The sequence below is a fragment of the Pseudomonas sp. B7 genome, from assembly GCF_016735645.1.
Lineage (GTDB): Bacteria > Pseudomonadota > Gammaproteobacteria > Pseudomonadales > Pseudomonadaceae > Aquipseudomonas > Aquipseudomonas glycinae.
Window position 1 is genome coordinate 57,057 of sequence record NZ_JAERRE010000015.1, and the last position, 51,338, is coordinate 108,394.

65 protein-coding genes (2 of these 65 cut by a window edge) are annotated in these 51,338 nt (G+C 61.0%); 31 read left to right on the forward strand and 34 right to left on the reverse strand.

Annotated features, from left to right (window positions below):
- The 3 genes from dmeF to JKA62_RS26785 form a co-directional block, all read right to left on the reverse strand.
- Positions 1-5, reverse strand: partial view of a CDF family Co(II)/Ni(II) efflux transporter DmeF gene (gene dmeF, locus JKA62_RS26775; RefSeq protein ID WP_041475578.1) — the 5' end (the start) only. 928 nt of this gene lie to the left of the window's left edge; 5 of the gene's 933 nt are visible here — the first part of the coding sequence; it begins with the start codon at positions 3-5; the stop codon falls past the left edge of the window.
- An 11-nt stretch (positions 6-16) separates the two neighbouring features.
- A complete protein-coding gene (locus tag JKA62_RS26780; RefSeq protein ID WP_011334838.1) occupies positions 17-292 on the reverse strand; it encodes a metal/formaldehyde-sensitive transcriptional repressor in 276 nt (91 codons plus the stop codon).
- 182 nt (positions 293-474) lie between these two features.
- Positions 475-786 (reverse strand): helix-turn-helix domain-containing protein, encoded by a 312-nt coding sequence (locus JKA62_RS26785; RefSeq protein ID WP_011334839.1) that lies wholly within the window; start codon positions 784-786, stop codon positions 475-477.
- Positions 787-1,297: 511 nt separating this feature from the next.
- On the opposite strand from JKA62_RS26785, the gene JKA62_RS26790 reads away from it, so the two are divergent.
- The 4 genes from JKA62_RS26790 (at position 1,298) to JKA62_RS26805 (ending at position 2,655) form a co-directional block, all read left to right on the forward strand.
- The gene (locus tag JKA62_RS26790) at positions 1,298-1,669 is read left to right on the forward strand and encodes a DUF6124 family protein (protein WP_011334840.1); all 372 of its coding nucleotides are present in this window, start codon (positions 1,298-1,300) and stop codon (positions 1,667-1,669) included.
- 9 nt (positions 1,670-1,678) lie between these two features.
- A complete protein-coding gene (locus tag JKA62_RS26795) occupies positions 1,679-1,960 on the forward strand; it encodes a hypothetical protein (protein WP_011334841.1) in 282 nt (93 codons plus the stop codon).
- Positions 1,961-2,079: 119 nt separating this feature from the next.
- Positions 2,080-2,319, forward strand: coding sequence for a pyocin S6 family toxin immunity protein (locus JKA62_RS26800; RefSeq protein WP_011334842.1), 240 nt, complete (start codon positions 2,080-2,082; stop codon positions 2,317-2,319).
- Positions 2,320-2,346: 27 nt separating this feature from the next.
- A complete protein-coding gene (locus JKA62_RS26805) occupies positions 2,347-2,655 on the forward strand; it encodes a hypothetical protein (protein WP_238383018.1) in 309 nt (102 codons plus the stop codon).
- 73 nt (positions 2,656-2,728) lie between these two features.
- Here the strand turns inward: JKA62_RS26805 and JKA62_RS26810 are convergent, their stop codons facing one another.
- Positions 2,729-3,067, reverse strand: coding sequence for an FKBP-type peptidyl-prolyl cis-trans isomerase (locus JKA62_RS26810; RefSeq protein WP_201820291.1), 339 nt, complete (start codon positions 3,065-3,067; stop codon positions 2,729-2,731).
- A gap of 141 nt (positions 3,068-3,208) precedes the next feature.
- Between JKA62_RS26810 and JKA62_RS26815 the strand changes: the two genes are divergently transcribed.
- Positions 3,209-4,285, forward strand: a complete 1,077-nt coding sequence (locus tag JKA62_RS26815; RefSeq protein WP_201820295.1) for a sensor domain-containing diguanylate cyclase — start codon at positions 3,209-3,211, stop codon at positions 4,283-4,285.
- Positions 4,286-4,293: 8 nt separating this feature from the next.
- On the opposite strand, the gene JKA62_RS26820 is transcribed toward JKA62_RS26815, so the two are convergent.
- Positions 4,294-4,602 (reverse strand): RcnB family protein, encoded by a 309-nt coding sequence (locus JKA62_RS26820; protein WP_011334872.1) that lies wholly within the window; start codon positions 4,600-4,602, stop codon positions 4,294-4,296.
- A 416-nt stretch (positions 4,603-5,018) separates the two neighbouring features.
- Here JKA62_RS26820 and JKA62_RS26825 point away from each other — a divergent pair, with 416 nt between their 5' ends.
- Together JKA62_RS26825 and JKA62_RS26830 are read left to right on the forward strand one after the other, a co-directional pair.
- The gene (locus JKA62_RS26825; protein ID WP_064380585.1) at positions 5,019-6,311 is read left to right on the forward strand and encodes an MFS transporter; all 1,293 of its coding nucleotides are present in this window, start codon (positions 5,019-5,021) and stop codon (positions 6,309-6,311) included.
- Between the two features lie 10 nt (positions 6,312-6,321).
- Entirely contained in the window at positions 6,322-7,092 is a 771-nt protein-coding gene (locus JKA62_RS26830) for a substrate-binding domain-containing protein (RefSeq protein ID WP_011334874.1), read from the forward strand.
- On the opposite strand, the gene JKA62_RS26835 is transcribed toward JKA62_RS26830, so the two are convergent.
- Positions 7,082-7,996, reverse strand: coding sequence for a LysR family transcriptional regulator (locus JKA62_RS26835; RefSeq protein ID WP_201820299.1), 915 nt, complete (start codon positions 7,994-7,996; stop codon positions 7,082-7,084). The two genes, JKA62_RS26830 and JKA62_RS26835, sit on opposite strands and share 11 nt — an antisense overlap.
- A gap of 163 nt (positions 7,997-8,159) precedes the next feature.
- Between JKA62_RS26835 and JKA62_RS26840 the strand changes: the two genes are divergently transcribed.
- Positions 8,160-9,968, forward strand: coding sequence for a monovalent cation:proton antiporter-2 (CPA2) family protein (locus tag JKA62_RS26840; RefSeq protein ID WP_011334876.1), 1,809 nt, complete (start codon positions 8,160-8,162; stop codon positions 9,966-9,968).
- A 45-nt stretch (positions 9,969-10,013) separates the two neighbouring features.
- Here JKA62_RS26840 and hcnC read toward each other — a convergent pair whose 3' ends face one another.
- The 3 genes from hcnC to hcnA are packed head-to-tail and all read right to left on the reverse strand — an operon-like array spanning position 10,014 to position 12,986.
- Complete coding sequence (hcnC, locus tag JKA62_RS26845; RefSeq protein ID WP_201820301.1) at positions 10,014-11,273, reverse strand: cyanide-forming glycine dehydrogenase subunit HcnC; 1,260 nt, start codon at positions 11,271-11,273, stop codon at positions 10,014-10,016.
- Positions 11,266-12,675, reverse strand: coding sequence for a cyanide-forming glycine dehydrogenase subunit HcnB (hcnB, locus tag JKA62_RS26850; RefSeq protein ID WP_201820302.1), 1,410 nt, complete (start codon positions 12,673-12,675; stop codon positions 11,266-11,268). Before hcnB ends, hcnC begins: the two co-directional genes overlap by 8 nt.
- Positions 12,672-12,986, reverse strand: coding sequence for a cyanide-forming glycine dehydrogenase subunit HcnA (gene hcnA / locus JKA62_RS26855; RefSeq protein WP_041475585.1), 315 nt, complete (start codon positions 12,984-12,986; stop codon positions 12,672-12,674). The genes hcnB and hcnA overlap by 4 nt, the downstream gene beginning before the upstream one ends.
- A 216-nt stretch (positions 12,987-13,202) precedes the next feature.
- Between hcnA and JKA62_RS26860 the strand changes: the two genes are divergently transcribed.
- Complete coding sequence (locus JKA62_RS26860; protein WP_041475343.1) at positions 13,203-13,397, forward strand: hypothetical protein; 195 nt, start codon at positions 13,203-13,205, stop codon at positions 13,395-13,397.
- Here JKA62_RS26860 and JKA62_RS26865 read toward each other — a convergent pair.
- Positions 13,394-14,332, reverse strand: coding sequence for a hypothetical protein (locus JKA62_RS26865; protein WP_201820303.1), 939 nt, complete (start codon positions 14,330-14,332; stop codon positions 13,394-13,396). The two genes, JKA62_RS26860 and JKA62_RS26865, sit on opposite strands and share 4 nt — an antisense overlap.
- Positions 14,333-14,526: 194 nt before the next feature.
- Positions 14,527-14,835, reverse strand: coding sequence for a hypothetical protein (locus tag JKA62_RS26870; protein WP_080511039.1), 309 nt, complete (start codon positions 14,833-14,835; stop codon positions 14,527-14,529).
- Between the two features lie 190 nt (positions 14,836-15,025).
- Between JKA62_RS26870 and JKA62_RS26875 the strand changes: the two genes are divergently transcribed.
- Together JKA62_RS26875 and JKA62_RS26880 are read left to right on the forward strand one after the other, a co-directional pair.
- Positions 15,026-15,709, forward strand: a complete 684-nt coding sequence (locus JKA62_RS26875; RefSeq protein WP_007952956.1) for a response regulator transcription factor — start codon at positions 15,026-15,028, stop codon at positions 15,707-15,709.
- Positions 15,687-17,081 carry a sensor histidine kinase gene (locus tag JKA62_RS26880; protein ID WP_011334882.1) on the forward strand — a complete coding sequence of 465 codons (1,395 nt, stop codon included), beginning with the start codon at positions 15,687-15,689 and terminating at the stop codon, positions 17,079-17,081. The genes JKA62_RS26875 and JKA62_RS26880 overlap by 23 nt, the downstream gene beginning before the upstream one ends.
- A gap of 42 nt (positions 17,082-17,123) precedes the next feature.
- Here JKA62_RS26880 and JKA62_RS26885 read toward each other — a convergent pair whose 3' ends face one another.
- Genes JKA62_RS26885 through JKA62_RS26895 form a run of 3 tightly spaced genes read right to left on the reverse strand, consistent with a single transcriptional unit; the run spans position 17,124 to position 19,376 of the window.
- A complete protein-coding gene (locus JKA62_RS26885) occupies positions 17,124-17,534 on the reverse strand; it encodes an SRPBCC family protein (protein ID WP_085648314.1) in 411 nt (136 codons plus the stop codon).
- A gap of 25 nt (positions 17,535-17,559) precedes the next feature.
- Positions 17,560-18,357 (reverse strand): SDR family NAD(P)-dependent oxidoreductase, encoded by a 798-nt coding sequence (locus tag JKA62_RS26890; RefSeq protein WP_011334884.1) that lies wholly within the window; start codon positions 18,355-18,357, stop codon positions 17,560-17,562.
- Complete coding sequence (locus tag JKA62_RS26895; RefSeq protein WP_201820304.1) at positions 18,354-19,376, reverse strand: aldo/keto reductase; 1,023 nt, start codon at positions 19,374-19,376, stop codon at positions 18,354-18,356. The genes JKA62_RS26890 and JKA62_RS26895 overlap by 4 nt, the downstream gene beginning before the upstream one ends.
- Positions 19,377-19,488: 112 nt before the next feature.
- On the opposite strand from JKA62_RS26895, the gene JKA62_RS26900 reads away from it, so the two are divergent.
- Together JKA62_RS26900 and JKA62_RS26905 are read left to right on the forward strand one after the other, a co-directional pair.
- On the forward strand, positions 19,489-20,385 hold the full coding sequence (locus JKA62_RS26900) for a LysR substrate-binding domain-containing protein (RefSeq protein ID WP_201820305.1): 897 nt from the start codon (positions 19,489-19,491) through the stop codon (positions 20,383-20,385).
- Between the two features lie 193 nt (positions 20,386-20,578).
- Positions 20,579-20,950: an endonuclease domain-containing protein gene (locus tag JKA62_RS26905; protein WP_011334887.1), complete on the forward strand. Its 372-nt coding sequence runs from the start codon at positions 20,579-20,581 to the stop codon at positions 20,948-20,950.
- A 330-nt stretch (positions 20,951-21,280) separates the two neighbouring features.
- Here the strand turns inward: JKA62_RS26905 and JKA62_RS26910 are convergent, their stop codons facing one another.
- The gene (locus tag JKA62_RS26910; RefSeq protein ID WP_011334888.1) at positions 21,281-22,198 is read right to left on the reverse strand and encodes a pyridoxal-phosphate dependent enzyme; all 918 of its coding nucleotides are present in this window, start codon (positions 22,196-22,198) and stop codon (positions 21,281-21,283) included.
- Between the two features lie 132 nt (positions 22,199-22,330).
- On the opposite strand from JKA62_RS26910, the gene JKA62_RS26915 reads away from it, so the two are divergent.
- Entirely contained in the window at positions 22,331-22,990 is a 660-nt protein-coding gene (locus tag JKA62_RS26915; protein ID WP_201820307.1) for a methyltransferase family protein, read from the forward strand.
- Here the strand turns inward: JKA62_RS26915 and JKA62_RS26920 are convergent.
- Both JKA62_RS26920 and JKA62_RS26925 read right to left on the reverse strand, forming a co-directional pair.
- On the reverse strand, positions 22,984-23,652 hold the full coding sequence (locus JKA62_RS26920) for an HAD family hydrolase (RefSeq protein WP_201820309.1): 669 nt from the start codon (positions 23,650-23,652) through the stop codon (positions 22,984-22,986). The genes JKA62_RS26915 and JKA62_RS26920 overlap by 7 nt on opposite strands.
- A gap of 63 nt (positions 23,653-23,715) precedes the next feature.
- Positions 23,716-24,129 carry a response regulator gene (locus JKA62_RS26925; protein WP_011334891.1) on the reverse strand — a complete coding sequence of 138 codons (414 nt, stop codon included), beginning with the start codon at positions 24,127-24,129 and terminating at the stop codon, positions 23,716-23,718.
- A 188-nt stretch (positions 24,130-24,317) separates the two neighbouring features.
- Between JKA62_RS26925 and JKA62_RS26930 the strand changes: the two genes are divergently transcribed.
- Positions 24,318-25,259 carry a class I SAM-dependent methyltransferase gene (locus tag JKA62_RS26930; protein WP_011334892.1) on the forward strand — a complete coding sequence of 314 codons (942 nt, stop codon included), beginning with the start codon at positions 24,318-24,320 and terminating at the stop codon, positions 25,257-25,259.
- Between the two features lie 6 nt (positions 25,260-25,265).
- Here the strand turns inward: JKA62_RS26930 and JKA62_RS26935 are convergent, their stop codons facing one another.
- Positions 25,266-26,039: a helix-turn-helix transcriptional regulator gene (locus JKA62_RS26935; RefSeq protein WP_201820312.1), complete on the reverse strand. Its 774-nt coding sequence runs from the start codon at positions 26,037-26,039 to the stop codon at positions 25,266-25,268.
- Between the two features lie 112 nt (positions 26,040-26,151).
- Between JKA62_RS26935 and JKA62_RS26940 the strand changes: the two genes are divergently transcribed.
- Complete coding sequence (locus JKA62_RS26940; protein WP_201820315.1) at positions 26,152-27,255, forward strand: polyamine ABC transporter substrate-binding protein; 1,104 nt, start codon at positions 26,152-26,154, stop codon at positions 27,253-27,255.
- Positions 27,256-27,294: 39 nt separating this feature from the next.
- The gene (locus tag JKA62_RS26945) at positions 27,295-28,413 is read left to right on the forward strand and encodes a DmpA family aminopeptidase (RefSeq protein WP_201820318.1); all 1,119 of its coding nucleotides are present in this window, start codon (positions 27,295-27,297) and stop codon (positions 28,411-28,413) included.
- Between the two features lie 3 nt (positions 28,414-28,416).
- Here JKA62_RS26945 and JKA62_RS26950 read toward each other — a convergent pair whose 3' ends face one another.
- A complete protein-coding gene (locus tag JKA62_RS26950) occupies positions 28,417-29,001 on the reverse strand; it encodes an NAD(P)H-dependent oxidoreductase (protein ID WP_201820321.1) in 585 nt (194 codons plus the stop codon).
- 100 nt (positions 29,002-29,101) lie between these two features.
- On the opposite strand from JKA62_RS26950, the gene JKA62_RS26955 reads away from it, so the two are divergent.
- A complete protein-coding gene (locus JKA62_RS26955; RefSeq protein WP_201820324.1) occupies positions 29,102-29,734 on the forward strand; it encodes a TetR/AcrR family transcriptional regulator in 633 nt (210 codons plus the stop codon).
- A 193-nt stretch (positions 29,735-29,927) separates the two neighbouring features.
- Here the strand turns inward: JKA62_RS26955 and JKA62_RS26960 are convergent, their stop codons facing one another.
- Positions 29,928-30,554 carry a TetR/AcrR family transcriptional regulator gene (locus JKA62_RS26960; RefSeq protein ID WP_201820327.1) on the reverse strand — a complete coding sequence of 209 codons (627 nt, stop codon included), beginning with the start codon at positions 30,552-30,554 and terminating at the stop codon, positions 29,928-29,930.
- 138 nt (positions 30,555-30,692) lie between these two features.
- Here JKA62_RS26960 and JKA62_RS26965 point away from each other — a divergent pair, with 138 nt between their 5' ends.
- A complete protein-coding gene (locus JKA62_RS26965) occupies positions 30,693-31,133 on the forward strand; it encodes a hotdog fold domain-containing protein (RefSeq protein ID WP_011334899.1) in 441 nt (146 codons plus the stop codon).
- 71 nt (positions 31,134-31,204) lie between these two features.
- On the opposite strand, the gene JKA62_RS26970 is transcribed toward JKA62_RS26965, so the two are convergent.
- The gene (locus JKA62_RS26970; protein ID WP_201820330.1) at positions 31,205-31,891 is read right to left on the reverse strand and encodes a GNAT family N-acetyltransferase; all 687 of its coding nucleotides are present in this window, start codon (positions 31,889-31,891) and stop codon (positions 31,205-31,207) included.
- Between the two features lie 183 nt (positions 31,892-32,074).
- Between JKA62_RS26970 and JKA62_RS26975 the strand changes: the two genes are divergently transcribed.
- Positions 32,075-32,302 carry a YXWGXW repeat-containing protein gene (locus tag JKA62_RS26975; RefSeq protein ID WP_011334901.1) on the forward strand — a complete coding sequence of 76 codons (228 nt, stop codon included), beginning with the start codon at positions 32,075-32,077 and terminating at the stop codon, positions 32,300-32,302.
- Between the two features lie 6 nt (positions 32,303-32,308).
- On the opposite strand, the gene JKA62_RS26980 is transcribed toward JKA62_RS26975, so the two are convergent.
- Entirely contained in the window at positions 32,309-32,866 is a 558-nt protein-coding gene (locus tag JKA62_RS26980) for a YceI family protein (RefSeq protein ID WP_011334902.1), read from the reverse strand.
- A gap of 91 nt (positions 32,867-32,957) precedes the next feature.
- Positions 32,958-34,313 carry an MATE family efflux transporter gene (locus JKA62_RS26985; protein ID WP_201820332.1) on the reverse strand — a complete coding sequence of 452 codons (1,356 nt, stop codon included), beginning with the start codon at positions 34,311-34,313 and terminating at the stop codon, positions 32,958-32,960.
- 146 nt (positions 34,314-34,459) lie between these two features.
- Between JKA62_RS26985 and JKA62_RS26990 the strand changes: the two genes are divergently transcribed.
- From JKA62_RS26990 to JKA62_RS29085, 5 genes are all read left to right on the forward strand, one after another.
- Positions 34,460-35,026 (forward strand): chorismate mutase, encoded by a 567-nt coding sequence (locus JKA62_RS26990; protein ID WP_201820334.1) that lies wholly within the window; start codon positions 34,460-34,462, stop codon positions 35,024-35,026.
- A 126-nt stretch (positions 35,027-35,152) separates the two neighbouring features.
- Complete coding sequence (locus JKA62_RS26995; protein ID WP_201820337.1) at positions 35,153-35,515, forward strand: hypothetical protein; 363 nt, start codon at positions 35,153-35,155, stop codon at positions 35,513-35,515.
- A gap of 112 nt (positions 35,516-35,627) precedes the next feature.
- Entirely contained in the window at positions 35,628-36,029 is a 402-nt protein-coding gene (locus tag JKA62_RS27000; protein WP_039767347.1) for a hypothetical protein, read from the forward strand.
- 89 nt (positions 36,030-36,118) lie between these two features.
- On the forward strand, positions 36,119-36,436 hold the full coding sequence (locus JKA62_RS27005) for a DUF6966 domain-containing protein (protein ID WP_011334909.1): 318 nt from the start codon (positions 36,119-36,121) through the stop codon (positions 36,434-36,436).
- Between the two features lie 115 nt (positions 36,437-36,551).
- Entirely contained in the window at positions 36,552-36,914 is a 363-nt protein-coding gene (locus JKA62_RS29085) for a hypothetical protein (RefSeq protein ID WP_330932857.1), read from the forward strand.
- Positions 36,915-36,987: 73 nt separating this feature from the next.
- On the opposite strand, the gene JKA62_RS27015 is transcribed toward JKA62_RS29085, so the two are convergent.
- On the reverse strand, positions 36,988-37,323 hold the full coding sequence (locus JKA62_RS27015; RefSeq protein WP_064380631.1) for a hypothetical protein: 336 nt from the start codon (positions 37,321-37,323) through the stop codon (positions 36,988-36,990).
- A 173-nt stretch (positions 37,324-37,496) separates the two neighbouring features.
- On the opposite strand from JKA62_RS27015, the gene JKA62_RS27020 reads away from it, so the two are divergent.
- Positions 37,497-39,176 (forward strand): sensor domain-containing diguanylate cyclase, encoded by a 1,680-nt coding sequence (locus tag JKA62_RS27020; protein WP_201820341.1) that lies wholly within the window; start codon positions 37,497-37,499, stop codon positions 39,174-39,176.
- A 117-nt stretch (positions 39,177-39,293) separates the two neighbouring features.
- On the opposite strand, the gene JKA62_RS27025 is transcribed toward JKA62_RS27020, so the two are convergent.
- The 3 genes from JKA62_RS27025 to JKA62_RS27035 form a co-directional block, all read right to left on the reverse strand.
- Positions 39,294-39,989, reverse strand: coding sequence for a hypothetical protein (locus JKA62_RS27025; protein ID WP_201820344.1), 696 nt, complete (start codon positions 39,987-39,989; stop codon positions 39,294-39,296).
- 150 nt (positions 39,990-40,139) lie between these two features.
- Positions 40,140-40,526, reverse strand: coding sequence for a c-type cytochrome (locus JKA62_RS27030; protein ID WP_064384071.1), 387 nt, complete (start codon positions 40,524-40,526; stop codon positions 40,140-40,142).
- A 55-nt stretch (positions 40,527-40,581) separates the two neighbouring features.
- Positions 40,582-41,913: an aminotransferase-like domain-containing protein gene (locus JKA62_RS27035; protein ID WP_201820346.1), complete on the reverse strand. Its 1,332-nt coding sequence runs from the start codon at positions 41,911-41,913 to the stop codon at positions 40,582-40,584.
- A gap of 89 nt (positions 41,914-42,002) precedes the next feature.
- Here JKA62_RS27035 and JKA62_RS27040 point away from each other — a divergent pair, with 89 nt between their 5' ends.
- A complete protein-coding gene (locus tag JKA62_RS27040) occupies positions 42,003-42,896 on the forward strand; it encodes a DMT family transporter (protein WP_201820347.1) in 894 nt (297 codons plus the stop codon).
- 3 nt (positions 42,897-42,899) lie between these two features.
- Here the strand turns inward: JKA62_RS27040 and JKA62_RS27045 are convergent, their stop codons facing one another.
- Positions 42,900-43,721: an AraC family transcriptional regulator gene (locus JKA62_RS27045; RefSeq protein ID WP_201820349.1), complete on the reverse strand. Its 822-nt coding sequence runs from the start codon at positions 43,719-43,721 to the stop codon at positions 42,900-42,902.
- Positions 43,722-43,856: 135 nt separating this feature from the next.
- On the opposite strand from JKA62_RS27045, the gene JKA62_RS27050 reads away from it, so the two are divergent.
- Entirely contained in the window at positions 43,857-44,375 is a 519-nt protein-coding gene (locus tag JKA62_RS27050) for a carboxymuconolactone decarboxylase family protein (protein WP_201820351.1), read from the forward strand.
- A gap of 19 nt (positions 44,376-44,394) precedes the next feature.
- On the opposite strand, the gene JKA62_RS27055 is transcribed toward JKA62_RS27050, so the two are convergent.
- Complete coding sequence (locus tag JKA62_RS27055) at positions 44,395-45,840, reverse strand: SulP family inorganic anion transporter (protein ID WP_201820354.1); 1,446 nt, start codon at positions 45,838-45,840, stop codon at positions 44,395-44,397.
- Between the two features lie 160 nt (positions 45,841-46,000).
- On the opposite strand from JKA62_RS27055, the gene JKA62_RS27060 reads away from it, so the two are divergent.
- Together JKA62_RS27060 and JKA62_RS27065 are read left to right on the forward strand one after the other, a co-directional pair.
- Positions 46,001-46,297, forward strand: coding sequence for a DUF7693 family protein (locus tag JKA62_RS27060; RefSeq protein ID WP_201820357.1), 297 nt, complete (start codon positions 46,001-46,003; stop codon positions 46,295-46,297).
- A 77-nt stretch (positions 46,298-46,374) separates the two neighbouring features.
- Positions 46,375-46,920 carry a hypothetical protein gene (locus JKA62_RS27065; RefSeq protein WP_011334921.1) on the forward strand — a complete coding sequence of 182 codons (546 nt, stop codon included), beginning with the start codon at positions 46,375-46,377 and terminating at the stop codon, positions 46,918-46,920.
- A gap of 51 nt (positions 46,921-46,971) precedes the next feature.
- On the opposite strand, the gene JKA62_RS27070 is transcribed toward JKA62_RS27065, so the two are convergent.
- A complete protein-coding gene (locus JKA62_RS27070; RefSeq protein ID WP_201820360.1) occupies positions 46,972-47,586 on the reverse strand; it encodes a hypothetical protein in 615 nt (204 codons plus the stop codon).
- A gap of 122 nt (positions 47,587-47,708) precedes the next feature.
- On the reverse strand, positions 47,709-48,167 hold the full coding sequence (locus JKA62_RS27075; RefSeq protein ID WP_201820362.1) for a GNAT family N-acetyltransferase: 459 nt from the start codon (positions 48,165-48,167) through the stop codon (positions 47,709-47,711).
- A gap of 123 nt (positions 48,168-48,290) precedes the next feature.
- On the opposite strand from JKA62_RS27075, the gene JKA62_RS27080 reads away from it, so the two are divergent.
- Positions 48,291-48,932: a TetR/AcrR family transcriptional regulator gene (locus tag JKA62_RS27080; RefSeq protein ID WP_041475350.1), complete on the forward strand. Its 642-nt coding sequence runs from the start codon at positions 48,291-48,293 to the stop codon at positions 48,930-48,932.
- A gap of 9 nt (positions 48,933-48,941) precedes the next feature.
- On the opposite strand, the gene JKA62_RS27085 is transcribed toward JKA62_RS27080, so the two are convergent.
- The 3 genes from JKA62_RS27085 to ggt form a co-directional block, all read right to left on the reverse strand.
- Positions 48,942-49,961 carry a lysozyme inhibitor LprI family protein gene (locus tag JKA62_RS27085; protein ID WP_201820365.1) on the reverse strand — a complete coding sequence of 340 codons (1,020 nt, stop codon included), beginning with the start codon at positions 49,959-49,961 and terminating at the stop codon, positions 48,942-48,944.
- Positions 49,962-50,070: 109 nt separating this feature from the next.
- Positions 50,071-50,604 carry a cysteine hydrolase family protein gene (locus tag JKA62_RS27090; RefSeq protein ID WP_011334925.1) on the reverse strand — a complete coding sequence of 178 codons (534 nt, stop codon included), beginning with the start codon at positions 50,602-50,604 and terminating at the stop codon, positions 50,071-50,073.
- Positions 50,605-50,669: 65 nt separating this feature from the next.
- Positions 50,670-51,338, reverse strand: the 3' portion of a protein-coding gene (gene ggt / locus JKA62_RS27095; protein ID WP_201820368.1) for a gamma-glutamyltransferase. Its footprint extends 1,059 nt past the window's final position; 669 of the gene's 1,728 nt are visible here — the last part of the coding sequence; its start codon lies beyond the right edge, outside the window; its stop codon occupies positions 50,670-50,672.

A 51,338-nucleotide genomic window follows, 5' to 3' on the forward strand; every position in this document is an offset into this window, starting at 1 on the left:
GTCATGATGTCGGCGCTCACTTGGAATATCGGCGGATGGCCAGCAGCAACTCTTCCACGCCCTGGGCGCGGGCTTCATCGCTGAGGTCGGGACGGGCGACATGCTCGCGGGCGTGGGCCTCGATGAACTGCTCCATCAAGCCATTGACCGCGCCGCGAATCGCCGCCATCAGGTGCAACGTCTTGGCACAATCGGCCTCGGATTCCAGCGCTTTTTCAACAGCCTGAACCTGCCCGGCAATGCGCCGGACCCGGTTGAGCAACTCGCCTTTGTGTTCGTGCGTGTGCGACATACCTATACCCCCTACCCCTATATGGCGAGCATAGTCGCTGTTCCGATCGAGAGGGGCAAGGCCTGTTTTCGACCATCCGTCGCAGCTTGAATTTTTGACGTGAAAGGATTGAGGCGGAGCGTCAGTCGGCAACCGACTCTGGAAGGTGTTTCAGAGGCAGGATCGTTGGGAACCCTCGTCTGTCAGGCCCATTGCAGTGGCGAGGACGACGAGAAGCAGAGGTCTACGTCCAGTTGCGCTGCAGCCGACAGGTTGACCAGCGCATCCAGAGAGAACTTGTCGATTTTGCCGTTGAGTACGTCGTTAAGGCGCGGCTGGGTGATGCCTAGACGCTTGGCCGCCTCCTTCTGCGGAAGCTCCCAGGCACGAATCGTTTCGCACAACGTGCGCATCAGCTTGGCCCGCAGGCGCATGTTGGCCGCTTCCTGCGGCGTGTCTTCCAGTGCATCCCAGATGCTTGAGAAACGTTGGGGTGGGTTTTGATGATCCTTCATGGTTTCACCTGTTCCTGGCATTTGAACGTGCCACGCAGGCTATATCGAAACCGATATAAATCAAGCTCGAAGTGGCTTATTAAATATTCGGTATCACAAAGAGGATGTTCACAAGCAAGCAAGCTTCACAGGCCGGCAGCGACCTCTTGCGTGAGCCATAAAGCCTGACAAATGACGCATCATTTTGCCCCCATCCGGGAGGCTACATCGCCTTGCGCCTTTGCCTACAACTACGCCAGAATCCGCCGGCTTGTGCAGTTTGGAGCCTGCCCGTAACTTGATTCGCATCACTGAATGGTCAGTGAACGGGTTTAGTCGCTCGGTGTTCTCCAACTTCGCATGCAGTCATTCAGTCAGGTGCTTTTGCGCCTGCGCTCAATGGTAGCTGTGCGCAGGGCGCCTTCGGGTGCGCCGGTAAAGCTTGGAGTCCCGGTCGACTAACCTGCGCATAGCTGCCACCCAATCGTTTAGTCGCGAAATGGGAGCCAGCATTACTGGAGACTCTGAGCAAATGATCAAGCCAACACCCAATCCACCAGAAACAGACTTACCGTCCGAATTCGACCCAACCTCTCCCTACTCCACAACCGACTCAAAAAAACTCCACGAAGCCGCCGAGCGCGCTCTCGACCATTACCTGAAACCCGCCGCCCCGAAACAACACTGCCCCGGCCGCATGTTCCTCGTCGCCCCCGACCTGGATCAGCATGCCCTGCTAGCCCACGCCTGCGAATCGATGACTTCGGCCAGCGTGATGCTCAGCGACTTCGCCGCGCTGCTGGACCCGCCCTACCGCAACACTGTGCTGGGCATCGCCCAAGTTGTGATGTGTGGCGAACTGGCTGTGAACCGGGCGCTGGACACTCTCGATGCCACGACCTGAGGAACACCCATGGAAAGCAAATCCGATGCACACATCATCGCCGCCCTGATCTCCATCGGCCTCAACGAGAAAGACAGCCAATGGGCCCAGAAAGCCTGTCTGCTACTGCTCGAGAGCGAACGGAAATCCATTGTCAGCGCCGCCCTCACCGCCCTCGTCCAGATTGCCCGCGACCATGGCGAACTGGACCGCAACCGCCTGCTGCCGGCACTCACCAGCGTAAAGCGCAGATTTCCAAGCCTGACCGGCACGGTTGCCGCGACGCTGGATGAGATGGCGATGGCTGCGTAATACCTGGGGTACAAGGCAAGAAAAAACCCGCTGTCTCAGTGGAGGAAGGCAGCGGGTTCAGTGTTTTCCGAGCTCTCCAATAACAAGGTTGACCCCCAAGTAAATACAGGAGGCTTTTAATGTTTTTATGGATAAGTGGCTTTTTGAAAGGTGATGAAGAGGACGACTCTTTGAAGTTTGAACTGACGGTGAAGCCTGAGGCAGAAGCTGCGGTTTTAGCGTTGCTGGGTTGGGAAAGCCTGGAAGAAAGCGAGGCCGGAGAATGGTTATTGAATGACGGTCAGGTCCGGCAAATCGCGTCAGTCCTTAATGAACACCTACCAACTGAACTAGATCTTTTTATCGGGGTTCGGGAATAGTTGAGTCTTTTCTATCAAGAACCAACAGTGAACCACGATGAAGCAGTGAGGATTCTTGAAAGCGGCGTGGAAAGGAATGTTGTCGCTGGATTGATTTCTATTGGCTTGAACGAATCAGACAGAATCTGGGCTCAGCAAACCTGCCTGAAGTATTTCGCCAGCAGCAATGAGTCGGTTGTCGCATCTGCCATTACCGCTTTGGGCCACATTGCTCGAAGGCACGGCAAACTGGACAAAGACATTGCCTTCGCGGCCCTGGAAGAAGTAAAGACAAGATTCCCCTCCCTGGAAGGCGTGATCGCAGACACGCTTGACGATATTGAGGCATTCACCTGACTCATCGAGTCCTTGCATGCCGGACGTTGTGATCAGGAACGCCCCTCATCACAACGCACTCGTCCCGCGAGCTTCAATCCTCCCGCGTCAAAACCTCCAGCAACTCAATCTCGAACACCAGATTCGAATTCGGCGGAATCTTGCCCATCGTCCGTTCGCCGTAACCCAGATGCGCCGGCACCAGCAGTTTGCGCTTGCCGCCAACTTGCATCCCCATGATCCCCTGATCCCAACCCTTGATCACCCGACCGGTGCCGATCACGCACTGAAACGAATTGCCCCGGCTCCAGGACGAATCGAATTCGGTGCCGTCTTCCAGCCAACCCGTGTATTGGGTGGTGATCAACGCGCCTTTGACGGCGGCTTTTCCGTCGCCGGGCTGAAGATCGATTATCTGCAGTTCATCATTCATAACATTCACTCTATTGTTCCGCTGGCCGCCGTTTTCCCAGAAATACCGGTCATTGGCAACCGTTTGACCCTACGTCGGCCGTGATGGATGATGGCCACCCGCTACCAATCCTGATCGATAGGCCATGACAGCGACGCTTGAATGACTCAACTCTGGATCAGCTTCGCCATTGTCGTTGTGCTGTTGGTCGTGATCGCCGTTCTGATCCGCCGAGTGCGCGCGCTTCGTCAGCAACTCGCCGAGTATCGCGAACTGCTCACCCGCGCCGCCGAGGGCCAGAACATCCGTCAGGATGGCGACGCCGACCGCTTCAAGCGCAGCCAGTATTTTGCGCGGATCGGCACTTGGGATTGGGAAGTCGACACGGATCGACTCTATTGGTCCGACGCAATATTCGGCATGTTCGGCTTCAAGATCGGCGAAGTGACGCCCTCCTATGCGCTGTTCTGTTCCTGCGTACACCCCGATGACCGCGCCAGGGTGCGCGCGGGGGAATTGCGATGCCTGGAGACTGGTGAAAACCATGATGAGGAATACCGCGTGGTCTGGCCCGACGGCACAATCCGCTGGTTGCGGGAAACCGGCAATGTGGTGCGCAACGATCACGACGCGGTGATCAAGATGATGGGTGTAGTACGCGACATCACCGAAGAAAAGGCCTCGGCCAGCTACCTCCAGCACCTCGCTCATTTCGACCCGTTGACCGGCCTGCCCAACCGCCTGGTGCTGGAAGAACGGCTATCGGAAGCACTGGAACATGCGCGCATGACCGAGACGCGGGTGGCGTTGGTGTTTATCGATCTCAACGGCTTCAAAGCGATCAACGACCGCTACGGTCACGCCGCCGGCGACCGTGTTCTGATCACCACCGCCACGCGCCTGAAACGCATCCTTCGGGTCAGCGATACCGTCGCGCGCATCGGCGGCGATGAATTCGTGGTCATCCTGCAAGGCCTCGCCCCCGGTCTGAACCTGCAGGACGAAGCGCGCAGCATCTGCCAGAAAATCTTCATCGAACTGTCCCCGCCAATCCCCATCGGCAATGAACAACGCCACATCGGCACCAGCCTCGGCGTCGCCGTATTTCCCGACCACGCACCGACCATGGACCGGTTGCTGCACATTGCGGATCTGGCGATGTACGAGGCCAAGCGCAGTGGGAACAATCAGTATCGGTTGGGCGGCGGGCAGACGCTGAGTCATGGCCCGGCTGATTGAGCCCGACGCTATTTCTCCACAGGCTGAATCGCCACAATCGTCCCGTTGGTGATCATCACCATCACGTATTTGTCATTGATCTGTACCCACTGCGCCTGCGGTTCCGGCTGCTTGAGGCCTTTCTGTTTCCAGTTTTTGATGGCTTTTTCGCTGCGCTGGTAAATGTCCGGGGCGCGGTCGTTGACGTTCAGTTCGCGGTTGCCGGTCGGTGATTGTTCGACAGTGTCGTTCGAGGTTTGCGCCGCTTGAACGAGTGGGCTGATCCCGGCGATGCCGGCGACGAGGGCCAGGCTGGCGATTAGGGTCTTGTTGTTCATCGGTGAACCTCCTTCAGATGTGTGATACCTGAACTCCGACTGCGGGGTTCGGGAATCATTCCTTGTATTTTTTTGCCCGGACTGTCTGGGAGATTGTAGTCGCCGACCAGTCCGCCATCGCTGGCAAGCCAGCTCCCACAATGGTTGTGGTGTTTACAGAATCGCTGAGCACACCATCAAAACTGTGGGAGCTGGCTTGCCAGCGATAGGGCCGGCACATTCAAAACTTGCACTGTCTGACACACCATCACTTGCCTGCCAGCCCCCACAAAGTCCCCGATTAATCCGGCATACGCATCAATCCATGCCAACAATGCAATTAACAAATCGATCCCTGCGCGCCACTATCCGCCCCAATAAGAACCGTGCGCCGCCTCCCCGTCGCGCACGTCATAAAAGCGGTGGAGTACTTTTCTATGACAGCCTCAATCCCACACGGCGGCTCGCGGGCCGGCGCCATTTTCCGGGTGACCTCGGGTAACTTCCTCGAACAGTTCGACTTCTTTCTGTTCGGCTTCTACGCCACGCAAATCGCGGCGGTGTTCTTTCCGGCGAGCAGTGAGTTCGCGTCCCTGATGATGACTTTCGCAGTGTTCGGCGCAGGCTTTTTGATGCGTCCGCTGGGGGCTATCGTGCTCGGCGCGTACATTGATGACGTCGGTCGGCGCAAAGGGTTGATTGTCACCCTGTCGATCATGGCCAGCGGCACGATCTTGATTGTGCTGGTGCCCGGATACGAAACCATTGGCCTGTTCGCCCCGGCGTTGGTGTTGATCGGGCGCCTGTTGCAAGGCTTCTCCGCCGGTGCCGAACTGGGCGGGGTTTCGGTGTATCTCTCGGAGATCGCCACGCCCGGTCGCAAAGGCTTTTTCACCGCCTGGCAGTCGGCCAGTCAGCAGGTGGCCATCGTCGTCGCCGCCGCGCTCGGTTACGGTTTGAACCAATGGATGGCGCCGGAAGCTGTCGCCGATTGGGGCTGGCGGATTCCGTTTTTCGTCGGCTGCATGATCGTTCCGTTCATCTTCTTTCTGCGGCGCAATCTGGCGGAAACCGAAGAGTTCGCCGCTCGCAAACATCGTCCAAGCATGAAGGAAGTGTTCCGCACCCTCGGTCAGAACTGGGGCGTGGTGCTGGGCGGGATGCTGATGGTTGCCCTGACTACCACTGCGTTCTACCTGATCACCGTGTACGCACCGACCTTCGGCAAAACCGTGCTGCACCTGAGCACATCCGATGCGTTGCTGGTGACGTTGCTGGTGGGCGTTTCCAACTTCTTCTGGCTGCCGATTGGCGGTGCATTGTCCGATCGCGTCGGCCGCCGTCCAGTGCTGATCGCCATGGCGCTGCTGGCGCTGGCCACCACGTATCCAGCGCTGTCGTACCTGGTGCAGGCGCCGAGCTTCAGTCACATGCTGCTGTCGCTGTTGTGGCTGTCGTTTATCTACGGCCTGTACAACGGCGCGATGATTCCCGCGCTGACCGAGATCATGCCGGTGGAAGTGCGAGTGGCCGGTTTCTCCCTGGCTTACAGCCTCGCCACTGCCGTGTTCGGCGGATTCACTCCAGCGATGTCGACCTTCCTGATCCAGTACACCGGCGACAAAGCGGCACCGGGTTACTGGATGAGCATCGGCGCGCTCTGCGCATTGGGCGCGACGCTTTATCTGTATCGCCGGGCCGGCGGTCGTCTGCAACCTGTTACTGCCTGAGAACATCACCATGAAAAAACTGTTTACCGTTACCGCCCTGCTTGCCGGTCTTGCGTTCAACGTTGCGGCCCAGGCCGAAGAACTGCGGGTCATGACCTCCGGCGGTTTCACCGCCGCCTACAAGATCCTCGGGCCGAAATTCGCCGCCGCCACCGGCAACACGCTGGACACCCAACTCGGCCCGTCGATGGGCAAGGCGCCGGAGGCAATCCCCAATCGCCTCGCCCGTGGTGAAAAGGCCGACGTGGTGATCATGGTCGGCTACGCCCTCGATGATCTGATCAAGCAAGGCAAGGTTGATCCGGCTTCGCGGGTGGAACTGGCGGATTCGCGAATCGGCCTGGTGGTGCGCGAAGGCGCGCCGAAACCGGACATCAGCAACGTCGACGCTCTGAAGAAAACCCTGCTCGATGCAAAATCGGTGGCCTACTCCGACAGCGCCAGCGGCGTGTACATCGAGCAGCAATTGTTCAAGAAACTGGGTATCGAAGATCAGCTGAAACCGAAGGCGAAGATGATCCCGAAAATCCCGGTGGGTTCGGTGGTCGCAAACGGCGACTATCAACTGGGCTTCCAGCAGGTCAGCGAATTGCTGCCGGTGCCGGGGGTGAGTTTTGTGGCGAAGATTCCGGAATCGGTGCAGTCGGTAACGCGGTTTGCAGCGGGGATTCCGGTGGGCGCGCAGCACCCGCAGGAAGCCAAGGCGTTGCTCGCTTATCTGGCCGCACCTGCAGCCCAGCCTGACGTGCAGGCCACCGGGCTGGATTCGGTCAAGCGCTGACCGTCGGCGGCTGGACCTTCATTTCCACCACCAGCCGCTCCAGTTCCAGTGCCGCCGGGGTCAGCGTGCGACCCCGGCGTTTGATGATGCCGACGCTGCGCATCACTTGCGGATCGGTCAGCGGCACCCGCGTCAGAATCGGATGATCCGCCGCCGGCATCGCCATCAGCGGCACCGCCGCCACACCCAATCCCGCTTCCACCAGACCGATCATGGTCGTCACATGCCGCGTCTCGCAGATGCTCGGGCGCTGCGGCACCACTTTGGCCAGGGCCTGATCGAGCAAAAAGCGATTGCCGGAAGTCTTGTCCAGCGAGATGTAATCCTGCAGGTAGAACTCGTCCCAGGTGACGCTGCTGCGCCCGGCCAGCGGATGATCGCGGCGACAGGCGACTACGTAGCTCTCCTGCACCAGCGGCTCGAAATCCACGCCCGCCTCTTGGGTGCCCATGAAACTCAGGCCGAAATCCGCCTCGCCGTTGACCACTGCGCTCAGCACGTCGTGGGCGCTGGAGTCGAGGACTTTGACTTTGATTCGCGGAAACTGCCGGTGATAACGGGCGACGACGCTCGGCATGAAGTAGTACGCCGCCGACGGCACGCAAGCGACGGTCACGTGGCCCTGCCGATTCGAGGCGACCTCACTGATGCCGAGCAACGCGACGTCCAGATCGTCGAGCAAGCGTTCGACGCTGGGCATGAAACCGCGTCCGGCCTGGGTCAGGCTGACCTTACGCGTGGTGCGCTCGAACAGCTTCACGCCGAGAGCGTCTTCGAGCTTTTCGATGCGCCGGCTCAGGGCCGGTTGCGACAGGCGCACGGTGTCGGCGGCCTTGCGGAAACTGCCCTGCTCGACCACGGCGCGAAAGGCTTGCAGGTCGTTGAGGTCGAAGTTGATGGCCATGAAAGACTCGAAGGAATTGATTCGTTGAGGTTATAAATGTAACCAATTGATGCAAATTATTACAGAAGCACATCTGCTCAAGCAGGCTGTGCGGTAGATCTGCAATGATTTCAGCCTTTATCCTTGTCGCCCCCCGCCGTACCGCGTTACTGGAGTTCCGCTCATGCCCCATGAAGGCAATCTGTTGCAAGCCGCCGTCGTCTTTCTCCTGGCCGCCGTGCTCACCGTTCCCCTGGCCAAGCGTCTGCAACTGGGCGCGGTGCTCGGTTATCTGTTTGCCGGGGTGATCATCGGCCCGTCGGTACTGGGTCTGATCGGCAATCCGCAAAGTGTCAGCCATATCTCGGAACTGGGCGTGGTGCTGCTGTTGTTCATCATCGGTCTTGAGCTGTCGCCGCGACGTTTGTGGGTGATGCGCAAATCGGTGTTCGGCGTGGGTCTGGCGCAGGTGCTGCTGACCGGTTCGGTGATCGGTGTGCTGGCGTTGTCGGTGTTCGGCCAGCCGCTGAACAGCGCGATTGTTCTGGGCCTGGGCCTGGCGCTGTCGTCCACCGCATTCGGCCTGCAAAGCCTCGCCGAGCGCAAGGAACTGACCAGCCCCCACGGGCGGTTGGCGTTTGCGATTCTGCTGTTCCAGGACATCGCCGCGATCCCGTTGATCGCCCTGGTGCCGATGCTCGCGGGGGTCGATCACCACACCAGCACCGCCGACGATATTCGTCACAGTTTGCAGGTGCTCGGCAGTATCGCCGTGGTGGTGATCGGCGGGCGATATCTGTTGCGTCCGGTGTTTCGCGTGGTGGCGAAAACCGGTCTGCCGGAAGTCTCCACCGCCACCGCGTTGCTGGTGGTGATCGGTACAGCGTGGCTGATGGACATGGTCGGTGTGTCGATGGCGCTGGGCGCGTTTCTCGCCGGGTTGCTGTTGGCGGATTCGGAATACCGCCATGAGCTGGAAGCGCAGATCGAACCGTTCAAGGGTCTGCTTCTCGGGCTGTTTTTCATCAGCGTCGGCATGGGCGCCAACCTCAGTCTGCTGCTCAGCGCGCCAATCACGGTGCTGGGGCTGACGCTGTTGCTGATCGCCCTGAAGTTGCCGTTGTTGTTTGTAGTCGGGCGTCTGGCCGGTGGATTGAACAAGGTCAGCGCGATTCGCCTCGGCATCGTGCTGGCAGCGGGCGGTGAGTTTGCTTTCGTAGTGTTCAAGATTGGCCGCGATCAAGGCCTGTTTGAACCACGTCTGTACGACCTGCTGGTGCTGACCATCACCCTGTCGATGGCCGTCACGCCGCTGTTGCTGCTGGTCTGCGCACGGCTGGTCAGCCCGAAGGTGCAGCCGGTGGAAGTGCCGGAGAAATTCCGCCAGATCGAGACCGAATCCCCACGGGTAGTGATCGCCGGCATGGGCCGCATGGGGCAGATCGTGGCGCGGATCCTGCGGGCGCAGAACATCAAGTTCGTGGCGCTGGACACCTCGGTGGAAACCATCGAACTGTCGCGCAGTTTTGGTGGCGTACCGGTGTTCTACGGTGACCCGATGCGTCCGGAAATCCTCAGTGCGGCCAAGGTCGGTGAAGCGGAGTACTTCGTGATTGCCACGGATGATCCGGAAACCAACATCAAGACCGCTGAGATCGTGCGCAAGCTCTACCCAGACATGAAGATCATCGCCCGGGCGCGTAACCGGCAGCATGTGCATCGGCTGGTGGATGTGGGGGCCGATCCGATCCGGGAGACCTATTACTCAAGCCTGGAAATGAGCCGCCGCACCCTGGTTGGCCTTGGCTTGACCCAGGCCCAGGCCGATGCGCGGATCAAGCGCTTCAAGCACCATGACGAACAGGTGCTGGAAGCTCAACACGCGGTGTACGACGACGCGGCCAAAGTGCTGCAGACCGCCCAGGAAGCGCGGGCGGAACTGGCCCGGTTGTTCGAGTCGGATCAACTGGAAGAACAATCGGGCAAGTCCTGAGCCCCGCCATCAATCCTTCCCGCGCAATGCGCGGGAAGGTTCTGATCAGGCCATCTCCAGCGCCCGCTCCTCCTTCAGGGGCGCCTCTGCAAACCGGTCCGCCAGAAACGGCGTGATGTCCAGCGGCAGCGGTTCATCGTTGACCATTTTGTCCAGCAACACCCCGGTGATCGCCGACGTCAGCACCCCGGTGCGGAAATGCCCACAGGCGTTGAGGTAACCCTCGACCCCGGCCATCGGCCCGAGAATCGGCAATTCGTCCGGCGAGCCCGGCCGCAACCCGGCCCAGGTGCGTTTGAGGTTGATGTCCGCCAGTTCCGGCAAACAACGCACCGCGCCCTGCACCAGCCCGGCGATTTCCGGCCAGGTGGTGGTGACGTCGAAGCCCTTATCCTCGGTGGTGCTGCCGATCAGGATTTCGCCGTTGTCCTTCTGCGCCATGTAGCAATCGCTGGTGGTCAGGCAACCGTTGAGGATTTTCGGCAGACGTTCGGTGAGCAGGATCTGGCCTTTAACCGGTTTCACCGGAATGCGGATGCCCGTGGCCCACTCGCTCAAGTCCGCTGCCCAGGCGCCGGCGGCGTTGATCAGGGTTTTGCAGTGGAACACCCCGGCTTCGGCCGTCTGTACGCCAGTCACCCGGGTGCCGTGATGCAACACGCCGGTGATGTTGGTGTTGACGTACATGTCCACGCCATTCTGCCGGGCGCCTTCGGTGTAGGCGTCGGCCAGGCGGAACGGGCTGACCTGGTGGTCGCAGAGAAACTCCAGCGCCCCGCGTGCCTCATGGCTGACGCTCGGCTCGGACTCGCGCAACGCCGCCTGATCCAGCCAGCGCACCTGATCGGCCAAGTGCGGAATGCAACTGACGATGTGCTCGGCGTACAACCGGTCTTCATCGTCATAGATCACGAACTTGAGCCCGGTCTTTTCGAACTTGAAATCCATCCCGTGGTTGTCGCGCAGTTCGCGGTGCAGCGCCGGGTACAGCGCGTTGGACTGCAAGGCGAAATCGAAAAACGACGGCGGCAGAATGTGCGGCGTGCTGGCGTCCACCGCCACCGCCGCGCCCTGGGTTTCGCGCTTGCGGCTGGCCGACATCATGCGGAAGAAAATCACCCCGCAGCCCAGCCCCACTGACTCGCCAATCGCCCACAAACCGCCGGCCGAAGCGCGGGTCGCGTTGCCCGGACGCTTGGCGTCGATCAGCGCAACCTTGAGGCCTTTGCGTTTGGACAACTGATAGGCGATGGAGGCGCCGATCACACCGCCGCCGGCGATGACCACGTCATAGAACTTACTCATGGGAAACGGCCTCCGTGCCGAGGGACTGGAACGCGGAAAAAGGGATCGGATCGATCGGGAAACGCGGGCGCAGCCAGCCGACATCCTTGCGCCCGGAGGCCTGACGCAAGCGGTCGCTGCAATAGCCGACGCACATCCGCCCCTGGCAGTCGCCCATGCTTATGCGGGTGCGCATTTTCAGGCTGGCGATGTCTTGCACGCCCTGCTCCAGCGCCCGGTCGATGTCGGCGCGGGTCGCGTGTTCGCAGCGGCAGATCACCGTGTCGGCGGCCGGCAATGCGGTCTGCCCGACGCCGCGTTCGGTGTAGCGATCCACTGCGGCGCGGAAACGTACGATGGCTTTGAGTTTGCTCAGGTAACGGTCGCGACGGACCCGCGCCAGCTCTTCTTCCAGCACGCCGCGTTGCAGCAGGATCGAAGTGGCGGCGATCTTGCCGGCGAGCATCGCCGCTTCGCCGCCACGAATCCCGCCCATGTCACCGGCCAGATGCACGTGGGGCTCGCTGCTTTGCTGCCAGATATTGGCGTTGGCGCGCAGGTAACCGTCGTCGCTGAAGCCGTGATCCAGACCCATTTGCTGACTCAGTTGCGTGCGCGGGATGAAGCCGTAGCCGACGGCTAGGGTCTTCGCTTCGAAGCGTTCAACCCGGCTCAGGTCCGGCTCCCACGTTGCCGAGTACGGTGCCACGCTGACGCTTTTCAGTTCGCCTTCGCCGTGCGCTTCGACCACGCCCCAGCCGTAGTGCATCGGGATGCTGTGCAGTTTCAGGTAGGCGAGCATGCTCAAGCCATCGAGGAACAGCTGCGGCTTGTTCAGCAGTGCCAGGCTTTCCTTGGCAATCTTGCCGAATGCGCAGGCCTCGTAGACCCCCGCCACACTCACGCCCGACGCATGCAACTGGGTCGCCACCAGCGGCAACAGCGGCCCGGTACCGGCGATCACCACCGGCCCCTGCGGTTTGACCACCCCGCTTTTGATCTGCAATTGCAGACCGCCCAGCAGGATCACGCCGGGCAGCGTCCAGCCTGGAAACGGCACGCTGCGCTCGTGACAACCGGCGGCCAGCAGCAACTGCGGGTATTCGATTTCATGCAGCCGCTCGTCGCCGTCCAGTACCACCAGCGAACGCGTGCCTTCTGCGCCGACTACGCGGTGGTTGAGGCGCACGTCGATCAGCCCGGACTGCTCCTGGAAATCACCGTGCAATTTGCCCAACGCCTCGGAGTAACGCGGCCCCAGATAATCCAGCTGCACGCCGTCACGCAGCGGCCCGCGATAGACCACGCCGCCAAGGCGCGAAGCTTCTTCGAGCAAAGTGCAGCGCACCCCATGCAGGGCCAATTCGATGGCCGCGGCCATTCCCGCCGGGCCACCGCCGACGATCACCGGATGCAGGCTCATAGCACCTCCTGCCCGTGAATACGGTTGGCCTGGGTTTCGATCAGCATGCCCTCGCGCACCACGGTCTGGCAGGCTCGACGCTTGTGCCGGCCGTTGATTTTCACCAGGCAGCACTGGCACACGCCCATGCCGCAATAGGCACCGCTGATCTGGTTGTGATCGTTGCGCGCCACCTGGCGCACGCCAAGGGACTGAATGACGCTGAGCACGGTTTCGCCGATGGCGGCGGTGACCGGCTGGCCGTTGATATGGACAGTCATATCCGCCTGCGCCAAGGGCTGGATATCGAAGGTTCTTTCTAGGCAGTGCATTGCGATGATCATCCGTGAAAAGTTCAGGTGAGGTTGAAACAGCTCCTTGCTGCACTACACCTCGCCGGCTCGTGGGGGGTTATCGCTCTCTATCGGGCCGGCAGGCGGGTTTTGCTCGCGCAGCAGAGTGCGCGCAAGCAATGTAGTCGATCCAGCGGCAAGGGCCTGGAAATTTCACGTTAGGGGATATTGCATTAACGGATATTGATCCAGGCCATGGAAATGACTGTAGGGTTCTGCGACCTCGACACTGCGCAGAAAGCAAAAAGCCGCTTCAACCCGAAGATGGAAGCGGCCAAGGCATGTGCCTCAAGGAATCAGTGCACGAACAGGGCGATCAGGATGATGATCGGGATTGGAACGCCGAGGAAAAACAGCAGTAGTGAGCGCATGGTGATTCTCCTTGATTAACGGACTGGCGGCAGCGTGGTCGTGGTGTAGGTTTCGACTTCGACGTACTCGACCGCATCCCGGCGGCGACCGCCGAAGGTGGCCGAGAGGCTGGCGAAGAACGCACCGGCCAACAATGCGATGAACATCCACAGCGTGGTCCAGGCAGCGACTTTGGCGGCGGTGTCGGCGGCTTGTTGCGCTTTCACTTTGGCGTCGGCGATTGCCTTCTGGGTGCGGGCGTAGATTTCATCGACCCGACGTTCGGCGTCGGCCTGGGTCAGGTTGGTACGCTGAGCGACCAGTTGTGCGAGATAGGTACGGTCTTCGGCGCTGAGCTGACCGTTGGCCAGGCTCTGGGCGAAGATCCGGGTCACGGTGCCACGGGCGGCGTCATCGCTGACGGCGGCGGGACGATCATCGCGGAACAGGCTGTCGACGAAGTAGCCGTACTGATCAGTGTCGGTGTTGGCCGCGGCAGTACCCGCCGCCTGAGTCATCGCACTGGCTGCGCCACCGGCGACACTTGCACCGGCCTGCACGCCACCGCTGACGATGCTGCTGACCGAGCCGACCACCAGCGTTGCGGTGACCAGAGTCGCTACACACCAGGACAGGAAGCCATGGGCGGTGTCGCGGAAATAAACCTCGTCACCGTGCATGTTGGCCCACTTCACTCGCAAGCGACCAGCGATGTAGCCACCGAGCCCCGAAGCGATGATTTGCGTGGCCGCCAGCCAGATGATGGTGGAAATGCCCAGCCCCTTGGCGCTGATACCCTCCCCGGCCCACGGTGATACGGCGGAGAAGCCCAGACCGAAGCCCAGCAGCACGAGAATCAGCGACAGTGCCGCCGCAGCGGCAGCCCCTGCGAAGATCGCGCCCCAGGACACCCCCGAGACGTTGCTCGACTCTCCTTCGTAGGCAGGATAAAACCCATCAGAGGATCTATTCATTGTTGTAGTGCTCCAGGCATGAAAAATGGTGTTACAACTCGTCATCAGAGGAATTGCAGTGACCGTGCCAGTCGCCGACACTAAATAAATCGTTTGGATTCAATCAGTTAAAAAGTCTGAACTTCCCAGGACCATGCAATTTGCAACAACGGCTCAATAACAGCGGGTTTTATGCATTGGCACAAAAGCCCCGGTCATTTGCGTTTGTAGCTTTTCTTGCCACTCGGAGTCAGGCAATACACGCCGCCGCGCGGCCCGGTGCAGAATGAGCCGGTACCGCAATCACAGCCATCGTTGCTTTGCAGAAGTTGTTGCGGTCGCGCCTGTTCGCGGATGCCGAACATGGCGGCGCAGCTCTTCTTCGAGCCGCTGATGGAGCCGTCATTGCACAGGAACAGATCGCCGTCGCAGCGATCGATGCCGCCCTTTTTCCCGGAACACGGGGTGTTGGCGGCCAGTGCCGAAGCGCTCAGCAGCGCCAGCAACATCCCGGCCATCGGCATCCAGCCACCACGAATCAACCGGCTCACGGCATCACCCCTTGAAAAATATGGCCATATGATATCAACGTTTCACAAAATAATTCGGCGACTGCGACTAATGACGGCTAAAACATGAAAGTTAATTTAAAGCGCCCGCGCAAAATCTTGGCAAAATGCTGCCATTGCGTTTGAACAGACCAGCAGGCCCACCATGACTCGCATCCTCACCATCGAAGACGACGCCGTGACCGCCCGGGAAATTGTCGCCGAACTGAGCAGCCACGGCCTCGACGTGGACTGGGTCGACAACGGCCGTGAAGGCCTGGACCGCGCCGTCAGCGGCAACTACGACCTGATCACCCTCGACCGCATGCTGCCGGAACTCGATGGCCTGGCCATCGTCACCACCCTGCGCACCATGGGCGTGGCCACGCCGATCCTGATGATCAGCGCCCTTTCCGATGTCGACGAGCGCGTGCGCGGCTTGCGCGCCGGCGGCGATGATTACCTGACCAAACCGTTCGCCACCGATGAAATGGCCGCCCGGGTCGAAGTATTGCTGCGTCGGCAGAACAGCAACGGCGCCCAGCCGACCACGTTGCAGGTGGCGGATCTGCAACTCGACCTGATCAGCCACGAAGCCCGTCGCGCCGAGCAAGTGCTGACGCTGCTGCCGACCGAGTACAAGTTGCTGGAATTCCTGATGCGCAACAGCGGTCAGATCCTGTCGCGGATGATGATTTTCGAGGAAGTCTGGGGCTACCACTTCGACCCCGGCACCAACCTGATCGACGTGCACATCGGCCGTCTGCGCAAGAAGATCGACCCGCCGGGCAATGTCCCGCTGATCCGTACGGTGCGAGGCTCGGGTTATGTCATTGCCGAACCCGTCTGACGGTTGGCGCTCTTCCAGCAGCCGCTTGCTGGCGCTGTACAGTTCGTTGTTCGTGGCCTGGAGCGCGATCCTCATGGGGGTCATGTACTTCGAGGTTTCCGGTTATCTCGACAACCTGGCCAAGCATTCGCTGATGCAACGTCAGCACCTGTTCAAGCATTTTCGCGGCGATCAACTGGAAGAGGCCCTCGCCGCCAGCATGACCTTCGACATTCGCGGCATCGACGCCTACGGCCTGTTTGACGCCCAGCATCGCTACCTCGGCGGCGCGTTGCAGAAGATCCCCGAGGGCCTGCCGCTGGACGGCAAGATCCACATGCTCAGCGAATGCGCCGACTCCGACGACCCGACCCTGCCCGCCGACAGCTGCGACGCTGTCGCCACCCCGACCCGAGACGGCCGCTGGCTGGTGTTGTTGCGTGACAACGGTTCGCTGTTCGCGGTGACCAGGATCATTCTGCATGCGTTGCTCTGGGGCGTATCGCTGACGATTGTGCCGGGCATCATCGGCTGGCATTTGCTGCGTCGCCGGCCGTTGCGGCGGATCCGGGCGATCCAGGCCAGCGCCCAGTCGATTGTCGCCGGGGACCTGACCCACCGTTTGCCGCTGTCCAATCGCCGCGATGAGCTGGACATGCTCGCCGCCATCGTCAACGCCATGCTCGATCGCATCGAGCGCTTGATGAATGAAGTCAAAGGCGTGTGCGACAACATTGCCCATGACCTGCGCACCCCGCTGACCCGATTGCGCGCGCAGTTGTATCGCATGCAGCAGCAGGCCGGCGAAGGTTCGCCAGAAGCGGCGCAACTGGATCTGGTGCTGGCCGAGGCCGATACGCTGATGGCGCGGTTTCGCGGGTTGCTGAGGATTTCCGAACTGGAAGATCGTCAGCGCCGCTCGGGGTTTGTCGAGCTCGATCCGGTCTTGTTGCTGCAGGAATTGCACGAGTTTTATCTGCCGCTGGCCGAAGACGACGAGCTGCGCTTCGAGCTGAACATGCCGGAAACGCTGCCGATGTTGAACGGCGATAGGGCGTTGCTGTTTGAAGCGCTGGCGAACCTGTTGAGCAACTCGATCAAGTTCACCCCGGCCGGTGGCACGGTGGTGTTGCGCGGGGTCAATGATGCGGGGCATACGCGGATCGAGGTGCACGACTCCGGGCCCGGCATTCCAGAATCCGAACGGGAGGCGGTGTTCCAGCGCTTCTATCGCGCCGAGGGCGGGCAACCGCAGAATGGTTTTGGCCTGGGACTGTCGATCGTCGCGGCGATCGTCAATCTGCACGGGTTCAGTCTTGAGGTGGGACGCAGCGATCTGGGCGGGGCGAAGCTGGTGCTGGATTGTCGGCAGAGTCTGATTTCACAGTCTTGAAGAGATCGTTCCCACGCCGCGTGGGAACGATCAGCGATCAACTTAAGCGGGGTAGTTGGCGCGCAGTGCCTCGAGCCCACCCTGATAGATCCCGCTGAACAGCGCCACCACTTCCTCCTCGCTCACGCCCTTGGCCGTGAAGCGTCCCGACCACGTCACCTTCGCGCCCTGCCCCTGAGCTTCAACACGAATCGTCGCCAGATAATCGGTGGCCGGAAACGGTGCCTGCAGAATCGAATAACTGTAGGTTTTGCCCGCGTTATCGAACGTCTCCAGACGCTCGACCACCACGCCGCCGTCAGCGGTTTGCAAAGTGCGCACACGCCCGCCCTCGCTCAGCTCGCTGTTGGGAATGAACGGCAGCCAGTCCGGCAAGGTGTTGAAGCCGCCAATCAATTGCCAGACCTGATCGGCCGAAGCCGGGATGTCGATCGTTGCTGATGCTGTTGCCATAGATAAAAAGTCTCTCTCGATGAATTCAGATAGTCAGGCTGTCGACCACGCCACCGTCGACCCGCAACGCGGCGCCAGTGGTAGCTGAAGACAGCGGTGAAGCGATGTAGGTGACCAGGTGCGCGACCTCTTCGACATCCGCCACGCGCTGGATGATCGAGCTCGGGCGGGCCCGGCGGACAAACGCGTCAGCCTCGTCCCGCAGGCTGCGGCCAGACTCGGCGGCGGCATCCTTGAGCATTTCCTCGACACCGTCGGTGAAGGTCGGCCCCGGCAGGATCGCGTTGACCGTAACCCCGGTGCCCGCCAGGCGTTTGGCCAGGCCATGGGACACCGCGAGGTTGGCGCTTTTGGTCACGCCGTAGTTGATCATGTCGGCCGGGGTGGCTACGCCGGATTCCGAAGACAGGAAGATCACCCGGCCCCAGCCCTGCTCGACCATCGCCGGCACGTAATGCCGCGACAAGCGCACGCCGGAGATCACGTTGATCTCATAGAAGCGCGTCCACTCATCGTCCGGCGCGTCGAAGAAATCCACGGCGTTGTAGATGCCGAGGTTGTTCACCAGGATGTCGGCTTTCGGTTCGGCGGCGAACAGTTTCTGCGCGCCTTCGGCCGTGCCCAGATCCGCCGTCAGACCGCGCAGTTGCGCGCCCGGCACCTTGTCTCGAATGCTTGTAAGCGCCTGTTCGACCTTGGCCGCGTCGCGACCGATCACCACCACCGTGGCGCCCGCTTCGGCCAGCGACTGGCTGATACCCAAACCGATGCCCGCCGTGCTGCCGCTGACAATCGCCAGTTTTCCGCTCAGATCGATCTTCATGCTTTCACCTCGTCGATAGGTAATGGTGCACGTTCGGACACCAGTTTCGCTTCACGCATGGCCTGCCAGAAAACGGCCGGAATGACCGCCGACAGCGCCGCCACATCTTCAGCGATACGCCCCGGTTTGCTCGCGCCGGGAATCACGGCTGCCACGGCCGGATTGGCCAGCGAGAATTGTAGTGCAGCCGCTTTGACATCGACGCCGTAAGCCGCGGCGATGCGTTTGATCTGCTCAACCCTGGCAACGACTTCAGGACTGGCCTTCTGGTATTCGAAGTGCGCACCGCCGGCCAGGATCCCAGAGCTGTATGGACCGCCGACAACGATTTCAACGTTCTGCGCCCGGGCCGAATCCATCAAGCGCTGCAGAGCGCGGTCGTGGTCGAGCAAGGTGTAGCGGCCGGCCAACAGGAAGCCGTCAGGCTGCGCCTCGGTCAGGTCCAGCGTCAACTCGCACGGCTCGACCTTGTTCACGCCCAGGCCCCAGCCCTTGATCACGCCTTCTTCACGCAGACGGGTCAGGACTTTGAAGGCGCCGGTACGGGCCTGATTGAAGTACTCGAGCCATTGATCGCCGTAGAAATCCTGAGCGATGTCGTGGACCCAGACGATGTCGAGGCGATCGGTTTTCAGGCGCTTGAGGCTGTCTTCGATCGAACGCAGCGTAGCGTCAGCGCTGTAGTCGTTGACGATCTTGTTCGGGCGGCCGTGTTCGAACACCCCGCTTTTCTCGCCCAGATCCCGGGCGGCGGCGTCTTCGACTTCATCGAGAATCACCCGGCCGACTTTGGTGCTGAGCACATAGTCGTCGCGCTTGTAGCGGGACAGTGCTTCGCCGAGGCGGATTTCCGAGAGGCCCGAACCGTAGAACGGTGCGGTGTCGAAGTAACGCACACCGGCCTCCCACGCCGCGTGCACGGTAGCTTGGGCTTCTTCTTCAGGAATGGCGCGGAACATGTTGCCCAGCGGCGCGGTGCCGAAGCCGAGTTGGCCGGGGAGTTTGTCTTTCAAGCTCATGATGCTGTCCTCGTAGTTCGTGGTCGGTGTTGACCGTTGAGCAGATCCTAGATTGCGCCACTCAGACCGTCCAAGACATAATCCGCAGCACTTGAGTCCCTGAAGGTCTGACATGATCGACATCCGCCAATTGCGCTACTTCGTCGCCGTCGCCGAGGAAGAACACGTCGGCCGCGCCGCCGAGCGCCTGCACATTTCCCAGTCGCCCCTGAGCCGGCAGATCGCCCAGCTCGAAGAGCGCCTGGGCCTGACTCTGTTCGAACGCAGCCAGCAACGCATCCGCCTGACCCGCGACGGCCAGACCTTTCTCGCCGAAACCCGCGCCCTGCTGACCCACGCCAACCGCTTGGAATCCCTCGGCAAACGCCTGGGCCGTGGCGAAGAAGGTGGCCTGTGCATCGGCTACATCGAGAACGCGATGCACGCCGGGGTCTTGCCCAACGCCTTGCGCGTGCTGCGGGTGGATCGGCCGAACGTGCATGTCGCGCTGTACAACCTGAGTTCCGCCGAACAACTGGAAGGCCTGCGTCAGCGTAGCCTCGATATCGCGCTGGTCAGTGAACCGCCGACGATCGACGACCCTGACCTGCTGGGCTTTCAGGTGCTGGACGACCCGATGCTGCTGGCGCTGCCCGAACATCACCCGTTGGCGACGCAGGCTTCGCTAACCCCGGACCATCTGGCCGATCAGGAATGGATTGGCGTGCAACCGCGCCAAGGGGCCGACGATGAGTTCGTCAGCGCCTGCATCCGCGCAGGTTTCACCCCGGATGTGCGGATGCAGGCCACGGAACCGTTTACCGCGTTGGGGCTGGTGGCCTCGGGGCTGGGGATCGCGATGATCCAGAAAGGCCTGAGCCATAACGCACCGCCGGGCGTGGTGCTGCGGGAAGTGCCGTGGCTGGCGTTTACCACGCCGTTGTGGGCGGCTTGGCACCGAGTCAATTTACGGCCGTTGGTGGAGACGTTTCGTAAAGTGTTGACCGGGTCCGATATCTCCGCCGCCTGAATATCCGCAGGTCCTCACCCCAGCCCTCTCGAAACGTCGGACCGCCCGTAGGGAGAGGGAACCTATCGAGGGATATTGACGTGATAAATCGACCTGAAAAATCTGGTGTGAATCCATAACCAGGTTGATCCGGCACTGAGAGTTGGTCTGGTCTACAGTGAATTTTCCATTCCACTTCACAAGGACGTGAAGCATGCAAAATCGCCCTACCCTCGACCAACGCCGATTCGCCCGCCACTTACGCGCCAGCCAGACCGATTGTGAGCAACTGCTCTGGCAGAAGCTGCGGGCGCGGCAGGTGGCAGGGCTGAAATTTCGGCGGCAGGTGCCGGTTCCGCCATTCGTGCTGGATTTCTACTGTGTGGAATTGAAGCTGGCGGTAGAGCTGGATGGGGGGCAGCACTTTGAGGAGGCGGGAGAAATTCATGACCGGCGGCGTACGGCTTATCTTCAGCGACTGGGGATTGAGGTGGTGCGGTTTAGCAATCTGGAGGTGATTCAGCAGATGAGTGACGTGCTGGAGCAGATTGTGCGGGTTGCGGAGGTTTTGAGAGCGCAATCCTGATCCGAAAAGCGCCCTCACCCCAGCCCTCTCCCGGAGGGAGAGGGAGCCGATTGGGGGATATTGTCGGAATACATCGACCTGAAAAATCTGCGGTGAATCCGTAATCGACCTTGTGTTTCAGATCGATGCTTGAAATCCATAATCGACTCGGTGCATCAGGTCGACGCTTGGAATCCATAATCGACTCGGTGCATCAGGTCGACGCTTGGAATCCATAATCGACTCGGTGCATCAGGTCGATGTACCTCTCAAGACACCTCGGTCGGCTCCCTCTCCCTCCGGGAGAGGGCTGGGGTGAGGGCAAGCGGTCTACGCGGAACTCCTGAGCATTCAAGATCCCAACCGCGCCCACCCCGCCACCAGTTGCGCACTGATACTCACCCCGCCGCAAACAATGACCACCACATCATTCGCCCCCGCCAACGCCGGATGATCGAGGTACGCCACCGCCAGCGAAACCCCGCACGCAGGCTCCACCAATTGCCGCAGATCACTGGCATAACGCACCACGCCCATGATCGCGTCGTCATCTGACAGCACCAGACACTCATGATCGAACTCGCCGATATGCTCTACCGGCCAAGCCGCCACCTGGGCGGCGCCGAGGGAGGTGGCGACACTGTCGATCCGACTCAGGCGCACCGGATGGCCAGCCTGGACGGCCGCAGCGAACGAGGCGGCGCCTGTGGTTTCGCAGGTGATGATGCGGCAGTCTCGGCGGTCATGGCGCAGCAGCCCGGTGAGGATGCCCGCCAGCAAACCACCGCCGCCGACCGACGTGACCACGGTATCGACCTGCGGGCAGTCGTCGAGGATTTCGTCGACCATCGAGCTGTGCCCTTCCCACAACACCGGGTGATCGAAGGCCGGCACGTATTCGGTGTCCGCCGCGCTGGCCAGTTCTCGCGCTCGCTGATTGGCCTCGTCCCAGACTTTGCCGTGGACGATGACGTCCGCGCCGGTGCGGCGAATACGCGCGCGGGTCGCTTCAGGCGTGGTGTGCGGCACCACGATGCAGGCTTGCAAACCCAGGCTGACCGCTGCCACCGCCGTGGCCAGCCCGGCATTGCCGCCGGACGGGCATACGACCTTGCGCTTGCCCTGCGCCGCTGCCTGACTGCACAACAAGCCCATCCCGCGCAGCTTGAACGAGCCACAGGGTTGCAGGTTTTCCAGCTTCAGCCACATGCGCCGGGACGCAGTCGACAGGGTCGGATGGAGGATCAGCGGCGTGCGGATGTGCAACATGGCGGACTCCCGAAGCGGCGGATCGGATGATCGGAACGTCTCTGCCTGAAGTTTAGTCCACGCCCCTGCCAGCGGCTAAACGCCGGGGATCGTGCCGGGATCTACACTGAACGGAACAGCTGTGAGGTGCCTATGAAAATGTCTGCGCAAATGACCGTGGTCGCCGTGCTCGCCACCCTCGCCTATCTGGGCCTGGCGATGTGGGGCATCGGTGGCGTGGCGGTGTTCTTTTCTCACGGGGCGTTGGTCGTGGTGGCCCTGGCCACGCTGGCCATGGTGGTGGCGTCGTTGTTCACGGAAGTGAACCTGAGCACCGGCGAACGCGAGGACCGGGCCAATCGCTGGGTGATTCCGGCGTTCGCGGTCATTGGATTGGTCAGTGCCATTCTGCCGGCTTATTGCGACCGCATCGGTTTCTGGACCATCGGCCGCGAGGGCACCCGTTGGCTGGGCGCGCTGCTGTTTATCGTCGGCGGCGGGTTGCGTTTGTGGCCGGTGTTTGTACTGGGCCATCGATTCAGCGGGCTGGTGGCGATTCAACCGGGGCACCGGTTGGTCACCGACGGCATCTACCGGCATCTGCGCAACCCCAGTTACCTGGGGCTGGTGATCAATGCGATCGGCTGGGCCTTGGCGTTCCGCTCGGTGGTCGGCCTGTTGCTGGCGGCGCTGACACTGATCCCGCTAATCGCCCGCATCCACTCCGAAGAGGCCTTGCTGCGCACGCAGTTCGGCGCCGAATACGACGCTTATTGCGCCCGCAGCTGGCGATTGCTGCCCGGGGTTTATTGAGGTTGCAGACGCAACTGGCCGTCGCTGTCGATGCTCAGCGCAATGTCGCGGTAACTGGCGATGGTCGCGTGGGCGGTTTCAAGCGGATGCTGGTGAGTCGTGGTGATGATCATCAACGGCGCACCCGCGGCTTCAGCGGCCTGAATACCGACAGTGGCGTCTTCGAAAATCAGGCAATCCGCCGGCTCCAGCCCCAGGCGTCTGGCCGCCAGACGATAACCGGCCGGATCCGGTTTGCCAGCGGTCACATCTTCAGCGGTGATCATTACCGCCGGTTCAGGAATCCCCGCCGCGCCCATCCGCCGCAACGCCAGATCCCGTGGCGCCGAGGTCACCATGGCCCAGCGATCAGCCGGCAACGATTTGAGAAACGCTGCCGCGCCGGGGATCTCGACGATGCCTTCGACGTCTTCGATTTCCGCTTTGGTGATGAACGCCGCTTGCGCCTCGGCGTCCACGCCCGGCAGGTTCAAACGGGCGATGGTGTCGATGGCGCGCACGCCATGGATGGTCGGCAGGAACGTTTCGACGTTCACCCCGTGGCGCACGGCCCAGGCGGACCAGATCCGCTCGGCGGCGGCGATGGAATTGAGGACGGTGCCGTCCATGTCGAACAGGAACGCGCCGAACGCGCGGTTGAAAACAGCATCGTGAGCAGACAAAAGATCACTTCCTCGCAAGGGGCCGGGCAACGATGCCCGGCAATGTAGCACCTGCGGGATGCTTCAGTGCAGACGCGGCGCCTTGGATTTGAACGCACCGTCCACGCAATCGAGCAACTGGCCGATGGCCCACGGCTTCTTGATGAACGCCACCGGATGCTTCACACCCGAGGTTTCCGGTGTTTCATAACCGGACATGACCATCACCGGTTTGTCCGGCCAGCGCTCGCCGACCAGATTGGCCAGGTCCGCGCCGTTAAGCGTGCCGGGCATGGTGATGTCGGTGAGCAGCAGCGCCACTTCCGGCGCATGCTCCTCCAGATAGACCGAAGCCGCATCGGCGCTGGTCTGCGGCTCGACCTTGAAACCTTCCTCCTGAAGAATTTCGCACAGAAACTCCAGAATCAACGGATCGTCCTCGACTACCAGAATCAATCCGCCAGGAAGGTGCGCGCTCGACGTCGAAATTGGACACATGAACTGGCACTCCCTGAATTGCATGAACGATTTAGCGGCTTGATCCCGCTGCTTATCTGGTATGAGCAGCGCCTTCTACAGAAATTCATTTTTGATACAGGTCTTTTCGATAACACTCGGTTGATGGGCAGTCGCCGGTACGAAATTGCGGTTAAAATGCGCGCCCTTTTGCTGGCCGATCCCGATTGATGAACCCTCAAGCCCTCGCCGTTCTCCATGCCCACCTGCTCACCGCGCTGACGTCGGCACCGGCCGAAACCCGGCGCCTGTTCCATGGGCGCGGGCGTTGCTGGCTGGGGCTGGAGCAAGTCACCGTGGACTGGCTGCAAGGCGTCGTACTGGTGTCGCTGTTCAAGGAGCCCGAGGCTTCGCAGCTGGACGACCTCAAGCGCCTGCTGCTGGAAATCACCGGTTCGGAGCCATGGCAGCAGTCCGGCGCCCACACTTTGTTGATCCAGCACCGTTACCTGCCGCAAAGCACCGCCGAATGGCTATTGGGTGAAGAGATCGACGAAATGACCATCGTCGAGGGCGGGCTGAAATATCGGGTGGATCTGGGCCGCAAGCAGAACACCGGGCTGTTCCTCGACATGCGCTACGGCCGCAACTGGGTGCGCGAACAGGCGGCGGGCAAACGGGTGCTGAACCTGTTCGCCTACACCTGCGGCTTTTCGGTGGCGGCCATCGAGGGCGGCGCCAGCCATGTGGTCAACCTCGACATGTCCCGCGCCGCGCTGAGCCGGGGCCGCGACAATCACCGGTTGAACGGGCATGACCTGAGCAAGGTGAGTTTCCTTGGCCACGACCTGTTCAAGTCCTGGGGCAAGGTGATCAACAGCGGCCCGTACGATCTGGTGATCATCGACCCGCCGTCGTTCCAGAAAGGCAGTTTTCTGCTGACCAAGGATTATCAGCGGGTGCTGCGTCGTCTGCCGGAATTGTTGACTGCCCAAGGCAGCGTGCTGGCGTGCATGAACGACCCTTCGTTCGGCTCCGACTTCCTGATCGACGGCGTGACCCAGGAAGCACCGAGCCTGCGCTTCGAGCAGCGGCTGGAAAATCCGCCGGAGTTTCCGGATATCGACCCGGAAAGCGGTCTGAAGGCGCTACTGTTCAAGCAGATCGGCTGATTCCGGTCAGCGCGGGCGCAGCACCAACGCAAACAGCTCACCATGCCCCGTAACGTTGAGCTTGTGGTAGAGATTGCGCCGGTGCACCTTCACGGTCTCCGGCGAAATGTTCATGTGCTGGGCGATGGCCTTGCTGGAAAAGCCCTGAAGAATCAGACGCGCCGTATCGATCTCGCGCGCGGTCAGACGGGCGTCGAAGCGGTCGAGCAGCGCCGCAATATCGCCGACCGGCGCCTCGACCACCGCGCCTTGCGGCGGCATCAACTGCACATGCCGACGCATCGCTGACAGCACCCAGTCCCGCACACAGAGCAGGCGCCCCTGCTCCTGCAAACTGAACGCCGTTGAGCGGCCCATCGACAAGCCCAGCACGCCGCCATCGGTGTTGACCAGAAATTGCAGCTCATCCGCGCCGACCACCGAACGGAAGTAACTCTGGTAGTACTCGCTGTGCAGAAACTGGTCCGGAGCCACGGACGCGAGGCTGTACAAACCGTCGGCGACCCCGGCGACGGCGGCCTGGTAGAACGGATCAAGCAGGTACATGCCGGCACAGTAACCGGCCAGTTCTTCCTGCTCGTCGGCATGGCCCTGACTGTCGAAGTCGATCAGCAATTGCGGCGGCCGCCCCGTCTGCATCACCGCCACCAGCGCGTTGTCCAGCGGCACCAGCAATCGCAGCGTATCGACCAACGCCCGCCAGAAACCGTCCTGTCCGACCGTAGCGAACACCCGCGACAGGCTCTGATGCACCGGCAATTCCTGCAGCAACGCGTCCACGCACTACCCCTTTCGAGTAACCCATGATGGGAATGGGTGCGGCGCGGCCCGCCCGATAGGCTGACCACTCCTGTTCATCACCGGCCTGCCAACAGGCCAGGAGTGCCGCATCATGCGTGGTCATCGTGGGTATATCAACCTGGGTCTGATGGGCGTTTTGTCCGCGGCGCTGAGTGCGCAGGCGGCCGATGCGCCGAGCGTGCATGTCTATAACTGGTACGACTACATCGGCCCGAACACCCTGCATGATTTCAAGCGTGACAGCGGTATCGAACCGGTCTACGACACCTTCGACAGCGCCGAAGTGCTGGAAGGCAAACTGATGACCAGCCGCAGCGGCTACGACGTGGTGGTGGCGAGCAACTTCAGCCTGCCGACCCTGATCAAGGCCGGCGCCCTCGCCCCGCTGCCCCGCGACCAACTGCCGGGCTGGAAGAACCTCGACAACGACCTGCTGAGCAAACTGGCCAACAACGACCCCGGCAATCAGTACGCCGTGCCTTACCTGTGGGGCACCAACGGCATCGGCTACAACGTCGACAAGGTGCGCGCCGTGCTGGGCGAAAAGGCCCCGGTGGATTCCTGGGATCTGGTGTTCAAGGAAGAGAACCTGGCCAAGCTCGGCGAGTGCGGCGTGGCGATGCTCGATTCGCCGTCGGAAATGCTCCCGGTCGCGCTGCACTATCTCGGGCTGCCGCCGAACAGCACCAAGGCCGAGGACTACCAGAAAGCCGAAGCGCTGCTGCTGAAACTGCGCCCGCACATTGCCTACTTCAACTCCTCGAAATTCATCAGCGATCTGTCCAACGGCAACATCTGCGTGGCGGTCGGTTGGTCCGGCGCGATGCTCGAAGCCAAGACCACCGCCGAGCAGGCCGGCAACGGCGTGAAGATTCAGTACAGCCTGCCGAAGGAAGGCGCGCCGGTATGGTTCGACACGCTGGTCTTGCTCAAGGACGCACCGCATCCGGCCCAAGGCCTGGCGTTCATCGACTACCTGCTGCGGCCCGATGTGATTGCGCCGGTCAGCGATCACTTGTCCTACCCCAACGGCAATCGCGCCGCCACGGCGCTGGTCGCCCAGACCACCCGCGACAACCCGGCGGTGTACCCGTCAGCCATGGCGATGGCGACGCTGTACACCCTCGAGCCCCTGCCCAAAGCCACCGAACGGGTGCGCACGCGGGTGTGGAGCAAGGTCAAGAACGGCCAGTAACAACCCTTCAAATCACTGCCTTCCACAGAGAGAACATCAATGAAACCACGTGCCCGCGATCTCCATATCCGCATCGGTCAATTGCAGCCTGGCCCGCTCAACGCCATCACCGACGTACCCGGCGTAAGGGTCGGCCACAGCAACGTGCGCGGCCGCAGCGCCAGCGGTCGTGACATCTGCAGCGGCGTCACCCTGATCGAACCACGCGCCGGTTCGACCAACGCACAACCGTGTTTCGCCGGCGTCCACGTACTCAACGGCAACGGTGACGCCACAGGACTGGAGTGGATTCGCGAAGCCGGCCTGCTGACCAGCCCGATCGCCTTCACCAACACTCACAGCCTCGGCGTGGTGCGTGATGCCTTGATCGAGCTGGATCGCGCGCAGCAACCGGATGACGGCCGTCTCTACTGGAACATGCCGGTGGTGCTGGAAACCTTCGATGGCTTGCTCAACGACATCAACGGCTTTCATGTGAAGCCCAAACATGTGGCCGAAGCGATGAGCAATGCCGTTGACGGCCCGGTGCAGGAAGGCGCGGTGGGTGGTGGCAGCGGCATGATCTGCCATGAATTCAAAGGTGGGATCGGCACCGCATCACGTCGCTTGAGCAAGGCTCAGGGTGGCTGGACAGTGGGCGCCATCGTCCAGGCCAACCACGGGATTCGCAGCGAACTGCGGGTCGACGGCTACCCGGTCGGGCGATATATGGAACAGGTGGATTCGCCGTTCCTGCGCGCTTCGTTGCCGCATCCGGGCATGGGCTCGATCGTAGTGGCCCTCGCCACCAATGCACCGCTGTTGCCGCATCAATGCACGCGACTGGCGCAACGGGCGAGCCTCGGTCTGGCGCGCACCGGTGGCGGCAATGAGGATCACAGCGGCGACATCTTCATCGCCTTCGCCACCGGCAACGGCCATATCCCCCCCGCCGCCTATGAAGGCAAAGGTGCGTCGACCTGCGACGGCTTGCGGATGGTCAACAACGATCACATCAGCGAGTTGTTCCTGGCGGCGACCGAGGCGGTGGAAGAAGCGATCATCAACGCCTTGCTGGCCAGCGAGAGCACCGAAGGCAACGGGCATTCGGTGCCGGGGCTGGATGCCGCCACCCTGCTCGCGGCCCTGGATAAAGCCGGGTGGCCGGGTGCTCGCTGACACTCAGCGGAACAACCCAAGTCCGAGTTCGCGCGCCGCCTGCAACTGCATTGCCGGATCGCTCGACTCGGACTCCAGCAACAACGCCGAGCCCGACACCGTCGCCCCGCAGTAATCGAAAATCCCGTGATCAATCTGCGTCTTCATCGCCGCGCCGTAGCCGTGGCGTTCGTAAGTGCGCGCATCCGCTCCGCCGAGTGCAACCAGGTGCACGCGCAGTCGTCCGAGCTTCTTCAGGGTCTTATCGCCGTCGAAATCGTACGCCCAGCCATTGCTGAACACCCGGTCGATCCAGCCTTTGAGCAGCGCCGGCATCGACCACCAGAACACCGGATAGACCAGCACCAGCGCATCGGCGCGATCGATGCGTGCCTGCTCGGCCAGCACGTCCGCCGGTGGCGCGGATTCGCGGTGATGCACCGCCCAGTCGGCCACACCAAAGCGTGGGTCGAATTCTTCGGCGTGCAGTTCGGCGATTTCGAAGGTGTTGGAGGGATCGCTTGCCGACAGGCCGTTGGCAATCTGCTGCGCCAACGCGTGGGTCAGCGAACGTGGATCATCGTGATCAACAACAATCAATGCGTGCATGGGGAAATCTCCGGTTGGTGATTGCTGACCAAGGGCTTATCCTTTCGATAAGCTACGTTTAGTAAGTTACCTTCAGTAAGTTACGTTTGGTATATAAGCAATGTCAACCACTGAAACTCCGGAACCCGCACAACCTCGTCGCCGCCTGTCCCGGGAAGACCGCCAGCGCCAGTTGCTCGACGTGGCCTGGCAGCTGATTCGCGAAGAAGGCACCGATGCCCTGACCCTCGGCTATCTGGCGGAAAAGGCCGGTGTGACCAAACCGGTGGTCTACGACCACTTCACCACCCGCGCCGGTCTGCTCGCGGCGCTGTATCAGGATTTCGACCGGCGCCAGACGGCCCTGATGGACGCGGCGCTGGCCAATGCCGAAGCGACTTTGACCGGCACTGCGACGGTGATTGCCACGGCGTATGTCGATTGCGTGCTGACTCAGGGCAACGAGATTCCGGGGGTAATTGCGGCTCTGGCGAGCACGCCGGAACTGGAGAAGATCAAGCGCGAATACGAGGCGATTTTCCTGGAGAAGTGCCGCCGCGTGCTCTCGCCTTTCGCTGACGGCGCAGAGATCGGTCAGGCAGGATTACGTGCCATGCTCGGCGCCGCCGAAGCCCTGTCGCAAGCAGCCGCCACCGATGAAATCAGCGCCGTACAGGCCCGTGACGAGCTGTTCGCCACCATCATTGCGATGGTCGAAAGAGCCGCTGCCCGCACCCTCAAAGCAGGTGACTGACGGTACTTGAGCGCACCACCTCAGCTTCCTACGATGGAGCTACGCAGTCGCTTGGTCCGCCAAGACGTTGCGTAGGTGCGGGTGCTCTGAACCCCAATCAAGCCCGCACCTGGCTTCATGCGCATCTTGAGCCTCGCGGGCTCTACTTCATCCCCATCAAAGAGTCTTGAGGCTCTTTTTTTGTCTCTGAAAATCAGCGTTCGGGTTCGCGACGGATTGAGCGCCAAGTGGCCTGGGCCAGCAATTCGCGATACGCCTTCGGACTGCCTTGCACTCGCCCGGACAGCCACGCGCGGCAATAGCTGTCGGCCTGACCGACGATCAGCGACGGCAGCAGCTCCGCCGGGTACTCGTTGAGTTCAGCCGCGCGCCCAGACTCGGCCAGCCAAGTGCGCAGACTCAGATTGCGGGTCTTATTGCGCTCGGCCAGTTCTTCCTTGTGCGGGCCCCGGGTCACGGCAAAGCGCGCGTGATACTGGAACCGCGCCCACTCCGGCTGGTTCTCGACCCAATCCACGTAGCTGTAGACCAGCGCCTGAACGCCCTCTTCGGTGGTCGTCGCGTCGGCCAGATAGGCGTCGCGCAGGCGCGCCTGATCCTCCAGCGCGGTGAAGAACAACGCGGCCACCAGCCCTTCCTTGTTGCCGAAATGGTGGTAGATCGCCCCGACACTGGTGTCGCACTCGGCACGGATCATTTCGATGGTGGTGGCCTCGATGCCCTGTTCGTTGAACAGGCGCAGGGCTTTGCGAAAGATGTCGCGCTTGAGTTCGGCGCGGCGGCCGGGGTAGCTGCGTTCGAGGAGATCTGCGGTGTCCATGGGCCTTGAAAATCCAAGTAAAGGGCACGTCCGTGCCGGTGATCGAAACACGCACAGGTTGACAGATTTCCCTCGAACAGAATACCGTTCCGTTACAGAACAATATTCTGTAAATACCCTAACCGCGAGGCTTCACCCATGAGTCAGTTTCTCAGCATGTTCAACAGTGTCGGTTCCCAGGCGTTCAGCCAGATGGCCTGCCAGGTCGCGCCGTACTTCAGCACCATCAACCCGCTGGTGACCGAGTTGCGGGCAGGTTCGGCGCAGGTGCAGGTGCCGTTTCGCCGCGAGATCACCAACCACCTCGGCACCGTGCATGCCATCGCCCTGTGCAATGCCGCCGAACTGGCAGCCGGGATGATGACCGACGTGTCGATTCCCGCCGGCGCACGCTGGATTCCCAAGGGCATGACCGTCGAATACCTGGCCAAGGCCAAGACCGACGTGACCGCCGTGGCCAATGGTGAAGGGCTGGACTGGCAGACCGAAGGCGACAAGATCGTGCCAGTGGATGTCCACGACGCCGAAGGCAAGAAAGTGTTCACGGCGCGCATCACCATGAACGTGAAACTGTCCTGAAATCACCGGCACAAAAAAGCCCTTGCTGCGCAGATCGCAACAAGGGCTTTTGTCGTTTCAAAGAGAAAGAATCAGTGAACGGTCAGGCGCTGGCGGACAAATTCTTCAGTGCGGCGGGTGACCTGATCCAGATGCCGGTCGCGCTGTTTTTCGGCATCGAGCATGGCGCGCTTGCCGTGTTTTTGCAGCAGGTAGGTGTGGATCTGCTGCACTTCCAGCGAACGGTAGATCGGTGTGGTGTCGATGAAACCGCGCAGCCCGTTGCTGCGGTAAGGCCGGGTGCTCATCAGCACCTGCGTTTCGAGCTGGCCCAGCACCTCGAAACCCAGCGCCTCGAAATACGGCACCTTGCCGACGCTGCAGGTCAGCTCGGCATGGGGGTAACGCGCCACCATGTCCGCGATCAACGAACGGGCCACGCCCTGACGCCGATGCCCCTCGCGCACCGCCAGGTAGGCCACGTTGCACGCCTCCCAATCGCCCTGCACCGGCAGGTACAACAGGAAGCCGACCACCTGCTCCGGATCATCGTCGTCGGTGGCGACCAGCAGTTCCACCTCGGTGCCCTTCTCGCCGTTCAACGCCTCCAGATACAGATGCACCTCGTAGCCCACCGCGTACTGATAGACGTTGTACAGCAGATTGCTCGGACCCAGCCCGACGGCACTGATGTCGGTGAGATAGTCGACCACCATTTGCAGGATCTGACTGTTGACGCCTTCGGGACAAGGGGACTTGTAATGGGTGATGCGGGGCATGGCGGGCGGACTCCAACGGTAAAACACAAGTTGCCGGGCGGGTTGAGTGACCGGCGAACCGCGACATCATACCCTGTGCAAGCCTGACAAAAATTTCATCTGCCCGAGAACGGATCTTTCGCCGATTTGGCGTCCAATTTTTCAGCTGCGTTCATTTTCCGACGCAGGCCTTGAGGAGTTGCCATGAACGTTCTGCGTTGCGCGAAAACCATGAAATGCTTGCTCGCTGCCGCGCTGGTGGCGATCACCCTGTCGGGCTGTGTCGTCGAACCGGTTCGCCCGCATCGGCCACCACCGATCGTCGAAGTGGTTCCGGTCATGCCTGCGCCGGGTTATCACTGGGTTGCCGGGCATTACCGCTGGGCCGGCAACCAATGGCGCTGGATGCCGGGACATTGGCGGACGTATTGAGGCCGGTCACTGCGCAGGGGCAACGACCTTGAACTTGATGTCGATATCCTTCGACACCACGGTGTCCGCCCACTCCCCCGCGCCGAGGCCGAACTGGTCGCGCTTGAGCACCAGTTCGCCGTCGAAGATGCCAATGCTGCTATCGGGTTTGAGTTGCACCGGCACCTGCACCTCACGGGTGATGCCTTTGAGGGTCAGGTGGCCGTCGACCAGATAACGGTCGGCGCCGACCGGGCTGAAGCGGGTCGATTCGAACACCGCCACCGGGAATTTATCGGTGTCGAACCACGCCGGTTTCACCAGCTCGGTATTGGCATCTTCACTGCCGGCGTCGATGCTGGTCAGGTCGATGTGCAGCGTGGTGCGGGCGTTGGCGAGGTTATCGCTGTCGAAATCCAGCGTCGCGTCGAACTTGCCGAACGTGCCGTACATCCGCGAGCCCATCTGGCTGTAAGTGAAACTGATCTGGCTGGCGGTGGTGTTGACCCGGGTGTACTCCACCGCACTCGCAGCAGGGATGAAGGTCAGGCAAGACGCGGCCGCCAACAACAATCGAATCGACATGCAATGCTCCGGCGCCCGATGGGTCTCGAATGACTTAAGCAAACATCCGGCACTTGTGCCAGCCTCACCAATGTCTACCCGGATCGCTTCATCACACCAACCGCTCAATCTTCTGATGCTTCCAGACCCGTGTGTAATACAGCGTCTGCAACACCAGCATCCCCAGATACGCGATCGGAAACGCCATCCACACACCCTGCAGACCGAACTTCCCGTCCAGCCAGTAGGCCGCCGGCAACTGCACACCGAGCACGCAAATGATCGCCACACCCACCGGCACCAGCACCGTGCCGCTGGCGCGCATGATGCCGCCGATGATCGCCTGGAAACCGAAGATCAACAGGCTCCACAACATGATGTGCAACAGGTGTTCGGCCATTGCCCGGGTCGAGTCTTCGGTCAGGAACAGCCCCAGCAGCCAATGCGACAACAGGTAGCCCGCCAGGATCAAACCACCGGTCAGGCACACGTTGATCCACAGCCCGGTGCGCAGGATCGGGCCCATTCGCTCCAACCGCCCGGCACCGATCGCCTGGGCGCCGAGGATCGACGCGGTGATCGCAATCGACAGCGCCGGAAACTGCACGTAGTTGACGATCTGCGTCACCGCGCCATAGGCCGCCGTCGCCTGCGAGCCATGCTGGTTGACCAGCGCCAGGATCACCAGCTCCGACAGCGACAGCACGATCATCTGCACCCCGGTCGGCAGACCTATGCGCAACACCTTGCCGAGAATCACCCCGTCCAGACGCAACGCCGCAAAGAACTCGCGATCCGGCGCCAGCGGATGGCCCTTGCGAATCAGGCGCCATGACAGCCACGCCAACGACGTCAGCGTACCGACCAGACCCGCAATTGCCGCGCTCTGAATGCCCAGTTGCGGCAAGCCGATCCAGCCGCGAATGAACGCCGGTGTCAGCGCCAGCCCGACAACGGTCGACAGCAGCAGCGCCAGCATCGGCGACAGCGTATCGCTCACCCCACGTAACAACTGGGTGAACAGCACGTACACCAACACAACCGGCAAGGTCCACATCATCACCCGCGCATAGGCCACCGCATCATCCAGCACATCCGCCGGCGTGCCCAAACCCTGCAAGGCCTGACGCGCAAACACACTGCCCAGCACCGCCGCCACCAGCCCGATCAACACCCCCAGCAACAACGTCGCCCCGGCAATCGCCTTGACCATGTGCGACTCACGCGCGCCCCACGCCTGACCGATCAACACCCCTGCCCCGGCGCCCAGGCCGATGACCAGCGCGATGAAGAAAAAGATGATCGGAAACATGCCGGACACCGCCGCCAGCGCCTGCGTGCCGAGCATCTGGCCGATGTAAATGCTGTTGACCGTGCCCGACATCGATTGCAGGAAGTTAGACAGCACCATCGGGGCGAGGAACAGCAGGTAGGTTTTCCAGAGGGGGGATTGAGCGGGGGTTTGCATTGAGGATCCGTCTCGGGTGGGAGCTGATGACAGAGTCTAAAGTATGCGATGCCGTTCAGGTCGTACCGGTTTGCATTAAAACTTCGTAATCTGCACCTCGACCAATGTGCATAGCCTCCCCATCACGACAGGAAGTGAATCCCCCCATGCGCCGTTCCCCATTTCTGCTGAGTTGCACCTTATTGACTGTTCTGGCGACGACTGCCCACGCCGCCCCCGCCCCCTCGCCCGAGGTGGTGCAAGGATTGGTGAACACGTTGAACGAACGCCTGAACATCGGCGACCTCGTCGCCCTGACCAAATGGGACAGCGGCAAACCGATCCAGGACAGCCCCCGTGAGGCACAGGTGATCGACAACGCCCGCAAGCTGGCCGCCGAACGCAAGCTCGATCCGGAAGACGTCGCGCAGTTGATCGCCGCACAGATGGAGGCCAACAAACTGGTGCAGTACGGTTTGCTCGCACAGTGGCAGGCAGCCGGTGCCGCGCCAGACACGCCGCGCCCGGACTTGGGCAAGCAGATTCGCCCGCGTCTGGACGAGTTGCAAACCCGTCTGCTGCAGCAATACGCCGACTTCGCGCCCTACCGCCACGACCCGAACTGCCCGGCGTGGCTGGCCAAGGCTCGCGCCGGTCTGACCCGCGATGCGCTGCATGATCTGGCCCTGACCCGCGCCACCGGAGAGCTGTGCATTCGGCCGCTGGTGCCCTAGAACAAGGGTTCCGGCATTCATTGCTGGCGTCGATAGTCACCATCAGCTCAATGAAGTTCTCATAAAAAATCCGCGGCGTAACATCGGCTCCATACCCAACAAACAACACCCCTGGAGCACACGATCATGAAACGCCAAATCCTTCTCGGCATCGCTTTCTCGGTTCTTGCAGTCAACGCTTTTGCAGCCAAACCCGCCCACACCATGATCGCCGAAGGCGGTTCGGATCGGTTGATTGAAAGTCGAGTGGCTGAGGGTGGTTCGGATCGTTTGATCGAACGCCGCGTTGCCGAAGGTGGCGCTGATCGTCTGATCGAACGTCGTGTTGCTGAAGGTGGCGCTGATCGTCTGATCGAACGCCGCGTTGCTGAAGGTGGTTCGGATCGTCTGATCGAACGCCGCGTTGCCGAAGGTGGCGCTGATCGTCTGATCGAACGCCGCGTTGCTGAAGGTGGCGCTGATCGCCTGATCGAACGCCGCGTTGCATAAGTAAGCAGCGCATAAAGATAAGCCCGGCCTGATCAGCCGGGCTTTTCTTTGCGCGCGCTTTTTGCGTTTGCTGGGTAAGCTCTTAGCCCGACGCTGCGAATTCAGGTTTCCCATGGACATTGAACGACTACTGAAGAAAAAACAGCTCAACGTGCAGGAGCAAAACGCAGTCGTTGCGCATCGTTTGATGCTTTGCGCCAGTGAATGGCGCAAACAGGGTGTACCTGTCGCCCTGGCCCGATACGCAGAGTACCAAGGCATCGACTGGTCGTCGTCCATCGTGCTGGAACTGGAAATCGACTTTCCCGGCATGCCTCGCCTGTTCGGACTTTTGCTGGATCAAAACGAATGTTTCATCGCATTTGAAATCGATACGGACGCCTCCCATGAACACATTGAATCCGTGGATCGCTGGGAGGACGTCTCGTCGATGCAAAATACTTCGACATCTAATCCGGGCACAGGTAAAGGCTTTGCCTCGATCGCGCTGGACGTGAAGCGTCAGCTTGTTTGATCGCTCTTTGCGCAACGCTCACTCTTCGGCGTCTTGAAGTCGTCACTGGTTGAGTATCTACGCCTCATCAAAAGGAGCACTCATTGAACATGGGCCCGAAAACCGAAACGCTGATCAAGGTACTGAATGAGCTAATCAGTGTTCTGGAAAGCGACGGAGAAGCGCACTGGAGCGCGTGGATGCGAAAAGCTCGCGCACGATTGCTGGACTCCGATTATTCCGGAATCACGTGGCTGCTCTCGGCCTATGGCGGGATGGGGTCCTTCAATGATGTCGTGCTCGGACAAACCAGCATCAACGGTGCATTTGCCTGGAAGCGCGGCTATGGCGAACTGAATGCAAAATTTGCCGAACTCCGTGAGCAAGCCTACGAGCTGGCCAATGAAATCAGGCACATGCAGCGATAACGGCATTCATTTCTGGCGTCGATAGTCACCATCAGCTCAATGAAGTTCTCATAAAAAATTCGCGGCGTAACATCGGCTCCATACCCAACAAACAACACCCCTGGAGCACACGATCATGAAACGCCAAATCCTTCTCGGCATCGCTTTCTCGGTTCTTGCAGTCAACGCTTTTGCAGCCAAACCCGCCCACACCATGATCGCCGAAGGCGGTTCGGATCGGTTGATTGAAAGTCGTTTAGCTGAGGGTGGTTCGGATCGTTTGATCGAACGCCGCGTTGCTGAAGGTGGCGCTGATCGCCTGCAAGAACGTCGCGTTGCCGAAGGTGGCGCTGATCGTCTGCAAGAACGTCGCGTTGCCGAAGGTGGCGCTGATCGCCTGCAAGAACGCCGCGTTGCTGAAGGTGGCGCTGATCGTCTGCAAGAACGCCGCGTTGCCGAAGGTGGCGCTGATCGTCTGCAAGAACGCCGCGTTGCCTGAATAAAACGCTCTACCGCTGTACAAACAAAAAGCCCGGCCTGATCAGCCGGGCTTTTTCACGTCCAACCGGTGCTTATTGCACGGTTTTCAGTTTGACCACATCACCGGAGACCTTGGTGGTATAGCCGCTCAGGACCCATGCCCAGAACCAGTTTTCCTGAATCTGAGTATTGATCATGGCGTCGCCGCCCTTGGCCTTGATCGCGGCATCCTGTGCACGGACGAAACGGCTGTTCTGCCGGATCGGGATCACGCCGAACAGCATCAGGCCGGTGGCGCTGGCTTCGCTGTGGCCAATCACGGTGTATTGGCTGCTGTCGTAATGTCTGGTGTTCATCGGGGTGCCGGTGCAACCTGCCAGAACCACACCGAACAGTGCGGCGGCGACTACTTTGCTGAGGTATTTCACTGCGAGACTCCATGGGTAAACGCCCGGGATCCGTCTCTCGGGCGGCGCACACTTTACCGAACGCAATGGCTCATTGATATCAGTCTCGGCAGGTTTTCATTAAACGCCTTGCTGGCAGCCCGTCCGCGATGTCGCATACCATGGCGCCACTTCAATAAAAACAGACCTCGCTCATGCTCAAAGCCAGCCTGCGTAGCCACCTGACTCTCTGGTTTGCCGGTTTGTCTCTGCTGACGCTATTGAGCGTGGGCTTTTACGTCGGTGATATCGCCACTGAACAAATGAAACGCGCCAGCGGCAATGCGCTGCTGAGTACCGCGCGGTCGGCGGCGACGCTGCTGGGCGAGCAGTTGCGCGAGCGGCAACTGGAGGTCTATCTGCTCAGCCGGGCGCCGCATCTGGAACGCGGCGATCTGGACAATCCGGCAATTCTCAAATCGATGCAGCTGCGCACCGAAGCCCGCTCCGAGTATGCGTGGATGGGGGTGACCGACGCTCAGGGGCGTGTGCATCAGGCAGTCAACGGTTTGCTGGTCGGTCAGGTCGTGCAACAGCGCCCATGGTTTCAGGCCGGTCTGCGCGGGGAATACACCGGCGATCCGCACGAAGCCGTTTTGTTGGCGAAACTGTTGCCGGGTCTGCCCAACGGCGAGCCACTGCGCTTCATCGACTTCGCCGCGCCCATCCGCAACGCCGATGGCCAGGTGATCGGTGTGCTCGGCGCCCATGCGCACTGGAGCTGGGTCACGCACATCGTCGAATCGGCAGCGATGTCGCACAAGGGGGCGGAGCCGGATATCGAAGCGCTGATCATCGATCACGACGGCAAGGTGCTGTACCCGGAAGCGCTGGTTGGTCAACAAATGCCGGCCAAGGATCCGAAGTCCCCGGGCTGGGTCGTCGGCAACGGGTACCTGACCAGTGAGGTGACGGTGCCGACGCCTACGGGCACCGCGCTGTCGTGGTCGATTGCCGTGCGTCAACCACTGGACACTGCGCTGCAACCGGCGCGACTGCTGCTTTATAAACTGCTGTTGCTGGGGGTTTTCGCCGCCGTGACATTCGGACTCGTAGCGTATTACCTGGCGCTGTACCTGAGCCGACCCATCGAGCACCTCGCGCGTTCAGCCCAAAAAGTGCAGAACAACCAGCCTGGTGCGTACTTTCCGCTCCGGCATCCCGTGCGGGAAATTGCCCAGCTCGGCCAGTCCATCGATGCCATGACCCAATCGCTGCTCGCCAAGGAGCGTGAGCTGCAGGAGACCAACGCATCGCTCGAAGCCACCGTCGCCCAACGCACGGCGGCCCTGACCCTGGCCAACGCCGAGCTGCTGAACCTGGCCACCCACGATGGCTTGACCGGTGTCTACAACCGCCGCCGTTTCGACGAAAAACTCACCGAATACAGCCTGCTGTTCCGTCGTACCGGGCGGCCGTTTGCATTGCTTCTGATTGATGCCGATCACTTCAAACGCATCAACGACACTCACGGCCATGCGGCCGGCGACGACGTACTGCAGCAATTGGCGCAGCTGATCCAGATCAGCATCCGGAGCACGGATTTCGTCGCCCGTTACGGAGGCGAAGAATTTGCGGTGCTGCTGCCGGAAATCGCCAAACCCGATACGCCCGATATCGTCGCCGAAAAGATTCGATCAGCGATTGCCGAGGCGGATTTTCCAGCAGTCGGCCCGGTGACGGTCAGCATTGGTGTCAGCCTCGCCGACCCGGCCGACAACACCCCCACAGCACTGGTCAAACGTGCCGACCAGCAGTTGTATAAGGCGAAAGCGGCAGGCCGCAATCAAGTGGCCTGTCAGGCTTCTCTCGTCGAGGTGAGCGAAAATGGCTGATGCAAACTCGACGCCGCCATGATTCATTTTGGCGAAAGCCCGACCCCCTCTGCGACTCAGGGGGCGTCGATCAAAGATGTGACTGCACGATTGAGACTGGCGCTGAAGTAAACCGCTTTATTGCTGCATGTCTTTGATCAGATCGGCCATCAACAGATCAGACACGTGGGTAAACGCCTTGCGCAGAACTTCGGGATCTCTTGCATATTGCTCCGGCAGGTAAGCAAGGTTGTTGGCGTCATTGAATACGGAGATCGTTTCAAAGTTGCGCCACACCGCCGAGCCCTTGCGCTTGATCTGAGCGGTTGCGCCAATAACCGGATACAACTCGGTGCTGAAGTTTTTCAGGCTCAACCCCCATTGCGAGACGATGATCTCGATCTCGGCATCAGCCTGCTCGCCTTCTCCGACTATTGTGAACAGCCGCTCCTGCTGAACCCGGTCAACGAAACTCTGGCGGACCAGTTTGGCCAGGTCGATATCATTGGCCTTCATGTTGTTGAGGATTGCCCGGGAGATATCCCCCGTCAGCACATCACCATTTTTTGTCCCCTCCACAGACCCCGCGCCTGCCAATGCATTGACTTGTGTCGTCGATGCACCGGCCGCCATCCCGGTGGCTGCGCCGGCACCGGCACCGAGTCCCGCGCTCCAGGCTTGGGTCATGCTGGTGTATTTGAAGTTTTCGACGGCGACATACACGGGGAGCACTTTCAGGGTCTTGATTTGCTGACGATCTTCGACACTGAAATTTTTGGTGACGCATCCGCAGAGCAGCAAGAGTGAGCCAACAACAATGAGCAATTTTTTCATGGCGGGGAAAGTTCGAGGGAATGGATGTCAGACTTATCGCCCGCACTCGCCAATCCTTGAACATGGCATGACTCACTGCCACGGAAAAATTGGGGCGCGTGCCAGACTAACGCCCCGCCCCCTCAAATGCGCAGCTCCCGCACAGGCGCTTCATTGCTGAGAAAAGGTCTGCAGATACGCCAACAAATTATCAATCTTCTCCTCGTCACTCAGTCCCCAGAAAATCATCCGCGTCCCCGGCACCACGCCCTTCGGATCTTTCAGATACTTCGTCAGCGTTTCACGATCCCAGGTCAGGCCGGAGTTTTTCATCGCATCGGAGTACACGTAATTCGCCGACGTACCCGCCGGGCGGCCGATGATGCCGTTGAGTTCCGGACCGAATCCCGGCCGGGCAGATTCGCCGACTTGATGACAACCGCCGCACAGGCGCGGGAAGATTTTTGCGCCGGCCTCGGCGTCACCAGCGGCCAGAACGGGTGTACTGAGCAGGCCAGCGTTGAGGATCAGGGCGAAAGTCAGTGCAGCGTTTTTCATCAGGGATTTCCAGGTCTTCGGCGGCGCCAAGGGTAATCCTGCGCGGTCACTTGCGCTACAGGTAGGCGCCCACGACCTGGCGGACTTTGAGCAAGGCTTGACGCAGGGCAAGCATGTCCACCGAGCCCAACGCCAGCCGAATCGCGTGGGGCACATGGGTGGACACGGTGAAGGGCTCGGCGGTGGTGACGGAAACCTGTTCGTGCATCAACTCGACCACGATGTGGTCGGCCCGAATATCTTCCGGCAGCGGCAGCCAAAGAAAATACGAAGAGGGATGGCCGACAGTCGGCAGGCCTTCGAGGATCTGCGCGGCCAGAACTTGCCGGGCCTGGGCGTCGCTGCGCTTTTGCGCTTCGAGCAAGGTGACGGTGCCGTCGTCGAGCCAGCCGCAGGCGATGGCGGTCATCACGCCGGGGGTGTTCCAGGTGGTCGCACGGATGATCCGCTCCAGCGCCGCCACCCGCTCGACCGGCGCGGCGATGAAACCGACACGCAGGCCGGTGGCGATGTTTTTCGACAGGCCCGACACGTAGACCGTGCGCTCCGGCGCCAGATCAGCCAACGGCGGTGGTGGGCTATCGACCAGAAAGGCGTAGGCCGCGTCCTCGATGATTGTCAGATCATGCCGGTGGGCAATCGCGATCAAATCCTCACGTTGTTCCAAAGGCATCACCCAGCCCAGTGGATTGTGCAGGGTCGGCATGCTGTACACCGCACGCACCGGTCGTTGGCGGCAGAGTTTGTCGAGGGCCGCCAGATCGGGGCCCTGCTCATTGACGGGGATCGCCACTACTTCCAGGTGCAGCGCTTCGGCCAACACTTTGAATCCCGAATAGGTCAAGGCGTCGGCGGCAATCACATCGCCGGGTTTGAGTAGCGCCATCAACGTGACTGCCAGCCCTTGCTGCGCGCCGTTGACGATCAGCACCTGCTCGGCCTCGACACTCAAACCGCGTGTTTGCAGGTGCCGCGCCACCGAGGCCCGTTCATGCTGGCGACCGGCGTGGGGCTGATAGCGCAGCAGCGCTTCAAGGTCGCCGGACAACGCCAGCTGCCGCAACGCGGTGCGCAGCAGCTCGGCCTGCCCCGGCAATGACGGGTAGTTGAAGTTCAGATCGATCATGCCCACCGCGACGTCTTTCTGGTCGATGCCTTGCCCCGGCAACAACGACGTTTCCCGCACGAACGTGCCGCGCCCGGCTTCGCCGCTGACCAGGCCCATGGCCTCGAGCTCGGCGTACACCCGCGACGCGGTGACCAGCGCCAGCCCTTCGCTGGCTGCCAATTGCCGGTGAGTCGGCAAACGCGTGCCGGGCAACAGGCGGCCGGCGCGGATGTCAGCCGCAAAGGTGTCGACAAGAGTCTTGTAGCGAGAGCGCGGCATATCGGGCTGTATCCATGACAATTTTTTGATTGTCTTGATTCTCAGCCCTAGGATCGATTCGACGCAACCCACCTCCGAGCGCCACATCCATGGAACGAACCTCCCATCTCGGCACACCGGCCCTGGAAAAAACCAGCGGCTGGATCAATGGCTTCATCGGCGTCGTGATCTTCAGCGGCTCGCTCCCCGCCACGCGGCTGGCGGTGCTGGAGTTCGATCCGGTGTTCCTCACCGTCATCCGTGCGACCATCGCCGGCGCCCTGGCGTTGAGCCTGTTGTGGCTGTTTCGCGAACGACGGCCGGCGCGGGATCAGTGGTTCTCGTTGTTGATCGTGGCGCTGGGCGTGGTCGTGGGTTTCCCGTTGTTGACGGCCCTGGCGCTGCAATACGTGACGTCGGCGCATTCGATTGTGTTCGTAGGATTGCTGCCACTGGCGACGGCGATTTTCGGCGTGCTGCGCGGCGGTGAGCGGCCGCGTCCGGTGTTCTGGATTTTTTCGGTGCTGGGCAGTTCGCTGGTGGTCGGCTTCGCGATCTCGCAAGGCCTGACTGCCTCGCCCACCGGCGATTTGCTGATGCTGGCGGCAATTCTCGCCTGCGGCCTCGGTTACGCCGAAGGCGCCAAACTGTCGCGCACTCTCGGCGGCTGGCAGGTGATTTGCTGGGCGCTGGTGCTGTCGTTGCCGGTGATGGCCGTGCTGAGTGTCTGGCTGGCGCCCGCCTCGTTCAGCGGTATCAGCGTGTCGGCGTGGGTGTGTCTGGCTTACGTTTCGCTGTTCAGCATGCTGATCGGTTTCGTGTTCTGGTATCGCGGGCTGGCTCAGGGCGGGATTGCGGCGGTCGGACAGTTGCAGTTGTTGCAGCCATTCTTCGGTCTGGCACTGGCCGCGACGTTGCTGCACGAGCATGTCAGCATGGGCATGCTGGCGGTCACGCTGGGGGTGATCCTGTGCGTGGCCGGGGCAAAGAAATTCGCCAGATAGTCGTCAGCTCGCACCGGCCTTCCATTCACGCGGGCTGAGCCCGGTCTTGCGCCGAAACGCCCGGGCCAGCGCCGAGGGACTTTCATAGCCGACCTCTTCGGCGATCAGGGCGATCGGCCGTCCCTCGCGCAGGCGTTTCTGCGCGAGGCTGATCCGCCAGTTCACCAGATAATCCACCGGCGTCTGCCCCACCACCCGCCGGAAATGTTCGGCAAAACCGGCGCGGGACAGATTGGCCGCGCTTGCCAGTTCGGCGACGCTCCAGGCCTTGGCCGGCTGCTCGTGCATCAGGTTCAAGGCTCGGGAAATCTTCGGATCGGCCAGCCCCGCCATCATGCCCGGCTGCTGGTTTCGACTGCTGATGAGGTGGCGCAGCAGCAGAATCACCAGCAATTCGAACAACCGGTCCATCACCGCTTCTCGCCCGCAGTGGCCGTCGAAAGCTTCCTTGAACAGCCACTCCAGAGTGTTGGCCATTTCCGGCAGATCGGCGAGTTTCAGCACCAGGTAATCCGGCAGTGCCGCCGCCAGGGCATTGCCCGCGCCGCCGTCGAAGGTCAGTGAAGCGCAAACAAGTTGCGTGCCCATGGCTTCGTTGGCGAACAGGCGATGGGCCATGGGGCGCGGGAAAAAGATCAGGGTCGGTTCATTGAGCGAGAGTTCAGGATCATTGCCCGGCTTGAGCAACAATTCCCCCGCCTGCAACAGGTGCACATGCCCGCACACCTGATCGCCGCCGTAGGCGCTCACCCCGCAGAACGTGCCGCTGTGAAAGGTGCCGGCATTGACACCGAAATGGCTGAGCAAGGTGGACAGGCGATCCATTGAAGGACTCCTCCGGCGGCAGGTTTGGACGATCTGCCGCATATCCTCGACGATTTGCACCCAAAGCACCAGCCGCGCTCAATAACATGGCCTCCATCCCCGGCGCACTTCGCACCGGACTTTCGGAGAATCACCATGAGCCGCATCGCCCCTCTCAGCCTCGAAACCGCCACCGACGCCACTCGCCCGACACTTGAAGGCGTGCAGAAAAAAATCGGCTTCCTGCCCAACCTGTTCAAGACCCTGGCCACTGCGCCTGTCGCGCTGGATGCCTACGTGCAAATCTCGGCCACTCTGGGCAAGACCTCACTGAGTGCCAAGGAAAAAGAGGCGGTGTACCTGGCCACCTCGCAAGTCAACGGTTGCGACTATTGCCTGGCGGCGCACACCCTGTTTGCCAGCAAGGCCGGGCTGGCAGCAGAAGAAATCGTCGAAGCGCGTCACGGTCGACTGAATGCTTTTGCCACCCTTGCCCATCAACTGACCGAAACCCGCGGTCATCTGAGCGATGAACAGATTGCCGCCGCCCGCGCCGCCGGCATCGACGACAAGAAAATCATCGAAGTGATCGCCATCGTCGCCGCGCAAACCCTCACCAACTACCTGAACAACGCGGCACTGACCGACATCGATTTCCCTGCCATCGATGCCTGATCAGCCACCGGGGTCGACCTCAGTCGTGGTCGACCCCGGCGCGTTTCAACAACTTCTTGCAGCGCTCGGACAGGTGAAACACCTGCAACTGCTTGCCGGCCTTGGCGTAGCGTTCGCGCAGGGTTTTCAGCGCGGCGATGGCCGAATAATCGACGAAGCTCAGGTGCCGGCAATCCAGCGTCACCCGCTGCGGATCGCTGGCCGGGTCGAACTGATTGAGAAACGGCGTGGTCGAGGCAAAAAACAGAGTGCCGTGCAGGCGATACAGTTTGCTGCCGTCGGCTTCCAGGTGTTCATCGGCGTACAGCTCACGCGCTTGCTGCCAGGCAAAATTCAGCGCCGCGATAATAATCCCGCACAACACTGCCGTGGCCAGGTCGGTAAACACCGTGATGGTCGTTACCGCGATGATCACCAGCACATCGTTGAGCGGCACTTTGTTCAGCACCCGCAGTGAAGCCCAGGCGAACGTCTGCTGCGACACCACGAACATCACCCCCACCAGCGCCGCCAGCGGAATCCGCTCGATCAGCGGCGACAGAAACAGAATGAACAGCAGAATCAACACACCCGCCACGACGCCGGACAAGCGCCCGCGCCCGCCGGAACTCAGGTTGATCACGGTCTGGCCGATCATCGCGCAACCGCCCATGCCGCCGAATGCACCGGAGACCACGTTTGCCGCGCCCAGCGCCACGCATTCGCGGTCCGGATAACCACGGGTTTCGGTGATTTCGTCGGTGAGGTTGAGGGTCAGCAGGGTTTCCAGCAGGCCGACCAGCGCCATCAGAATCGCGTAGGGGGCGACGATGCGCAGGGTGTCGAGATTCCAAGGGATGTCCGGTAGCGCAAACTTCGGCAGACCGCCGGCGATGTGCGCCATGTCGCCGAGGGTGCGAGTTGGCAGGCCGAGCAGGTAAACCAGCAAACCGACGCCGAGGATCGCCACCAAAGCCGGCGGCACCGAACGGGTCAGGCGCGGCAGGATGTAGACGATGGCCATGGTCAGCAGCACCAGCCCGGTCATCAGATACAACGGTGTGCCGCTGAGCCATTGTTCACCGCTCTTGAAATGCTCCAGTTGCGCCAGCGCAATGATGATCGCCAGGCCGTTGACGAACCCGAGCATCACCGGGTGCGGCACCATGCGCACCAGTTTGCCCAGCCGCAACAGCCCGAACGCCATCATGATCAAGCCGCCGAGCAACACCGTCGCCAACAGGTACTGCACGCCGTGCTGCACCACCAGCGCGACGATTACCACCGCCATCGATCCGGCCGCCCCGGAGACCATGCCCGGCCGGCCACCGAACAGCGCAGTCAACGTGCAAATAATGAAAGCGCCGTACAGGCCCATCAGCGGATTGAGGTGGGCCACCAGCGCAAACGCAATGCATTCGGGCAATAGGGCAAACGAGGTGGTGAGTCCGGCCAGGACATCGGCGCGCAGACGAATCGGTTTCATGGCTTACCTGACAGAGCGGCCGACGGTCGCGGCCACTGATTTTCACGGAAAAAGGAGGGTTGCGGATGTTACGCAAATGCCCCGCAGCGGGCCAGTCATCGCTGACAACCTCCAGCGCGCACTCTATGCTGGCGCGCTGTTTAAGCCAGTGGAGCCCCGAATGCCGACCGAATTGACCAGCCGCGAAGTGTGCCAGCGATTGCGCGATGCCGCGCTGGGCGTGTGTGCCTTGCGGGTGATGGACGTGCAAACGGATGGGGTTGCGGTCGACATCGAAGGCTGGCGCTTGCAACTGGACTTCGACGGCCAGCGCCTGCATCACTGCGCTGATTGTCTTTGCCCGGACGGTCGCGAGTGGACGCTCGACACCCGGCAGCGCTTCGGCACCGACCCGATTAGTCTGTTGAGTACCTGGGAGCTGGCGCAGATCGAGGGCTTGTTGCAGCAACGTGAATGAGGGACGGCAAACAGAGTTGCCCAATGATGGCACTCTGCCCATAATTCGCCCCCCTCTTCTACGCGCAAGGAACTGCCGTGAAAAAATCGCTGTTGTTGATCCCGCTGTTTGCTCTGCTCCTGCAAGGCTGTGGCATGACCATGGCCCGTTACGAGCCAAGCTTCGACAATGTTCAGAAGCTCAAGCAAACCCCGCCGCTGCACGCGATCAGCAATCCACAAGTCACCGCTGAATCGGGCGAAGGCTCGTTGATGGTCCGCGCCAACCCGATCAAGTCACCGACAGGCAGCATCCCGGCGCACATCCAGGACGCGATCACCGAAGAACTGCGCAAGGCCGGTCTGCTCGATCCGCAGGCGACGCGTCATCTGCAGGTGCTGGTCGTGAAAAACCAGTTGAACGCTGGCATGGGCACCGGTGATGGCACCATCGCTGCGCGTTTCACCCTGCGCAATGGCAGCGATGTGGTGTACGACGCTACCAAAGATGTCAGCCATCAGTGGAACAGCAGCTTTTTCGGCTTTATCGCGATCCCCAACGCGACCAACGCCTACAACCCGATGCTGCAGGACTTGCTGAAAAATCTGTACAGCGATCCACAGTTCATTCAGGCCCTGAAGTAAGGGCCAAAAAAAGAGCCGCGATTGCGGCTCTTTTTTTGCGGCTGGAGTGCGTCAAATGCCCGAATATTTCGGACGGTTGTTGTCGGCCCACTCCTTGAGCAACGCATTGACCTGCCGAGTGAATGTATCGGTCACCGCTGCTTTCGGCGTATTGAACGCCAGCGGGAGGAACCAGATGCCCATCCAGGTGCCGACCGCGTCATGGTTGCTCGCAGTGGACAGCGGCTGATCTTGCTGATCGAGGGTTTCCAGGCTCATGGTGTACTGGTCGGTGGCATAGGCCGGAATGATCGTCATGCTCAGACCACTGATGAAGGCCAGCACCAGCTGACCGCCATTCGGTGGATGGTTGTACATTTTCAGGCGCAGGCTGTAGTCACCTGGCTGCTTCTCGAATTTGTCGAAGGTGACACGACCGAACAAACCGGAATCGTTGAGGACGGTTTGCAGTTGCGGTTTTAGCATGTCCCGAGCTTGTGGCATTTCCACGGCGGAAGCGCTTTTCGGCTCGCCCTGATAGAAATCGAAATCGACATAGACGTTTGGCTTGTTGGCATAGCTGGCCATCGATGGCAGCGTGACCGGGGCCACTTCGTCCTTGGTGAAGCTGGCACAGCCGCCCAGCGTGAGCACCAGACCCAGCGCAAGGATTTTCCCGAATTGCATTATGTCGTCCCTAAAGTGATATCAAAGAGCCTCCATTGCGGAGCGCCGGGGCGGATTCTAGTGATCGTCTACGTTCGGGAAAAGACCTGATTCGGGAAAACCGTGAAAAAGTTCGCGCCGATTCAGCTTTGGCGCAAATCGAGGGTGTACGTGTAATAGCCCGTATCGCGCACCCAGCCGAGTGATTCGTACAATCCCTGAGCGGTGAAATTGTCGGTGGTGGTTTCCAGCACCAGGCCCTTGGCGCCGGTTTCGACGGCGAAGTCGCGGGCGGTGTTCATCAATCGTCGCCCCACTCCACGGCCCCGAGCGGCTGGCGTGGTGAACAGGTCGCTGAGCAGCCAGGTGCGGTGGGCGTCAATCGACGAGAACGTCGGGTACAACTGCACGAATCCCAACGCCTCACCGCTTTCGTCCTCAACCAGAAAAATCGCCGATTCATTGCCGGCCATGCGTTCGGCGATAAAGGCCCGGGATTGCTCGAGATTCGAAGACTGGCCGTAAAAACCGCGATAGGCGTCGAACAGCTTCGCCACTGCGTCGAGGTGAATCGTCGTGGCGCGCAGGGCCCGGAGAGTCATTGGCCTTTTCCTGACGTTATTGAAATTGAAACCAGCATAGCGCTGACAAACGAGTTTGCTGGCCTAATCGCTATATAGTTTTGTATATTGCGAAGCCGAAATGGCCAGACCTCCATGCCGTCCATGAGCAGCATCCGCGAACGCAACCAGCAACTGATCCTGGCCGCCGCCAGTGAAGAATTCGCCGCCAACGGCTTCGACGCGACCCAGACCCGCGACATCGCCGCCCGCGCCGGTGTGCCCAAGGCCAACCTGTATTACTACTTCCAGAGCAAGGAAAACCTCTACGGCAAAGTGCTGCTCGGCTTCGTCGAACCGTTGCTGGAAGCTTCGGCGGTGCTGCGCGAAAGCGACGATCCGCTGATTGGCCTGCGCGCCTACGTCGCCGCCCGCATCCGCATCGCCCGCGAGCATCCGGCGATCGCCAAGGTTTTCAGTGGTGAGTTGCTGCTCGGCGGCCGTCAGTTGCCCGACGAATGCCGCGACCTGCTGCACGGTGAGGCCCGGCGCAATGTCGAGTGTCTGCGCAGCTGGATCGACCGCGGGCTGCTGGCGCCGGTCGATCCAGAGCATTTGATGCTGTTTATCTGGTCGGCGACGCGCACCTACACCAACATTGGCTGGCAGATGGGGCGCATCACCGGGCGGGAGGTGCCGCAGGATGAGGATTATGCGGTGGCAGCGGAGACGATTACGCGGCTGGTGCTGAGCGGTGCGGTGTCCGAGCCGGTGAGTGATGTTCGCAGGTTGATGTTTGCGACCTGAACGTGAGAGTCAGGGCATCAGGTCCAGAGGCAGTGTCGCCTCTCCCGCCAAGCGTTCACGCCACGCCAGCAGCACATCAGGCACCCGCTTTTTCCATTTGGGAACGTTGGTGTAATACCGCGCCCTGACTTTGCGTTGCTCATCGAAAACCAATAGCACCAGCCAAACTCGGCCTCCCGGCGCGCTCATCAGAATCGCCGCGTTGCTGGAAGCCAGACCTCGCAGCCAGAACTCATTGACCTCACTCCCCGGCACATCACGAGAGGTCTCGCCGGTTGCCATTGAGCCGCTATTTTGCAGCAGCGTCTGATAGTCACTTTTGAGCAACGTGCGTAATGCCTGATCTTCTTGCTGCGTACGCACGACGCCAAGGCTCAGCAAGTCGTATTCAATCGCGATCGGTTGGTCAGATGCCACATACCTTCCATCGTAGTAAACGCCCATCCCGCCACCACAAGCCCCCTCACCGCCATCGGAATCAACATCCAGCAAACCGTTGAGCGCGCTGAATTTCAGGGTGCAGTTGCCTTCAGCGAAATGCGCTACGGCACCGTCAATTGTGGCCACACCGTCCATGTCACCAGAGTTGCCACCATTTGACGCAGAAACATCAAAGGCAATATGCGTGGCGTCCAAACGCTTGGTTGTGACTTCTGCCACCGATGAAACGCCCCACGGAATCATCTGCCAGGTGGCATCCCAGCTGAAAGGCTTGGCCACGTATTCAAGCGCTTTCAGACGCATCAAATATTCACGGCGCAGGCAGGAGCTATTGGCAGCGCATTGATTGCGTTGTTTCAACCATGAACGCTGATCAGCCTTGAGCGCTTGCGGGTCAGCCACCTGCGCCAACGTTGTCTGCCAGAGCGCCCCGAGTTTCTCATCGAGACTCGAGGTATACGGATCCGCACAAACGGCTTTTTCAACGGGGCTGGAAGCGCCAGCACAGTCAAAACTGGCAGCGTGGGAGGCGGTAGCAAATACGAGACACGTCAGCTGCAAGGCGTGACGGAGATTGAAAGCGAGCATCGACAGATTCCATTCCTGAGGCGGCGGCAGTATGCCGGGCCCGGGCTATCGATGCTCTGGTTTTTTCACTGGTTGCTCGCGAGCAACCGGGCTCTTGTGCAAGCAAGCATCAGAATGTGATCCCGGCCGCCGGCTTCACATCGATCCGCGCCACGGAACCGGTCAGGTGCGCCCAGTCCTTGTTGTGTTCGGCGATGATGTCTTCGGCGCTCATGTTGCCGTTGTCGACGGTGGAATGCGCGTCGGCCGCCAGTTCCACGTCGTAGCCCAGTTGGTGGGCCTGACGCACGGTGGCGTTGACGCAGTAATCGGTTTGCAGGCCGCAGATCACCAGGCGGTCGAAGTCTTCCCGGGGAATCAGTTTCTGCAGGTTGGTCTGGTAGAACGAGTCGTTGGCGGTCTTGTCGACGCGCAGATCGCCGGGCGCGGTGGCCAGGCCGTCAGCCAGTTGCCAGCCCTCGGCACCGTGGGCGAACGGACTGTCCTTTTCGTTGTGCTGGATCAGCACCACCGGCACACCCGATTGGCGCGCGCGGGCGCTGAGGCCGTTGATGGTATCGATCACCCGTTTGATGTCGTGGCACTCGTATTCGCCTGTGCACAAGGCGCGCTGGACATCGATGATCAGCAATGCGGTGGTCATGGTGAGCCTTCCTTGATCGGTCCTTGGACAGGGGCGGACCTGTGCCCGCCCCCTTTTTACTCCGCTCAGTAACCCAATGACAACCCGGTGTTGCGCCGTGGATCGTTGGCGCCGTAGAAGCGGTTCTTGCCGACCGGTTTGCCACCCAGCGACGGTGCACCAACCAGAATCGCGGCGATGTGGTTGGCGTCCTGCGGACCCGCGAACTTGTGGCCCCAGCTCTCGAGAATCTTCTTGGTGTCGGGGCTGGCGGCGAAGTCTTCGAGGTTGGTTTCCTCCGGCATCCACTGCTGGTGGAAACGTGGAGCGTCGACCGCTTCCTGCAGGCCCATGCCGTAGTCGATGACGTTGAGCATGGTCAGCAACGTCGCGGTAATGATGCGACTGCCGCCCGGCGTACCGACCACCATCACCACCTTGCCGTCCTTGGTGACGATAGTCGGGCTCATCGATGACAATGGTGCCTTGCCCGGAGCAATGGCATTGGCTTCGCCCTGCACCAGACCGTACATGTTCGGCACGCCGACCTTGGAGGTGAAGTCGTCCATTTCATCGTTGAGGATCACCCCGGTCTTGCTCGCCATCACACCGGCGCCGAACCAGTCGTTGAGGGTGTAGGTGACCGAGACCGCGTTGCCCCATTTGTCGACGATCGAGTAGTGCGTGGTGTTGCTGCCTTCATGAGGCGCGACGCCGGGCTTGAGTTCCGCCGAAACGCCGGCCTTCTGCGGCTG

Excerpts from the sequence above, each read along its gene's own strand:
- hcnA (WP_041475585.1), bottom strand. The coding sequence starts at position 12,986 with ATGCACTGCCTAGAAAGAACCTTCGATATCCAGCCCTTGGCGCAGGCG.
- JKA62_RS26970 (WP_201820330.1), bottom strand. The coding sequence starts at position 31,891 with ATGCCCCGCATCACCCATTACAAGTCCCCTTGTCCCGAAGGCGTCAAC.
- JKA62_RS27070 (WP_201820360.1), bottom strand. The coding sequence starts at position 47,586 with ATGCAATTCGGGAAAATCCTTGCGCTGGGTCTGGTGCTCACGCTGGGC.
- JKA62_RS26895 (WP_201820304.1), bottom strand. The coding sequence starts at position 19,376 with ATGAGCTTGAAAGACAAACTCCCCGGCCAACTCGGCTTCGGCACCGCG.
- JKA62_RS27020 (WP_201820341.1), top strand. The coding sequence starts at position 37,497 with ATGCTCAAAGCCAGCCTGCGTAGCCACCTGACTCTCTGGTTTGCCGGT.
- JKA62_RS27075 (WP_201820362.1), bottom strand. The coding sequence starts at position 48,167 with ATGACTCTCCGGGCCCTGCGCGCCACGACGATTCACCTCGACGCAGTG.
- JKA62_RS26780 (WP_011334838.1), bottom strand. The coding sequence starts at position 292 with ATGTCGCACACGCACGAACACAAAGGCGAGTTGCTCAACCGGGTCCGG.
- JKA62_RS27000 (WP_039767347.1), top strand. The coding sequence starts at position 35,628 with ATGGACATTGAACGACTACTGAAGAAAAAACAGCTCAACGTGCAGGAG.
- JKA62_RS26980 (WP_011334902.1), bottom strand. The coding sequence starts at position 32,866 with ATGTCGATTCGATTGTTGTTGGCGGCCGCGTCTTGCCTGACCTTCATC.
- JKA62_RS26860 (WP_041475343.1), top strand. The coding sequence starts at position 13,203 with ATGGAAATGACTGTAGGGTTCTGCGACCTCGACACTGCGCAGAAAGCA.
- JKA62_RS26870 (WP_080511039.1), bottom strand. The coding sequence starts at position 14,835 with ATGCCGATGGCCGGGATGTTGCTGGCGCTGCTGAGCGCTTCGGCACTG.
- JKA62_RS26800 (WP_011334842.1), top strand. The coding sequence starts at position 2,080 with ATGTTTTTATGGATAAGTGGCTTTTTGAAAGGTGATGAAGAGGACGAC.
- JKA62_RS27045 (WP_201820349.1), bottom strand. The coding sequence starts at position 43,721 with ATGGATCGCCTGTCCACCTTGCTCAGCCATTTCGGTGTCAATGCCGGC.
- JKA62_RS26915 (WP_201820307.1), top strand. The coding sequence starts at position 22,331 with ATGAAAATGTCTGCGCAAATGACCGTGGTCGCCGTGCTCGCCACCCTC.
- JKA62_RS26900 (WP_201820305.1), top strand. The coding sequence starts at position 19,489 with ATGATCGACATCCGCCAATTGCGCTACTTCGTCGCCGTCGCCGAGGAA.
- JKA62_RS27035 (WP_201820346.1), bottom strand. The coding sequence starts at position 41,913 with ATGCCGCGCTCTCGCTACAAGACTCTTGTCGACACCTTTGCGGCTGAC.
- JKA62_RS26910 (WP_011334888.1), bottom strand. The coding sequence starts at position 22,198 with ATGTTGCACATCCGCACGCCGCTGATCCTCCATCCGACCCTGTCGACT.
- JKA62_RS26830 (WP_011334874.1), top strand. The coding sequence starts at position 6,322 with ATGAAAAAACTGTTTACCGTTACCGCCCTGCTTGCCGGTCTTGCGTTC.
- JKA62_RS27060 (WP_201820357.1), top strand. The coding sequence starts at position 46,001 with ATGCCGACCGAATTGACCAGCCGCGAAGTGTGCCAGCGATTGCGCGAT.
- JKA62_RS26965 (WP_011334899.1), top strand. The coding sequence starts at position 30,693 with ATGAGTCAGTTTCTCAGCATGTTCAACAGTGTCGGTTCCCAGGCGTTC.
- JKA62_RS27090 (WP_011334925.1), bottom strand. The coding sequence starts at position 50,604 with ATGACCACCGCATTGCTGATCATCGATGTCCAGCGCGCCTTGTGCACA.
- JKA62_RS27085 (WP_201820365.1), bottom strand. The coding sequence starts at position 49,961 with ATGCTCGCTTTCAATCTCCGTCACGCCTTGCAGCTGACGTGTCTCGTA.
- JKA62_RS26865 (WP_201820303.1), bottom strand. The coding sequence starts at position 14,332 with ATGAATAGATCCTCTGATGGGTTTTATCCTGCCTACGAAGGAGAGTCG.
- JKA62_RS27055 (WP_201820354.1), bottom strand. The coding sequence starts at position 45,840 with ATGAAACCGATTCGTCTGCGCGCCGATGTCCTGGCCGGACTCACCACC.
- JKA62_RS26820 (WP_011334872.1), bottom strand. The coding sequence starts at position 4,602 with ATGAACAACAAGACCCTAATCGCCAGCCTGGCCCTCGTCGCCGGCATC.
- JKA62_RS26930 (WP_011334892.1), top strand. The coding sequence starts at position 24,318 with ATGAACCCTCAAGCCCTCGCCGTTCTCCATGCCCACCTGCTCACCGCG.
- JKA62_RS26810 (WP_201820291.1), bottom strand. The coding sequence starts at position 3,067 with ATGAATGATGAACTGCAGATAATCGATCTTCAGCCCGGCGACGGAAAA.
- JKA62_RS26840 (WP_011334876.1), top strand. The coding sequence starts at position 8,160 with ATGCCCCATGAAGGCAATCTGTTGCAAGCCGCCGTCGTCTTTCTCCTG.
- JKA62_RS27030 (WP_064384071.1), bottom strand. The coding sequence starts at position 40,526 with ATGAAAAACGCTGCACTGACTTTCGCCCTGATCCTCAACGCTGGCCTG.
- JKA62_RS26985 (WP_201820332.1), bottom strand. The coding sequence starts at position 34,313 with ATGCAAACCCCCGCTCAATCCCCCCTCTGGAAAACCTACCTGCTGTTC.
- JKA62_RS26875 (WP_007952956.1), top strand. The coding sequence starts at position 15,026 with ATGACTCGCATCCTCACCATCGAAGACGACGCCGTGACCGCCCGGGAA.
- JKA62_RS26995 (WP_201820337.1), top strand. The coding sequence starts at position 35,153 with ATGAAACGCCAAATCCTTCTCGGCATCGCTTTCTCGGTTCTTGCAGTC.
- JKA62_RS26955 (WP_201820324.1), top strand. The coding sequence starts at position 29,102 with ATGTCAACCACTGAAACTCCGGAACCCGCACAACCTCGTCGCCGCCTG.
- JKA62_RS26880 (WP_011334882.1), top strand. The coding sequence starts at position 15,687 with ATGTCATTGCCGAACCCGTCTGACGGTTGGCGCTCTTCCAGCAGCCGC.
- JKA62_RS26945 (WP_201820318.1), top strand. The coding sequence starts at position 27,295 with ATGAAACCACGTGCCCGCGATCTCCATATCCGCATCGGTCAATTGCAG.
- JKA62_RS27050 (WP_201820351.1), top strand. The coding sequence starts at position 43,857 with ATGAGCCGCATCGCCCCTCTCAGCCTCGAAACCGCCACCGACGCCACT.
- JKA62_RS26925 (WP_011334891.1), bottom strand. The coding sequence starts at position 24,129 with ATGTGTCCAATTTCGACGTCGAGCGCGCACCTTCCTGGCGGATTGATT.
- JKA62_RS27080 (WP_041475350.1), top strand. The coding sequence starts at position 48,291 with ATGAGCAGCATCCGCGAACGCAACCAGCAACTGATCCTGGCCGCCGCC.
- JKA62_RS26835 (WP_201820299.1), bottom strand. The coding sequence starts at position 7,996 with ATGGCCATCAACTTCGACCTCAACGACCTGCAAGCCTTTCGCGCCGTG.
- JKA62_RS27025 (WP_201820344.1), bottom strand. The coding sequence starts at position 39,989 with ATGAAAAAATTGCTCATTGTTGTTGGCTCACTCTTGCTGCTCTGCGGA.
- JKA62_RS26815 (WP_201820295.1), top strand. The coding sequence starts at position 3,209 with ATGACTCAACTCTGGATCAGCTTCGCCATTGTCGTTGTGCTGTTGGTC.
- JKA62_RS26940 (WP_201820315.1), top strand. The coding sequence starts at position 26,152 with ATGCGTGGTCATCGTGGGTATATCAACCTGGGTCTGATGGGCGTTTTG.
- hcnC (WP_201820301.1), bottom strand. The coding sequence starts at position 11,273 with ATGAGTAAGTTCTATGACGTGGTCATCGCCGGCGGCGGTGTGATCGGC.
- JKA62_RS26790 (WP_011334840.1), top strand. The coding sequence starts at position 1,298 with ATGATCAAGCCAACACCCAATCCACCAGAAACAGACTTACCGTCCGAA.
- hcnB (WP_201820302.1), bottom strand. The coding sequence starts at position 12,675 with ATGAGCCTGCATCCGGTGATCGTCGGCGGTGGCCCGGCGGGAATGGCC.
- JKA62_RS26825 (WP_064380585.1), top strand. The coding sequence starts at position 5,019 with ATGACAGCCTCAATCCCACACGGCGGCTCGCGGGCCGGCGCCATTTTC.
- JKA62_RS26960 (WP_201820327.1), bottom strand. The coding sequence starts at position 30,554 with ATGGACACCGCAGATCTCCTCGAACGCAGCTACCCCGGCCGCCGCGCC.
- JKA62_RS27040 (WP_201820347.1), top strand. The coding sequence starts at position 42,003 with ATGGAACGAACCTCCCATCTCGGCACACCGGCCCTGGAAAAAACCAGC.
- JKA62_RS26990 (WP_201820334.1), top strand. The coding sequence starts at position 34,460 with ATGCGCCGTTCCCCATTTCTGCTGAGTTGCACCTTATTGACTGTTCTG.
- JKA62_RS27005 (WP_011334909.1), top strand. The coding sequence starts at position 36,119 with ATGGGCCCGAAAACCGAAACGCTGATCAAGGTACTGAATGAGCTAATC.
- JKA62_RS26890 (WP_011334884.1), bottom strand. The coding sequence starts at position 18,357 with ATGAAGATCGATCTGAGCGGAAAACTGGCGATTGTCAGCGGCAGCACG.
- JKA62_RS29085 (WP_330932857.1), top strand. The coding sequence starts at position 36,552 with ATGAAACGCCAAATCCTTCTCGGCATCGCTTTCTCGGTTCTTGCAGTC.
- JKA62_RS26795 (WP_011334841.1), top strand. The coding sequence starts at position 1,679 with ATGGAAAGCAAATCCGATGCACACATCATCGCCGCCCTGATCTCCATC.
- JKA62_RS26885 (WP_085648314.1), bottom strand. The coding sequence starts at position 17,534 with ATGGCAACAGCATCAGCAACGATCGACATCCCGGCTTCGGCCGATCAG.
- JKA62_RS26785 (WP_011334839.1), bottom strand. The coding sequence starts at position 786 with ATGAAGGATCATCAAAACCCACCCCAACGTTTCTCAAGCATCTGGGAT.
- JKA62_RS26905 (WP_011334887.1), top strand. The coding sequence starts at position 20,579 with ATGCAAAATCGCCCTACCCTCGACCAACGCCGATTCGCCCGCCACTTA.
- JKA62_RS26950 (WP_201820321.1), bottom strand. The coding sequence starts at position 29,001 with ATGCACGCATTGATTGTTGTTGATCACGATGATCCACGTTCGCTGACC.
- JKA62_RS26975 (WP_011334901.1), top strand. The coding sequence starts at position 32,075 with ATGAACGTTCTGCGTTGCGCGAAAACCATGAAATGCTTGCTCGCTGCC.